This is a genomic window from Ruegeria sp. F11 (assembly GCF_056533855.1).
The window spans coordinates 1-55,014 of sequence record NZ_JBQFOW010000011.1 but is presented as its reverse complement, the minus strand read 5'-3'; the positions used below and the strand labels follow the sequence as shown (position 1 = coordinate 55,014).

58 protein-coding genes, 3 tRNA genes and 1 riboswitch (1 of these 62 only partly in view) are annotated in these 55,014 nt (G+C 59.6%); of the genes, 40 read left to right on the top strand and 21 right to left on the bottom strand.

Annotated features, from left to right (window positions below; translation table 11 throughout):
* From dnaK to radC, 13 genes are all read left to right on the top strand, one after another.
* Window positions 1-280: the final stretch of a molecular chaperone DnaK gene (gene dnaK, locus ACR0NJ_RS15605; RefSeq protein WP_480818055.1), read on the top strand. 1,628 nt of this gene lie to the left of the window's left edge; only the last 280 of its 1,908 coding nucleotides appear in the window; its start codon lies off the left edge, out of view; its stop codon occupies window positions 278-280.
* A 74-nt stretch (window positions 281-354) separates the two neighbouring features.
* Entirely contained in the window at window positions 355-1,503 is a 1,149-nt protein-coding gene (gene dnaJ, locus ACR0NJ_RS15600; RefSeq protein ID WP_480818054.1) for a molecular chaperone DnaJ, read from the top strand.
* 174 nt (window positions 1,504-1,677) lie between these two features.
* Window positions 1,678-1,784, top strand: a riboswitch (TPP riboswitch).
* Window positions 1,785-1,829: 45 nt separating this feature from the next.
* Entirely contained in the window at window positions 1,830-2,633 is an 804-nt protein-coding gene (thiD, locus tag ACR0NJ_RS15595) for a bifunctional hydroxymethylpyrimidine kinase/phosphomethylpyrimidine kinase (RefSeq protein ID WP_480818053.1), read from the top strand.
* Complete coding sequence (locus ACR0NJ_RS15590; protein ID WP_480818052.1) at window positions 2,630-3,607, top strand: FAD-dependent oxidoreductase; 978 nt, start codon at window positions 2,630-2,632, stop codon at window positions 3,605-3,607. Before thiD ends, ACR0NJ_RS15590 begins: the two co-directional genes overlap by 4 nt.
* On the top strand, window positions 3,591-3,785 hold the full coding sequence (gene thiS / locus ACR0NJ_RS15585) for a sulfur carrier protein ThiS (RefSeq protein WP_480818051.1): 195 nt from the start codon (window positions 3,591-3,593) through the stop codon (window positions 3,783-3,785). The genes ACR0NJ_RS15590 and thiS overlap by 17 nt, the downstream gene beginning before the upstream one ends.
* A gap of 3 nt (window positions 3,786-3,788) precedes the next feature.
* A complete protein-coding gene (locus ACR0NJ_RS15580) occupies window positions 3,789-4,553 on the top strand; it encodes a thiazole synthase (protein ID WP_480818050.1) in 765 nt (254 codons plus the stop codon).
* Entirely contained in the window at window positions 4,550-5,146 is a 597-nt protein-coding gene (locus tag ACR0NJ_RS15575) for a thiamine phosphate synthase (protein WP_480818049.1), read from the top strand. Before ACR0NJ_RS15580 ends, ACR0NJ_RS15575 begins: the two co-directional genes overlap by 4 nt.
* Complete coding sequence (locus ACR0NJ_RS15570; protein WP_480818048.1) at window positions 5,143-6,108, top strand: ThiF family adenylyltransferase; 966 nt, start codon at window positions 5,143-5,145, stop codon at window positions 6,106-6,108. Before ACR0NJ_RS15575 ends, ACR0NJ_RS15570 begins: the two co-directional genes overlap by 4 nt.
* 19 nt (window positions 6,109-6,127) lie before the next feature.
* Window positions 6,128-7,063 (top strand): ABC transporter substrate-binding protein, encoded by a 936-nt coding sequence (locus ACR0NJ_RS15565; protein ID WP_480818047.1) that lies wholly within the window; start codon window positions 6,128-6,130, stop codon window positions 7,061-7,063.
* The gene (gene tenA, locus ACR0NJ_RS15560; RefSeq protein WP_480818046.1) at window positions 7,060-7,734 is read left to right on the top strand and encodes a thiaminase II; all 675 of its coding nucleotides are present in this window, start codon (window positions 7,060-7,062) and stop codon (window positions 7,732-7,734) included. The genes ACR0NJ_RS15565 and tenA overlap by 4 nt, the downstream gene beginning before the upstream one ends.
* Window positions 7,731-8,456 carry an ABC transporter ATP-binding protein gene (locus ACR0NJ_RS15555; protein WP_480818045.1) on the top strand — a complete coding sequence of 242 codons (726 nt, stop codon included), beginning with the start codon at window positions 7,731-7,733 and terminating at the stop codon, window positions 8,454-8,456. Before tenA ends, ACR0NJ_RS15555 begins: the two co-directional genes overlap by 4 nt.
* Window positions 8,453-9,187: an ABC transporter permease gene (locus tag ACR0NJ_RS15550; protein ID WP_480818044.1), complete on the top strand. Its 735-nt coding sequence runs from the start codon at window positions 8,453-8,455 to the stop codon at window positions 9,185-9,187. Before ACR0NJ_RS15555 ends, ACR0NJ_RS15550 begins: the two co-directional genes overlap by 4 nt.
* A gap of 35 nt (window positions 9,188-9,222) precedes the next feature.
* Window positions 9,223-9,978, top strand: a complete 756-nt coding sequence (radC, locus tag ACR0NJ_RS15545) for a RadC family protein (protein ID WP_480818043.1) — start codon at window positions 9,223-9,225, stop codon at window positions 9,976-9,978.
* Window positions 9,979-10,047: 69 nt separating this feature from the next.
* Here the strand turns inward: radC and ACR0NJ_RS15540 are convergent, their stop codons facing one another.
* The 3 genes from ACR0NJ_RS15540 to secA form a co-directional block, all read right to left on the bottom strand.
* Entirely contained in the window at window positions 10,048-11,604 is a 1,557-nt protein-coding gene (locus ACR0NJ_RS15540) for a phosphate ABC transporter substrate-binding/OmpA family protein (RefSeq protein WP_480818042.1), read from the bottom strand.
* A 24-nt stretch (window positions 11,605-11,628) separates the two neighbouring features.
* Entirely contained in the window at window positions 11,629-12,555 is a 927-nt protein-coding gene (locus ACR0NJ_RS15535; protein ID WP_480818041.1) for a hypothetical protein, read from the bottom strand.
* Between the two features lie 100 nt (window positions 12,556-12,655).
* Window positions 12,656-15,373: a preprotein translocase subunit SecA gene (gene secA / locus ACR0NJ_RS15530; protein ID WP_480818040.1), complete on the bottom strand. Its 2,718-nt coding sequence runs from the start codon at window positions 15,371-15,373 to the stop codon at window positions 12,656-12,658.
* A gap of 176 nt (window positions 15,374-15,549) precedes the next feature.
* Here secA and ACR0NJ_RS15525 point away from each other — a divergent pair, with 176 nt between their 5' ends.
* From ACR0NJ_RS15525 to mutT, 3 genes are read left to right on the top strand one after another with little or no spacing between them, the layout of a single operon-like run.
* On the top strand, window positions 15,550-16,398 hold the full coding sequence (locus tag ACR0NJ_RS15525) for a peptidylprolyl isomerase (RefSeq protein WP_480818039.1): 849 nt from the start codon (window positions 15,550-15,552) through the stop codon (window positions 16,396-16,398).
* A gap of 4 nt (window positions 16,399-16,402) precedes the next feature.
* Complete coding sequence (argJ, locus tag ACR0NJ_RS15520) at window positions 16,403-17,629, top strand: bifunctional glutamate N-acetyltransferase/amino-acid acetyltransferase ArgJ (protein WP_480818038.1); 1,227 nt, start codon at window positions 16,403-16,405, stop codon at window positions 17,627-17,629.
* A gap of 55 nt (window positions 17,630-17,684) precedes the next feature.
* Window positions 17,685-18,083, top strand: a complete 399-nt coding sequence (gene mutT, locus ACR0NJ_RS15515; protein WP_170334201.1) for an 8-oxo-dGTP diphosphatase MutT — start codon at window positions 17,685-17,687, stop codon at window positions 18,081-18,083.
* Between the two features lie 82 nt (window positions 18,084-18,165).
* Here mutT and ACR0NJ_RS15510 read toward each other — a convergent pair whose 3' ends face one another.
* Window positions 18,166-18,555, bottom strand: coding sequence for a hypothetical protein (locus ACR0NJ_RS15510; protein WP_480818037.1), 390 nt, complete (start codon window positions 18,553-18,555; stop codon window positions 18,166-18,168).
* Between the two features lie 323 nt (window positions 18,556-18,878).
* On the opposite strand from ACR0NJ_RS15510, the gene ACR0NJ_RS15505 reads away from it, so the two are divergent.
* From ACR0NJ_RS15505 to ACR0NJ_RS15460, 10 genes are all read left to right on the top strand, one after another.
* Complete coding sequence (locus ACR0NJ_RS15505; RefSeq protein WP_480818036.1) at window positions 18,879-20,852, top strand: AMP-binding protein; 1,974 nt, start codon at window positions 18,879-18,881, stop codon at window positions 20,850-20,852.
* Window positions 20,853-20,931: 79 nt separating this feature from the next.
* Window positions 20,932-21,750: an ABC transporter ATP-binding protein gene (locus ACR0NJ_RS15500; RefSeq protein ID WP_480818035.1), complete on the top strand. Its 819-nt coding sequence runs from the start codon at window positions 20,932-20,934 to the stop codon at window positions 21,748-21,750.
* A gap of 29 nt (window positions 21,751-21,779) precedes the next feature.
* Window positions 21,780-22,766 (top strand): branched-chain amino acid ABC transporter permease, encoded by a 987-nt coding sequence (locus ACR0NJ_RS15495; RefSeq protein ID WP_480818034.1) that lies wholly within the window; start codon window positions 21,780-21,782, stop codon window positions 22,764-22,766.
* A gap of 3 nt (window positions 22,767-22,769) precedes the next feature.
* Window positions 22,770-23,027 carry a hypothetical protein gene (locus tag ACR0NJ_RS15490; RefSeq protein ID WP_480818033.1) on the top strand — a complete coding sequence of 86 codons (258 nt, stop codon included), beginning with the start codon at window positions 22,770-22,772 and terminating at the stop codon, window positions 23,025-23,027.
* A gap of 3 nt (window positions 23,028-23,030) precedes the next feature.
* Window positions 23,031-24,107, top strand: a complete 1,077-nt coding sequence (locus ACR0NJ_RS15485; RefSeq protein ID WP_480818032.1) for a branched-chain amino acid ABC transporter permease — start codon at window positions 23,031-23,033, stop codon at window positions 24,105-24,107.
* Between the two features lie 74 nt (window positions 24,108-24,181).
* On the top strand, window positions 24,182-25,465 hold the full coding sequence (locus tag ACR0NJ_RS15480; RefSeq protein WP_480818031.1) for an ABC transporter substrate-binding protein: 1,284 nt from the start codon (window positions 24,182-24,184) through the stop codon (window positions 25,463-25,465).
* Window positions 25,466-25,537: 72 nt separating this feature from the next.
* Window positions 25,538-26,371: an ABC transporter ATP-binding protein gene (locus ACR0NJ_RS15475; RefSeq protein ID WP_480818030.1), complete on the top strand. Its 834-nt coding sequence runs from the start codon at window positions 25,538-25,540 to the stop codon at window positions 26,369-26,371.
* A 19-nt stretch (window positions 26,372-26,390) separates the two neighbouring features.
* Window positions 26,391-27,611, top strand: a complete 1,221-nt coding sequence (locus ACR0NJ_RS15470) for a phenylacetate--CoA ligase family protein (RefSeq protein ID WP_480818029.1) — start codon at window positions 26,391-26,393, stop codon at window positions 27,609-27,611.
* 120 nt (window positions 27,612-27,731) lie between these two features.
* On the top strand, window positions 27,732-29,396 hold the full coding sequence (locus ACR0NJ_RS15465) for an ABC transporter permease (RefSeq protein ID WP_480818028.1): 1,665 nt from the start codon (window positions 27,732-27,734) through the stop codon (window positions 29,394-29,396).
* A 73-nt stretch (window positions 29,397-29,469) separates the two neighbouring features.
* On the top strand, window positions 29,470-29,820 hold the full coding sequence (locus ACR0NJ_RS15460; RefSeq protein WP_480611930.1) for a DUF2794 domain-containing protein: 351 nt from the start codon (window positions 29,470-29,472) through the stop codon (window positions 29,818-29,820).
* On the opposite strand, the gene ACR0NJ_RS15455 is transcribed toward ACR0NJ_RS15460, so the two are convergent.
* The 3 genes from ACR0NJ_RS15455 to ACR0NJ_RS15445 all read right to left on the bottom strand — a co-directional run bounded on the left by ACR0NJ_RS15455 (window position 29,817) and on the right by ACR0NJ_RS15445 (window position 32,421).
* Window positions 29,817-30,554 carry a C40 family peptidase gene (locus ACR0NJ_RS15455; protein WP_480818027.1) on the bottom strand — a complete coding sequence of 246 codons (738 nt, stop codon included), beginning with the start codon at window positions 30,552-30,554 and terminating at the stop codon, window positions 29,817-29,819. The two genes, ACR0NJ_RS15460 and ACR0NJ_RS15455, sit on opposite strands and share 4 nt — an antisense overlap.
* Window positions 30,551-31,930, bottom strand: a complete 1,380-nt coding sequence (locus ACR0NJ_RS15450) for a leucyl aminopeptidase family protein (RefSeq protein WP_480818026.1) — start codon at window positions 31,928-31,930, stop codon at window positions 30,551-30,553. Before ACR0NJ_RS15450 ends, ACR0NJ_RS15455 begins: the two co-directional genes overlap by 4 nt.
* A gap of 65 nt (window positions 31,931-31,995) precedes the next feature.
* Window positions 31,996-32,421 carry a hypothetical protein gene (locus ACR0NJ_RS15445; protein WP_480818025.1) on the bottom strand — a complete coding sequence of 142 codons (426 nt, stop codon included), beginning with the start codon at window positions 32,419-32,421 and terminating at the stop codon, window positions 31,996-31,998.
* A gap of 107 nt (window positions 32,422-32,528) precedes the next feature.
* On the opposite strand from ACR0NJ_RS15445, the gene ACR0NJ_RS15440 reads away from it, so the two are divergent.
* The gene (locus ACR0NJ_RS15440; protein WP_480818024.1) at window positions 32,529-33,179 is read left to right on the top strand and encodes a carbonic anhydrase; all 651 of its coding nucleotides are present in this window, start codon (window positions 32,529-32,531) and stop codon (window positions 33,177-33,179) included.
* 76 nt (window positions 33,180-33,255) lie between these two features.
* Entirely contained in the window at window positions 33,256-33,792 is a 537-nt protein-coding gene (locus tag ACR0NJ_RS15435) for an SRPBCC family protein (RefSeq protein ID WP_480818023.1), read from the top strand.
* Between the two features lie 51 nt (window positions 33,793-33,843).
* Here ACR0NJ_RS15435 and ACR0NJ_RS15430 read toward each other — a convergent pair.
* Window positions 33,844-33,956, bottom strand: a tRNA-Arg gene (locus tag ACR0NJ_RS15430).
* Window positions 33,957-34,311: 355 nt separating this feature from the next.
* On the opposite strand from ACR0NJ_RS15430, the gene ACR0NJ_RS15425 reads away from it, so the two are divergent.
* Entirely contained in the window at window positions 34,312-35,010 is a 699-nt protein-coding gene (locus ACR0NJ_RS15425) for a DUF3800 domain-containing protein (protein WP_480818022.1), read from the top strand.
* Window positions 35,011-35,634: 624 nt separating this feature from the next.
* On the opposite strand, the gene ACR0NJ_RS15420 is transcribed toward ACR0NJ_RS15425, so the two are convergent.
* Window positions 35,635-35,711 (bottom strand) — tRNA-Arg (locus tag ACR0NJ_RS15420).
* Between the two features lie 114 nt (window positions 35,712-35,825).
* Here ACR0NJ_RS15420 and ACR0NJ_RS15415 point away from each other — a divergent pair.
* Window positions 35,826-36,851 carry a LacI family DNA-binding transcriptional regulator gene (locus ACR0NJ_RS15415; RefSeq protein WP_480818021.1) on the top strand — a complete coding sequence of 342 codons (1,026 nt, stop codon included), beginning with the start codon at window positions 35,826-35,828 and terminating at the stop codon, window positions 36,849-36,851.
* 3 nt (window positions 36,852-36,854) lie between these two features.
* A complete protein-coding gene (locus ACR0NJ_RS15410; RefSeq protein WP_480818020.1) occupies window positions 36,855-38,069 on the top strand; it encodes a winged helix-turn-helix domain-containing protein in 1,215 nt (404 codons plus the stop codon).
* On the opposite strand, the gene ACR0NJ_RS15405 is transcribed toward ACR0NJ_RS15410, so the two are convergent.
* Together ACR0NJ_RS15405 and hpaR are read right to left on the bottom strand one after the other, a co-directional pair.
* Window positions 38,027-38,770 carry a fumarylacetoacetate hydrolase family protein gene (locus tag ACR0NJ_RS15405; protein WP_480818019.1) on the bottom strand — a complete coding sequence of 248 codons (744 nt, stop codon included), beginning with the start codon at window positions 38,768-38,770 and terminating at the stop codon, window positions 38,027-38,029. The genes ACR0NJ_RS15410 and ACR0NJ_RS15405 overlap by 43 nt on opposite strands.
* A 645-nt stretch (window positions 38,771-39,415) precedes the next feature.
* Window positions 39,416-39,850: a homoprotocatechuate degradation operon regulator HpaR gene (hpaR, locus tag ACR0NJ_RS15400; RefSeq protein ID WP_480818018.1), complete on the bottom strand. Its 435-nt coding sequence runs from the start codon at window positions 39,848-39,850 to the stop codon at window positions 39,416-39,418.
* Between the two features lie 204 nt (window positions 39,851-40,054).
* Between hpaR and ACR0NJ_RS15395 the strand changes: the two genes are divergently transcribed.
* Entirely contained in the window at window positions 40,055-40,825 is a 771-nt protein-coding gene (locus tag ACR0NJ_RS15395) for an HpcH/HpaI aldolase family protein (RefSeq protein ID WP_480818017.1), read from the top strand.
* Window positions 40,826-40,829: 4 nt separating this feature from the next.
* Here the strand turns inward: ACR0NJ_RS15395 and ACR0NJ_RS15390 are convergent, their stop codons facing one another.
* The gene (locus tag ACR0NJ_RS15390; protein WP_480818016.1) at window positions 40,830-41,972 is read right to left on the bottom strand and encodes a DUF3095 domain-containing protein; all 1,143 of its coding nucleotides are present in this window, start codon (window positions 41,970-41,972) and stop codon (window positions 40,830-40,832) included.
* 182 nt (window positions 41,973-42,154) lie between these two features.
* Here ACR0NJ_RS15390 and ACR0NJ_RS15385 point away from each other — a divergent pair, with 182 nt between their 5' ends.
* From ACR0NJ_RS15385 to ACR0NJ_RS15375, 3 genes are all read left to right on the top strand, one after another.
* Window positions 42,155-43,192 carry a glycosyltransferase family 4 protein gene (locus ACR0NJ_RS15385; protein ID WP_480818015.1) on the top strand — a complete coding sequence of 346 codons (1,038 nt, stop codon included), beginning with the start codon at window positions 42,155-42,157 and terminating at the stop codon, window positions 43,190-43,192.
* A 114-nt stretch (window positions 43,193-43,306) separates the two neighbouring features.
* Complete coding sequence (locus ACR0NJ_RS15380) at window positions 43,307-44,329, top strand: aspartate-semialdehyde dehydrogenase (RefSeq protein ID WP_480818014.1); 1,023 nt, start codon at window positions 43,307-43,309, stop codon at window positions 44,327-44,329.
* A 116-nt stretch (window positions 44,330-44,445) separates the two neighbouring features.
* Window positions 44,446-45,363 (top strand): endonuclease/exonuclease/phosphatase family protein, encoded by a 918-nt coding sequence (locus ACR0NJ_RS15375; protein WP_480818013.1) that lies wholly within the window; start codon window positions 44,446-44,448, stop codon window positions 45,361-45,363.
* 3 nt (window positions 45,364-45,366) lie between these two features.
* Here the strand turns inward: ACR0NJ_RS15375 and arsJ are convergent, their stop codons facing one another.
* From arsJ to ACR0NJ_RS15360, 3 genes are read right to left on the bottom strand one after another with little or no spacing between them, the layout of a single operon-like run.
* Complete coding sequence (arsJ, locus tag ACR0NJ_RS15370; protein ID WP_480818012.1) at window positions 45,367-46,632, bottom strand: organoarsenical effux MFS transporter ArsJ; 1,266 nt, start codon at window positions 46,630-46,632, stop codon at window positions 45,367-45,369.
* The gene (locus tag ACR0NJ_RS15365) at window positions 46,629-47,627 is read right to left on the bottom strand and encodes an ArsJ-associated glyceraldehyde-3-phosphate dehydrogenase (protein ID WP_480818011.1); all 999 of its coding nucleotides are present in this window, start codon (window positions 47,625-47,627) and stop codon (window positions 46,629-46,631) included. The genes arsJ and ACR0NJ_RS15365 overlap by 4 nt, the downstream gene beginning before the upstream one ends.
* Window positions 47,624-48,457, bottom strand: a complete 834-nt coding sequence (locus ACR0NJ_RS15360; protein WP_480818010.1) for an arsenate reductase/protein-tyrosine-phosphatase family protein — start codon at window positions 48,455-48,457, stop codon at window positions 47,624-47,626. The genes ACR0NJ_RS15365 and ACR0NJ_RS15360 overlap by 4 nt, the downstream gene beginning before the upstream one ends.
* 209 nt (window positions 48,458-48,666) lie before the next feature.
* Here ACR0NJ_RS15360 and ACR0NJ_RS15355 point away from each other — a divergent pair.
* Together ACR0NJ_RS15355 and ACR0NJ_RS15350 are read left to right on the top strand one after the other, a co-directional pair.
* Window positions 48,667-48,742: transfer RNA gene (locus tag ACR0NJ_RS15355), tRNA-Thr, on the top strand.
* A gap of 208 nt (window positions 48,743-48,950) precedes the next feature.
* Window positions 48,951-49,820, top strand: coding sequence for a hypothetical protein (locus tag ACR0NJ_RS15350; RefSeq protein ID WP_480818009.1), 870 nt, complete (start codon window positions 48,951-48,953; stop codon window positions 49,818-49,820).
* 234 nt (window positions 49,821-50,054) lie between these two features.
* On the opposite strand, the gene ACR0NJ_RS15345 is transcribed toward ACR0NJ_RS15350, so the two are convergent.
* Genes ACR0NJ_RS15345 through ACR0NJ_RS15335 form a run of 3 tightly spaced genes read right to left on the bottom strand, consistent with a single transcriptional unit; the run spans window position 50,055 to window position 51,302 of the window.
* Window positions 50,055-50,552: a hypothetical protein gene (locus ACR0NJ_RS15345; RefSeq protein ID WP_480818008.1), complete on the bottom strand. Its 498-nt coding sequence runs from the start codon at window positions 50,550-50,552 to the stop codon at window positions 50,055-50,057.
* Between the two features lie 58 nt (window positions 50,553-50,610).
* Entirely contained in the window at window positions 50,611-51,042 is a 432-nt protein-coding gene (locus tag ACR0NJ_RS15340; protein WP_480818007.1) for a hypothetical protein, read from the bottom strand.
* Entirely contained in the window at window positions 51,039-51,302 is a 264-nt protein-coding gene (locus tag ACR0NJ_RS15335) for a hypothetical protein (protein WP_480818006.1), read from the bottom strand. The genes ACR0NJ_RS15340 and ACR0NJ_RS15335 overlap by 4 nt, the downstream gene beginning before the upstream one ends.
* A gap of 159 nt (window positions 51,303-51,461) precedes the next feature.
* Between ACR0NJ_RS15335 and ACR0NJ_RS15330 the strand changes: the two genes are divergently transcribed.
* Both ACR0NJ_RS15330 and ACR0NJ_RS15325 read left to right on the top strand, forming a co-directional pair.
* A complete protein-coding gene (locus ACR0NJ_RS15330; protein WP_480818005.1) occupies window positions 51,462-51,623 on the top strand; it encodes a hypothetical protein in 162 nt (53 codons plus the stop codon).
* The gene (locus ACR0NJ_RS15325; protein WP_480818004.1) at window positions 51,620-52,237 is read left to right on the top strand and encodes a hypothetical protein; all 618 of its coding nucleotides are present in this window, start codon (window positions 51,620-51,622) and stop codon (window positions 52,235-52,237) included. Before ACR0NJ_RS15330 ends, ACR0NJ_RS15325 begins: the two co-directional genes overlap by 4 nt.
* 132 nt (window positions 52,238-52,369) lie before the next feature.
* On the opposite strand, the gene ACR0NJ_RS15320 is transcribed toward ACR0NJ_RS15325, so the two are convergent.
* On the bottom strand, window positions 52,370-53,356 hold the full coding sequence (locus ACR0NJ_RS15320) for a hypothetical protein (protein WP_480818003.1): 987 nt from the start codon (window positions 53,354-53,356) through the stop codon (window positions 52,370-52,372).
* A 276-nt stretch (window positions 53,357-53,632) separates the two neighbouring features.
* Here ACR0NJ_RS15320 and ACR0NJ_RS15315 point away from each other — a divergent pair, with 276 nt between their 5' ends.
* A complete protein-coding gene (locus ACR0NJ_RS15315) occupies window positions 53,633-53,875 on the top strand; it encodes a hypothetical protein (protein WP_480818002.1) in 243 nt (80 codons plus the stop codon).
* Between the two features lie 110 nt (window positions 53,876-53,985).
* Here ACR0NJ_RS15315 and ACR0NJ_RS15310 read toward each other — a convergent pair whose 3' ends face one another.
* Together ACR0NJ_RS15310 and ACR0NJ_RS15305 are read right to left on the bottom strand one after the other, a co-directional pair.
* Window positions 53,986-54,417 carry a hypothetical protein gene (locus tag ACR0NJ_RS15310; protein ID WP_480818001.1) on the bottom strand — a complete coding sequence of 144 codons (432 nt, stop codon included), beginning with the start codon at window positions 54,415-54,417 and terminating at the stop codon, window positions 53,986-53,988.
* Between the two features lie 58 nt (window positions 54,418-54,475).
* The gene (locus ACR0NJ_RS15305) at window positions 54,476-54,712 is read right to left on the bottom strand and encodes an HGGxSTG domain-containing protein (protein WP_480818000.1); all 237 of its coding nucleotides are present in this window, start codon (window positions 54,710-54,712) and stop codon (window positions 54,476-54,478) included.
* Between the last annotated feature and the right edge of the window lie 302 nt (window positions 54,713-55,014).

Here is a 55,014-nt window from a genome sequence, read left to right as displayed (position 1 = left end):
GTCGATGGAGGAACACGCCGACAAGGTCGACCCGACCACCATCGAAGCCATCGAGCTGGCCATTGCCGCACTGAAGGACGAACTGGAAACTGAAAATGCCGACAAGATCAAGTCCGGCATCCAGAACGTGACTGAGGCTGCGATGAAGCTGGGTGAAGCCATCTACAAGGCGGAGGCCGAAGAGGGCGAAGAAGAGCCCGCAGCTGCGGATGCGGCTCCTGGCGATGATGACATTGTCGACGCCGAGTTCGAAGATCTGGACGACGACAAGCGTAACTAACGGGTAACCGGGCCAATGCGGGCCGGTCCGGACACCGGGCCGGCCCAAATACGTTGAGGCATAAGGAAACACTGATGTCAAAACGCGACTATTACGATGTGCTCGGCGTAGCCAAGGGCGCATCGGCGGACGAGATCAAAAAGGGTTTTCGCAAGAAGGCCAAGGAACTGCATCCCGACCGCAACAAAGACAACCCGGATGCCGAGGCGCAGTTCAAGGAAGCCAACGAGGCTTATGACGTGTTGCGCGATGCAGACAAAAAAGCCGCCTATGACCGCTTTGGCCACGCCGCCTTTGAAAACGGCATGGGTGGCGGTGGCCGTCCCGGCGGCGGCTTCGGTCAGGGCGATTTCTCCAGCGCCTTCTCGGACGTGTTCGATGACCTGTTCGGCGATTTCATGGGTGGTCAGCAACGCGGTGGCGGTGGACGCCGCGCCGCGCGCGGGTCCGACCTGCGCTACAACCTGCGCGTGACGCTGGAAGAGGCTTTTTCCGGCCTGCAGAAAACCATCAATGTGCCCGCCGCCGTGGCCTGTTCGGCCTGTGACGGTTCGGGCGCCGAAGGCGGTGTCGAACCGACTACCTGTCCCACTTGTTCTGGGATGGGTAAGGTCCGTGCGCAGCAGGGCTTCTTCACCGTTGAACGGACATGTCCAACCTGTTCCGGTCTGGGCCAGATCATCAAGAACCCCTGCAAATCATGCAATGGCGCAGGTCGCGTCGAAAAAGAACGCGCCCTGTCCGTCAACATCCCCGCAGGGGTCGAAACCGGCACCCGCATCCGCCTTGCGGGCGAAGGCGAAGCCGGAATGCGCGGCGGCCCTCCGGGCGATCTCTATATCTTTGTCGAGGTCTCGGACCACAAACTGTTCGAACGCGACAGCGTGAACCTCTATTGCCGCGTGCCGGTCAGTATGGCCAAGGCGGCACTTGGCGGTTCGATCGAAGTGCCGACAATCGATGGCGGCCGCGGTCGCGTACAGATTCCTGCAGGCAGTCAGTCTGGCCGCCAGATGCGCTTGCGTGGCAAGGGCATGCCCGCTCTGCGTGGTGGGAGTGTCGGCGACATGTTCATCGAGCTGGCCGTAGAAACGCCGGTCAACCTGACCAGCCGCCAGAAAGAACTGCTGAAAGAATTTGATGATCTGGGGGAAGACAACCATCCGGAATCGAAAAGCTTTTTCTCATCCGTCAAATCCTTCTGGGATGGAATGAAAGGCTGATAGGTCGGAATTCGGGGGCTCTGCCCCCGCCGCGTCAGGCCGCGACTCCCCCGGGATATTTAGAGCCAGATGAAGCAGGGGATCCGTTCTTCATCTGGCCAAAAATATCCCGGAGCGCGAGGCAGAGCCTCGCAAAAACCCCTTGATTCTTTGTGCTGCGCCTGAGATGTTCCGCGCCAACCGTTGGGGTGCCCTTTTGAAAGGGCTGAGAGGTGCGGCTGCATCAACCCATCGAACCTGATCCGGGCAATTCCGGCGGAGGGAACGGTCTTAACACGTCAGACGTTTTCCACGCCCCCGTTGCCCAACAGAGATGGAGCACACGGATGGCACCTATTGCGATGACGATTGCCGGGTCGGACAGCGGCGGCGGAGCCGGGATTCAGGCAGACCTGAAAGCCATGTCGGCGCTAGGTGTCTATGGGGCCAGTGTGATTACCGCTGTGACCGCGCAGAACACGCAGGCCGTGACAGCGGTGCATGGCATCCCGCTGGATGTCATCACCGCGCAGATCGATGCGGTTCTTGGCGATCTGGACGTGCGCGCGATCAAGATCGGGATGCTGGCCACGCCCGAGATCATTCACGCCGTCGCAGGGGCGATTTCGGAATTCGAGGGACCCATTGTGCTGGACCCGGTGATGATCGCGAAATCAGGGGACGCGCTGCTGGCTGATGAAGCGGTGCAGACTCTGCGCGAAGTCCTGCTGCCGCGCGCGACGGTGCTGACACCGAACCTACCGGAGGCGGCGCGCCTGCTGGATCAACCCTCTGCCGAGACGCCGGAAGATATGATCGCGCAAGGCCTTGCGCTGTGCGGGCTGGGGGCGAAGTCCGTTCTGATGAAAGGCGGGCATGGGGCCGGGGATGTCTGTCATGACCTTTTGATGGATAGCTCGGGTGTGGTGGGGGAATTCCAAGCGCCGCGACAGGACACGAAGAATACCCACGGCACGGGTTGCACCTTGTCTTCGTCGATCGCTGCGGGGCTGGCCCAAGATCTGTCCCTGACCGACGCGGTGGCGCAGGCGCATCACTATCTGCAAGGCGCGATTTCGGCGGCGGACGATCTGAGGATCGGGCAGGGGCACGGCCCCGTGCATCACTTCCATCGGATCTGGCCTGCGTGACCGTCTGGTCCGTCATAGGCGCGGGTGTGGCCGGATTGGCGGTCGCCAGCGAGCTTGTCTCGCGCGGGACGGCGGTGCAGGTGTTCGATCCCGGCGGTCCTCCGGGCCCGCACGGGTGTTCGTGGTGGGCTGGTGGGATGCTGGCGCCGTGGTGCGAGTATGAAAACGCCGAGGAGCCTGTCTTGCGGCTGGGCCAGCAGGCTATCGACTGGTGGGCGGCCCGGACCGCGGTGCAGCGGCGGGGGACATTGGTGGTTGCCAATACGCGCGATGTGCCGGACCTGCGCCGGTTTGCGCGCCGGACGCAGGGGTTTCAGGATGTAGATCAGGCAGAAATCAGCGATTTAGAGTCTGATCTGCACGGGTTCGGCAAGGGCCTCTATTTCAAGGACGAAGCGCATGTGGAGCCGCGACAGGCGTTGCGCGACCTGTACGGCGACCTGAAGGACAAGGGCGTCACGTTTCACCGGAAACTCGCCCCCGCCCGACTGGACCAGGCCATCGATTGCCGCGGCTTGCATGCCCGTGAGGTGCTGCATGATCTGCGCGGCGTGAAGGGTGAGATGCTGGTGATCCGCTGCCCGGACGTGACCCTGACCCGGCCCGTGCGGCTGCTGCACCCACGGATGCCGCTCTATATCGTGCCGCGGGGTGATGGCATCTACATGCTGGGCGCGACGATGATCGAATCTGAGGATAGCAGCCGCATCACCGCACGCTCGATGCTGGAACTGCTCAGCGCGGCCTATGCGCTGAACCCGGCTTTTGGTGAGGCCGAAGTGCTGGAGATCGGCGTCGATCTGCGCCCCGCTTTCCCCGACAATTTACCGCGTATCCGGCGACTTGGGCGGACGATCTATGCCAATGGCCTCTATCGCCACGGCTACCTGCTGGCCCCGGCGCTGGCGCAAGGCGTGGCCGATCTGGCGCTTGAGAACAAACATTCGGAGATGGTCGATGAAGATCGTGCTTAACGGCGAGGCGTGCGAGGTGCAGGCCGCGACGCTGGCGGAATTGTTGGAGGAATGCGGCTTCTCGGGCCGCGTCGCCACGGCGGTGAACGAAAGCTTTGTGCCCTCAAGCCTGCGCATCGCCCATCAACTGGCCGATGGTGATCGCGTCGAAGTGGTCGCGCCGATGCAAGGGGGCTGACGGATGAAAAGGTTTTACGGCACCGAACTGCCCAACCCGCTGATGCTGGGCACCGCGCAATATCCCAGTCCCGCGATCCTCGAACAGGCCTTCCGCGACAGCGGCGCAGGGGTGGCCACGGTGTCTCTGCGGCGCGAATCCGGGGCGGGGCAGACGTTTTGGCAGATGATTCAGGACCTTGGCGTGCTGATCCTGCCCAACACGGCCGGATGCCATACAGTGAAAGAGGCGGTGACAACCGCCCAGATGGCGCGCGAGGTGTTCGACACAAACTGGATCAAGCTGGAACTGATCGGCCACACCGACAGCCTGCAGCCAGACGTGTTCCAACTGGTCGAGGCCGCGCGCATTCTGACCGAGGACGGCTTTCAGGTCTTCCCCTACACCACCGACGATCTGATCGTGGGCGAGCGTCTGCTGGCCGCCGGGTGCGAGGTGCTGATGCCCTGGGGCGCGCCGATTGGCTCGGGGCGGGGGTTGAACAATGAATACGCCCTGCGCGCGATGCGGGCGGAATTTCCCGATGTGCCGCTGGTCGTCGACGCAGGTATCGGCCTGCCCAGTCACGCCACGCATGCGATGGAACTGGGCTATGACGCCGTTCTGCTGAACACCGCTGTAGCCCGCGCCGGAGACCCGGCGATGATGGCCCGCGCCATGATGCGCGCGATCGAGGCCGGGCAACTGGCTCATCAGGCCGACCCGATTGAGGCGCGCGATATGGCCGAACCCTCGACCCCTGTGATCGGAAAGGCCTTTCTGTCATGACGTTGGACCGTTTCTATCCGATCTTTGATCACTCGGACTGGTTGCGGCGAATGCTGCCTTTGGGCGTGAAGCTGGTGCAATTGCGCATCAAGGATCAGCCCGAGGAAGTGGTGCGCGATCAGATCGCCACGTCGCTAGACCTGTGCCGGGATCATGGCGCGGTGCTGGTGGTAAACGACTACTGGCAGGCAGCAATTGATCTGGGCTGCGACTGGATTCACTTGGGGCAAGAGGATCTGGATGACGCCGATCTGAAATCCATCCGCAGGGCCGGTCTGAAGCTGGGCGTCTCGACCCATGACGATGATGAGCTTGAGCGGGTACTGGCCATGGATCCGGATTATGTCGCGCTGGGCCCGGTCTATCCGACCATCCTGAAAAAGATGAAATGGCATCAGCAGGGCCTGCCGCGTGTGACCGAATGGAAGGCGCGCGTTGGCGATATCCCTCTGGTCGGGATCGGCGGGATGAGCGTGGAACGCGCGCCGGGTGTGTTACAGGCGGGTGCGGATATTGTCTCGGTGGTTACGGATATCACCTTGAACGACGACCCCGAGGCGCGGGTGCGTCAGTGGATCGAGGTCACCAGATGAGCCGCTATGCCCGCCAAACCCTGCTGCCCGAGGTCGGGCCCAAGGGGCAGGCGCGCCTGTCGTCCGCGCGGGTGCTGGTGGTGGGGGCCGGAGGGCTGGCTGCGCCGGTCTTGCCTTTGCTGGCGGGCGCCGGCGTCGGGCGGATCACCATTGCGGATGGGGATACGGTCGACCTGTCGAACCTGCACCGCCAGACCTTGTTTACCGAGGCGGATTGCGGCCAGCCCAAAGCCGAGATTGCTGCGGATCGGTGCCGCGCACTCAACGGTCAGATCGAGGTTATCGGTCAAAAACAGGCTCTAACAAGTAAAAATGCTGCTCATTTGGTGGCGCAAGCAGACGTGATTATCGATTGCGCCGACAGCTATGCGGCCAGCTATATCCTGTCGGATACCTGTCTGGCGCAGGGCAAACCGTTGATCAGCGCCTCGGTTCTTGGGCTGTCGGGTTATGTCGGTGGCTTCTGTGGTGGCGCTCCGTCGTTGCGGGCGCTGTTCCCTGATGCGCCCGAGAGTGGGGCCAGTTGCGCGACCGCAGGCGTTCTGGGCCCGGTGGTTGGAACCATCGGCGCGATGCAGGCGCAGATGGCGTTGAATCTGATTTTGGGCATCGATCCGTCGCCTCTGGGTCAGATGGTGCAATATGATGGCCGCACCTTACGTAGCAGTGGGTTCCGCTTTGATGATGCCCCCGAACCCAATAGCTGTTTCCGCTTTCTCTCGGCCATTCAACTGACGGCCGAGGACCAGATCATCGAACTGCGGGACCCCGACGAAGCACCGACCCCTGTGCACCCCAGGGCGGTGCGTATCTCACCAAATAACGTCCACAAAATAGACCCTAACAAGGGAAAACGACTGGCGCTGTGTTGTGCCACCGGCCTGCGCGCGTGGCGCGCAGCTGAACAGATTGAACCGGATTGGCCGGGCGAGATTGTCCTCGTCGCGGCCTCAACCTCGTGAGAAAAAGGAAACGCGAGATATGAAGAAACTGATCGCTGCAATTGCCCTGCTGGCCGCCGCGCCCGCCTGGGCCGAGGACAGGATGACTGTCCTGCTGGACTGGTTCATCAACCCCGATCACGGCCCCATCATCGTGGCGCAGGAAAACGGCTATTTCGCCGAGCAGGGGCTTGAGGTCGAGATTGTCCCGCCCGCCGATCCCTCCGCTCCGCCGCGTCTGGTGGCCGCTGGTCAGGCCGATCTGGCCGTGTCTTACCAGCCGCAACTGCACCTGCAAATCCACGAAGGCCTGCCGCTGAAACGCGTCGGCACGCTGGTCGCGACCCCTCTGAACTGCCTGCTGGTGCTGCAGGATGGCCCGATCAAATCGCCCGCCGACCTCAAAGGCAAGAAGATCGGCTTTTCCGTCGCAGGCGTGGAAGAGGCCGTTCTGGGCACCGTTCTGGGCAAATACGGTGTGACACTGGATGAGGTTGAGATGATCAACGTGAACTTCTCGCTGTCGCCTTCGCTGATGTCCGGTCAGGTGGATGCGGTGATCGGTGCGTACCGGAACTTTGAGCTGAACCAGATGGATATCGAGGGCGTCCCCGGCACCTGTTTCTATATCGAGGAAGAAGGCGTGCCGCCCTATGACGAACTGATTTACGTCGCCAACCCCGAGACGATGGATATCGACAAGGTCACCCGCTTCCTCGCCGCGACCGAGAAGGCGACCCAATACATCGTCAACAACCCTGAAAAAAGCTGGGAGATCTTCTCGGCCACGTCTCCCGAATTGCAGGACGAACTGAACGCCCGCGCCTGGGTCGACACGCTGCCGCGCTTTGCCCTGCGCCCCGCGGGCCTTGAGGCCGGTCGCTATGCGCGGTTCGAGGCCTTCCTGAAGGACAGCGGCATGATCGACAGCATCAACCCGGTCAGCGACATCGCCATCGACGTGACCGCGCAATGAGCGGGTATGGCAAAGCCTTCGCCCTGATGCGGGATGCCGCGCAGGGCCCGTGGCGGGACTATACCCGCCACGCCTTTGTCGAAGGGTTGAAGGATGGAACGCTGCCGCGTGCGGCGTTCCTGCATTATCTGCGGCAGGATTATGTGTTCCTGATCCATTTCTCGCGCGCCTGGGCGCTGGCGGTGGTGAAATCGGAAACGCATTCCGAGATGCTGACTGCCGTGGGCACCGTGAATGCACTGGTCGCTGAGGAAATGCAGCTGCATATCGGCATTTGCGAGGCGGCAGGGATCTCGCGAGAGGACCTGTTTGCAACCCCCGAACGCGCCGAGAATCTGGCCTATACCCGCTTCGTGCTCGAGGCCGGGTACAGCGGTGATCTGCTCGACCTGCTGGCGGCGCTTGCGCCCTGCGTGATGGGCTATGGCGAGATCGGCGCGCGGTTGGCGGTTGAGGCGACCTCGGACACCTATCGCGACTGGATCAACACCTATGCCGGTGAGGATTACCAAGGCGCGTGTCAGGCGGTTGGAGAATTGCTTGATCAGGCTCTAACACGACGTATCGGGGCGGATTTCGAGACCTCACCGCGCTGGGATCGCCTGTGCCAAACCTTCCGCACCGCGACCGAGCTAGAGGTCAATTTCTGGCAAATGGGCCTGACCCCATGACCCCTGCGCCCGATCTGACCATCAGCGGCACGGCCACTATCGACGGCGCGACTTTGTTTGCACCGTTGACCCTGACCCTCGGGTCCGGGGCGTGGACTTGCCTGCTGGGCGGATCGGGCGTGGGCAAGACTACCGTTCTGCGGCTGATTGCCGGTTTGGAGACGGGGGCCAAATTCAGCGGTCAGATCAGCGCCAGCGACGGCCAGCCAGTACCCGAGCGCGTGGCCTATATGGCGCAGGACGATCTGTTGTTGCCTTGGGCGACAGTGGCGCAGAATGTCTCGCTGGGCGCGCGCTTGCGAGGTGAAACAGTCGATCTGGACCGCCGGGACCGGCTGATCGAGCGGATGCGCCTGCAGGATCACCTGACCAAGAAACCGGCTGAGCTTTCGGGGGGTCAGCGGCAACGCGTGGCCCTCGCCCGCACGCTGATGGAGGACCGCCCCATCGTTCTGCTGGATGAGCCCTTTTCAGCCCTCGACGCCCGCACCCGTGCCGACATGCAGGATCTGGCTGCCGAGGTATTGCAGGGCCGCACCGTCCTGCTGGTCACCCATGACCCAGCCGAGGCCGCGCGTCTGGGGCAGTCCATCATGGTGATGACGCAGCACGGCCTGACGCCCTGTGATCCGCCCGCAGCCCCCGCGCCGCGCCATGTGGACGATCTTGAGACGTTGGAAACGCAAGGCGCGTTGCTCAAGCTGCTGCGGGAAGCGGCATGAAAGTCCTCTCGGCCCTTGCAGCAACCGTCTTTGCACTGGCCGTCTGGCAGGCGATTGTCAGCCTGACCGGGTTGCCGAAATTCATCCTGCCCGGCCCCGCGCTGGTTGCCGAGACTTGGTGGCAGAACCGCTGGCTGATCGCCGAGCACACATGGATCACGGCGGTCGAGGTGGTCATCGGCCTGGCCGTCGGAACCGTGTTGGGCGTGGTGACGGCTTTGCAACTGGCAAATTCCCGCGCAGCGCGTGTGCTGGTGCAGCCGATGCTGGTGTTTACGCAGGCGCTGCCGGTCTTTGCTTTGGCGCCGCTGCTGACCCTGTGGCTGGGTTATGGCCTCTGGTCCAAGGTCGCTATGGCTGTTCTGATCATCTATTTCCCGATCACCTCGTCCTTCTTCGATGGGCTGATGCGAACCCCTGCGGGCTATCTGGACTTGGCCCGCACCATGCAGGCGAGCCCGCGCAGCGTTTTGTGGCATATCCGCATTCCCGCCGCTTTGCCTTCGCTTGCTTCCGGGATGCGCCTCGCGGCGGTTTATGCGCCGATTGGGGCGGTGATTGGGGAATGGGTCGGCTCTTCGCAGGGGTTGGGCTATCTGATGCTGCTGGCCAATGGTCGCGCCAAGACCGATCTGATGTTTGCCGCGATGCTGACGCTGGGCGCGTTCTCGATTGTGTTGCACATGATTATCCGCCGCGCCACAGCGCGCATGGCGGGTGAGGCGCGTTAACCACTTGGAAACCGATTCTGCGTCAGGGTAGGCCCATGACACAGGACGCCTTTGCCGAAGCCCCCATGCTGTTCGATACGGACGAAGCGCCCGCGCAGCCGCTGTCCGTTGGTCGGTTACCCTCCTACATCAAAGACCACCGCAAGCGGCTGCGCGAACGGTTCATGGCGGGCGGGTCGTCCGCGATGCCGGATTATGAGCTGTTGGAACTGGTCCTGTTCCGCTCCATCCCGCGGCAAGACGTGAAACCGCTGGCGCGCGCGTTGATGGACACGTTCGGCGACTTCAACCGCGTCCTGACCGCGCCCGAGGAGCGGCTGCGCCAGATCAAAGGCGTGGGCGATACGGTGATCACCGATCTTAAAATCCTTGAGGCTTGTGCCCATCGCATGGCCCGTGCGCGGGTGATGCAGCGGCATGTGATCTCGGGCTGGGATGCGCTGGTGGACTATTGCCACACGACAATGGCCCATCGCGAGACCGAGCAGTTCCGGGTGTTCTATCTGGATCGCAAGAACGTGCTGATCGCGGATGAGGAACAGGCCAAGGGCACTGTCGATCATGTGCCGGTCTATCCGCGCGAGGTGGCGAAACGGGCGCTGGAGCTAAACGCCTCGGCGCTGATCCTGGTGCATAACCACCCGTCGGGGGATCCGACGCCGTCGCAATCGGATATCGATATGACCAACCGGATACAGGATGCGTGCGTCGCGCTGGGCCTGACCCTGCATGATCACCTGATCATCGGGAAATCGACCGAACTGAGCTTTCGGTCGCAGGGGTATTTGTAGGGAGCGTAGCCCCCTCTTGGCCCGATGGGCCAATTCACCCCCCACCGTATTTGGAACAAGAAGAAGGGGTTATTGCATCCAGACCTCGACCCGGCGGTTGACCTTGCGGCCCCACTCGGTGTCGTCGCAGGCCATCGGCATGGCTTCGCCGAAGCCTTCCACAGTGATCTCGATGCTGTCGGAAATGTCGGTTTCGACGGCGGCCAGCACGGCATTGCGCACGGTTTGCGCCCGGCGCAGGGCGATTCTGGAATTGGCGGAGGCCGCGCCGTCGCCATCGCTGAACCCGGCAAACACCAGTTTGCGGGCGTTGATCGACCCGGTTTCGAGTGCTTGCGCCAGGTGCTGGATGTTCGACCGCGACTGCGCATCCGGGCGCGACGAGCCGGGTTCAAAACGGAACGACAGCGACAGGCGCGACATCGGTCGCAGCGTTTCGATCATGCGCTGCAGTTCTTCCAGCCCCACCTCGGCCCCGCCATTGACGATGGCGTTGGACAGGCGATTGCCCTGCAGGCCGATCCCCATCGTCTCGGGCGACTGGTCCACATAGCCCGCCTGCCGGATTGCCATCTGGGCATCGGCACTTTGGCTATAGGCCAGGAATTGCCGAGCGATCCGGGGCAGTCGCCGCGCGGGCAGGTACAGGAACATCGGCGCGGTCAGGGGGTAGTCCTCGGTCTTGATCGACTGGCGCGTTGCGGCAAGCGCGTGGCCGCAACCGCCCGTCAGCGGTAACATCCGCGCGGCATCGGCCGAAGCCTGAGAGGCGATGCCGATGGCAAACGGGTCCTTGGCCACTGCGCGGACCAGATCGCTGCTTCGGCTGTGGCGGGTCGCGGTTTCGGCCAGAGTCCCGCCTGCGGGCTCGAGAAGCTGATCGGTCACGGCTTGCGCCAGCCCCGAGCCCTGATCCGGCATGTGCAGGGCAATTTGCGCGTCGGGGCCGCCCAGCCCGGACCAGTTGGTAATCTGGCCGGACAGAACCTGCGCCAGATCCGATAGCGATATCTGCTGCAGGATGTTGTCGGGGGCCACCACAGGCACGATCGCGTCCAGCGCCACAACCCGGGATCGGCGGGCCTGTGTCAGATCGCCCAGCCCCGCGTCCTCTGCCGCGTTACGCTCAGTGTCGCGAATCTCGCGCAGGGCCATCACGATGTCGGTGGCGTTCGAGGTCAGATCGGCAAAGCCCTGATCCGTGGTGCCAACGCGAAAGAACAGCCGCGCCAGGGGGGCGGGCCGCCCGGACTTATGCAGCTCGTACATGAATGTGTCGGGGCTGACGCGTTTGGGCGTGGCGGTCAGCCCTTCGTGTCGGGCAAAGCCAACGATCAGGGCGGGCAGAACGGTTTCAGCCATGACGGACGAGCCGGAAAACCGCAGCTCAGCCACGAAATCGGTCAGGCTGGGGCAGGCGGGCCCGTCGCAGGTGACGCCCGAGCCGTCCACCGTCAACTCTCCGAATTGCGTATCGACGCGGTAGAATTCGCCGTCAAAGCTCAGGAAAGTGCCGGTGACCTCGACCTTGCCGTCATGCGAGGTCAGGGTGATGTCCTGCGCAACGGCCACAAGGGTCAATGCCAGCCAGAACACTGCAGCCATCGCAGCACGTAAAAATGTCATGAGAGTGTCGAGCCTGCCCGCGGTTTACTTTGCCGCGATTGTCAGGTCTTGGAACAGATTATTCAACACCAGAAACTCACCGGCCTGCGAACAGTCCGGCAGGGCCAGTGTCAGATCGCGTGAGCGCAGGCGGCGGTCGGCGCGCAATTCCAGCGACTGCACGTTCAGGTCGCGCCCGCAGTTGGTTTCGGTGACTTCCGCCTCGACCGTCAGAGCGATCGAGCCGGACTGGTCCGACTGGCCTGCGGGGAAGGAATAGACCTCGATATTCTTGGCGTCGCCAAAGCCCGCGTGGCCCAGATGCACCACGGTGCCCGCGCCATTGGCCTTTTCATCGGCCCAGACATGGCCCTGCGCGCCATAGCTGGCCCCAAATTCCAGCGCGTGGATCTGCAGGTTGGTGTCGCCCTGCCATTGCAGCGCAACGCGGTCATATTGCGCGATATCGGTGACATGCGTGGTGGCGACGGTCCCGGTCTGGTCCGCTAAGGACACCAGAAAGATTGCGTATTCCGACAGGGCCGGAATGGTCAGGTTCAACGCGCCCCGGTCATCCGTCATCTGCGTGACGGTCAGGCCGCTGTGGTGAATCTCGATCCGTTCATTGCCGTGACAGGGGGCTTTGATCGCAAGGCGCGCGGTGGCGCCGGGAAGCGCGGTTGCCCTGGCGCTGAGCGCACAATTGCCGCGTTTGCGCTGGGTGCCGGGTGTGATCTGAATACTGCGGGTTTTAGGTGCAACACTGGCCGGGGTGGCATCAGCGGACGGGGAAGAGGTCAGCGCAAAGCTGTCCAGCCCCGCCAGGACCGAGGCCTGTTCGGCGGATGCAACAGAAACACCCTGCGTCGCAGCGTCAGGCTGCGCAGCGGTTCCATTCTGCATCATGTAACCAATGGCCAAAGCACAGGCGACTGTGCCGCACATGGTCACGTAGTTTCGGACTACAAACAAAACACCCTCCCCAGTTGAAGGAGCGAGTCGCACTTTCTTTAAGAATCGCGGCCAATTTGTGGCCGCGAGACGGAGTGATTGTGGTTGCAGTCAGGTGACGTTAGGTTAACCGCCCATGGCAATGCTTGAACTTCTTGCCTGATCCGCAGGGGCATTTGTCGTTGCGCGACGGGTTGCCCCAAGTCGACGGATCATCCTCGACAAAGCCGGGCAGCGCATCTCCCGAGGCTTCGGCCTCGGCCACCGCTTCGGCCCGTTCCGCGGCCTGATCGACCGCTTTTTGCGTCTGGGCCTGCTGCGCCGCCATCTGCGCCAGCATTTCCTTTTGCTCTTCCTCGGTCAGCGGGCGCACGCGGGACAATTGCTGGGTCACAGTTTCGCGCAAGGAATCCAGCATGCTTTCGAACAGTTGGAAGCTTTCGTTCTTGTATTCGTTCAGTGGATCGCGTTGGGCGTAGCCCCGGAAACCCACGACCGAGCGCAGATGTTCCAGCGTCAGCAGATGTTCGCGCCACTTGCCGTCGATGGTCTGCAGCAGCACCTGCTTTTCGATGTTGCGCATGTTCTCGGGGCCAAAGGCGACGGCCTTCTGCGCCATCATCTCATCCGCCGCCTTGACCAGACGTTCGCGCATATGCTCGTCATCGACGCCTTCTTCGGCGGCCCAGTCCTGAACCGGCGCGTCGATGGTCAGCTTGTCCTTGACCGCCTCGTGCAGGCCATCGGTATCCCACTGATCGGCATAGGATTTCGGCGGCATGTATTCGTCGATTAGGTCGTCGATCACCTGTTCGCGCATGTCCGATACGATCTCGGACAGGTCGTCCGCCGACATGATCTCGCGCCTCTGGCTGAACACCACTTTCCGCTGATCGTTCATCACGTCGTCGAATTTCAGGACGTTCTTGCGCATGTCGAAGTTGCGGCCTTCGACCTTTGATTGCGCCCGTTCTAGCGACTTGTTCACCCAGGGGTGGATGATCGCTTCGCCCTCTTTCATGCCCAGCGTGGTCAGCACCTTGTCCAGCCGTTCCGAGCCGAAGATGCGCATCAGGTCGTCTTCGAGGCTCAGGTAGAACACTGTGCGCCCCGGGTCGCCCTGACGGCCCGAGCGGCCCCGCAACTGGTTGTCGATGCGGCGGCTTTCGTGCCGTTCCGAGGCCATAACATAGAGGCCACCGGCCTCGAGCACCTTTTGCTTTTCTTCCGCATGGCGCGCCTCTTGCGCGGCGCGCAACTCGGCTGGGTCGGCCTCGGGGTTTTCGGCCAGCGCCTGCAGCACTTTCATTTCGACGTTGCCGCCCAACTGAATGTCGGTGCCGCGCCCGGCCATGTTTGTGGCGATGGTCACCGCGCCCAGACGGCCCGCATCGGCCACGATCTGCGCTTCCTGCTCGTGCTGGCGGGCGTTCAGAACGTTATGTTCGATGCCTTCTTTGGTCAGCATCTGGCTCAGCAGTTCGGATTTTTCGATCGAGGTGGTGCCCAGCAGAACCGGCTGACCGGTTTCCTGCGCCTTTTTGGTCTGTTCGATCATCGCGCCGTATTTCTCGACCGCGGTGCGATAGACCTGATCGTCCTTGTCTTCGCGGGCAATCGGTTTGTTGGTCGGAACTTCGACCACGCCGAGGCCATAGATCTCGGCAAATTCCTCAGCCTCGGTCAGGGCGGTACCGGTCATGCCGCCCAGCTTGCTGTACAGGCGGAAATAGTTCTGGAAGGTCACGCTGGCCAGCGTCACGTTTTCCGGCTGAATTTGCACGCCTTCCTTGGCCTCAATCGCCTGATGCAGACCTTCGGACAGGCGGCGGCCCGGCATCATCCGGCCGGTGAATTCGTCGATCAGGACAACGTTGCCGTCGCGGACGATATAGTCCTTGTCGCGCTGGAACAGCTTATGTGCGCGCAGGCCTTGATTGACGTGATGCACCACAGTGGTGCTTTCGGGATCATACAGCGAATGGCCTTCGGGGATCAGACCGTTGGACAGCAATTGCTGTTCAAGGAACTCGTTGCCTTCATCGGTGAAGGTCACGTTGCGCGATTTCTCGTCGATGGAATAGTGACCCTCGCCCAGCGTCGGGATCAGCGCGTCGATGGCGGTGTAAAGCTCGGACCGGTCCTGCGAGGGACCCGAGATGATCAGCGGCGTCCGCGCCTCATCAATCAGGATTGAGTCGACTTCGTCCACAATCGCGAAATTGTGGTGCTTCTGATAGACCTGCTCCAGATCGGCCTTCATGTTGTCGCGCAGGTAATCGAACCCAAGTTCGTTATTGGTGGCGTAGGTGATGTCGCATTTATAGGCGGCCATCTTCTCGGCATCCGCCTGACCGGACCAGATCACGCCGGTGGTCATGCCTACGGCCCCGAACACCTTGCCCATCCATTCCGCGTCGCGCTTGGCCAGGTATTCGTTGACGGTGACGATATGCACGCCCTTGCCGGTCAGTGCGTTCAGATAGGCCGGGAAGGTCGCGACCAGCGTCTTGCCCTCACCGGTTTTCATTTCCGAGATATTGCCCTGATGCAGGAACACGCCACCCATCAACTGCACGTCAAAGGCGCGCAGCCCCAGCGCGCGGCGGGCGCCTTCACGCACATTGGCAAACGCTTCGGGCAGCAGGGTATCCAGGTTCTCGCCATCCAGCGCCCGCTGGCGCAGTTCGGCGGTCTTTTCCACCAGCGCCTCATCCGGCATTTTCTCGAACTCGGGCTCCAGCGCGTTGATCTTTTCGATCAGGGGGCGGGTCGCCTTGATCTTGCGGTCGTTCGGTGTTCCGAACACCTTTTTGGCGAGCGTTCCGAGTCCCAGCATGTTCACTCCAGCGGATCTGTTCTTGTCTTGGTTGCGACAGGCTTGCCCACCTTGCGCGCAACCCATAGATACGGGGGGTGAAAGGCGGCCCTGTCCAAGGCTTCAAGGCGATGTAAGCGGCAGGTTCCTGAGTGTCAACGCTGCGCCCTGTCGCGGCAAAGAAATAGGATGATTCCATGCCCAAAGGCCTCACTTTTCTGCCATCGCTGGCCCTGACCGCCGTGATGGCGCTGCCGCTGGCCGCCCAGACCGCGCCCGATGCTGGTACTGTTGTCGCCCGCGTGAACGGGGAAGAGATCACATTGGGTCACATCATCGCCACCGCATCGAACCTGCCGGCGCAGTATCAGCAGCTGGAAGATGCGGTTCTGTTCGATTTCATTCTGGAACAACTGATCCAGCAGGAGTTGCTGAGCCAGCAGCAGGAGGGCCTGTCGACACGCGGCGCGCTGACGCTGGACAACGAAAAACGCTCACTTCTGGCGGTTCAGACCGTCAACACCCTGACGGCTGAGGCTGTGACGGACGAAGCGGTGCAGGCCGCCTATGACGCCCAGTTTGCCGATTTCGCGGGCGAGGATGAGTTCGACGCCAGCCATATTTTGGTCGAGAGCGAAGAAGAAGCCCAAGACATCAAGACGCAACTGGATGACGGCGCGGATTTTGCCGAATTGGCGCGCGAGAAATCTACCGGTCCTTCGGGTCCCAACGGCGGCGCGCTGGGGTGGTTCGGCAAGGGCCAGATGGTGCCGGAGTTTGAAGCGGCCGTGCTGGGGCTTGAAAAGGGTCAGGTCTCGGACCCGGTGCAGACCCAGTTCGGTTGGCACATCGTCATCCTGAATGACACCCGCAAAACCGAAGCGCCCGAGTTGGCTGAGGTGCGGGCTGAGCTGGTTCAGACCCTGCAGCAAGAGGCGGTTCAGGCCCGCATCGACGAGTTGACTCAGCAAGCGCAGATCGAACGCCCGGCTCTGGAGGGTGCAGGCCCCGAGGTCATGCGGCAACTGGACCTGATTCAGGAGTAACCCCGTGGCCACGATCACCAAGGTTTCCCCGCTGGCCCCGGCGGCTTTTCCCGAACTGCCCGCGATTGACGGCGTACGTTTCGCCACCGTCGAGGCAGGCGTGCGATATCAGGGCCGCACCGATGTCATGCTGGCCGTGCTGGACCCCGGCACCTCGGTCGCCGGGGTGTTCACCCGGTCCGCCACCCGCGCAGCCCCGGTGCTGGATTGTCAGGACAAGATCGGCGGGCCTTCGGACGGGCCTGCGGCGATCCTTGTGAACTCGGGCAACGCCAATGCGTTTACGGGCCACTACGGGCAAACCTCGGTGACCGAGCTGACGCAGGCCGTCGCCACAGCCACCGACGTTCCGGTCGAGCGTGTGTTTACCTCATCGACCGGCGTGATCGGCGAGCCGCTGCCGCATGATAAGATCGTATCGCAGCTTGAGGCGCTGAAAACAGGCCTCAGCCGCCACGCCATCGAAGACGCGGCGCGCGCCATCATGACCACGGACACCTTCCCGAAAGGGGCCTCGGCGCAGGTCGAGATTGACGGCAAAACAGTCTCTATTGCGGGGATTGCCAAGGGGTCCGGCATGATCGCGCCCGACATGGCGACGATGCTGGTCTATATCTTCACTGACGCACAGGTCGATCAATCCGCCCTGCAGTCAATGCTAAGCGCTCAGACCAACCGCACCTTCAATTGCATCACCGTGGACAGCGATACATCGACCTCGGACACGCTGCTGCTCTGCGCTACCGGAGCCTCGGGCGTCGATGTCACCGACAACGCCGCCTTTGCGGACGCTTTGGAAACGGTGATGCTGAACCTCGCGCAGCAAGTGGTGCGCGACGGTGAAGGGGCCACGAAATTCGTTGAAATTCGTGTGACCGGCGCCGCCACGGACGCCGACGCCAAAACCCACGGGCTGGCCATCGCCAACTCGCCCTTAGTCAAAACCGCTATCGCGGGCGAAGACCCCAATTGGGGCCGCATCGTCATGGCCATCGGCAAATCCGGTGCCGCCGCCGACCGCGACCGTCTGAGCATCTCTTTCGGAGACATCCTTGTGGCCGAAAAAGGCTGGGTTAGTCCCGATTACAGCGAAGAAGACGCTGCCGCCTATATGAAAGGCCAAGACTTGGTGATCGCCGTCGATCTGGGCTTGGCCGAGGGCTCCTCAACCGTCTGGACCTGCGACCTGACCCACGGCTATATCGAGATCAACGCGGATTATCGCTCGTGAAAACAGAGCAATTCCAGCAAAAGTGGAGCCCGGTTTTGCGTCCGGGATTGCGACCATGAAGACAGTCCTCGTCTCTGCCGTCGCCCTGATCGACATCGAGGGCCGCGTCCTGCTGGCCCAACGCCCCGAAGGCAAATCCATGGCCGGCCTCTGGGAATTCCCCGGCGGTAAAATCGAACCCGGCGAAACCCCCGAGGCCGCCCTGATCCGCGAACTGCACGAGGAACTGGGCATCGATACCTGGGCCTCCTGTCTCGCGCCGCTGACCTTCGCCAGCCATAGCTATGATGATTTCCACCTGCTGATGCCGCTGTTTGCGTGTCGCAAATGGGAGGGTATTCCGCAGTCGAAAGAGGGTCAGGCGCTGAAATGGGTGCGCGCGAATGACCTGCGGAACTATCCGATGCCTGCGGCGGATGTGCCGTTGATTCCGATTTTACGGGATTGGTTGTAGAGTATCGCGAGTTATCTTTGCCGGGTCTGTATGGGAATTGCACACACAACAAAACGGCGATCCGTTGCTCATATTTTGCAATCTATTCGATGTGTGCCGCCGACAGTTTGACAAACCCAACCGATTTATTGACGCCATTTCTAACATAGGCCTCGTCTGCGGTATCATAAAGCGGACTGGTCCTGGCAGCCCTTCCGTATCTAACCATTGCGTGCCGGGTTTCATCGTAGAACTTAAAATTGCTAGCGCCGCCTACGATCTGAAACAGTACAAAGCTTTCTGATGGCGTCATAATGACCTCGAAATCTTCCATCGCGATCCTGCAAGCTTCCATCTTTTCGCAAGTAAGACGAAAAGCCACTTCATCATTTTCAATTTTGACGTGTCCCTGAATCTGTACCGATGAGGCCTGCGCCCCTGATCCGATAAACACGCATACAACGGCGAAGAATGCATAGAAAATTCTGTTCATCAATTTCTCCAAAAGGCATCAAGAATTGCCTTGAATAGAGCATGCAAAACGATTGGACAGCAAAACATTTAGAACAAATCACGACAAGAATTGTGGTATTGAGGAAGATGCACTCGCGCCACTGAGCCATCCACTCATTTTGAATTACACCTTTGTTCAGTAGCGCCCGACCTCCTGTAACAATTCGTAAGAATTGAGAAAACATCAGGCAAAACTTGGCACTGATCGTGCCTTCGCCCCTTATTGGGGCATGGCGCCCGGGCGATGGCTTGGACCCGCCATTTCCGGCCCAAGGGAGGGGTCGGGTGGGGAGGAGAGAAAGATTGGCTCAGACGCAGTCGGGCGCCGACGGGATGCAGTCCCTTCCGGCGCTGTTACATCGCAATGCGACTCAGTTCGGAGATGCTCCGGCGTATCGGGAAAAGGAATTCGGGATCTGGCAGTGCTGGTCCTGGGCTGAAACGGCCAATGAAATCCGCGCAATCGCGCTTGGGTTTCTGGAACTGGGCGTCGAAAAAGGCGATCATATCGCCGTCATAGGCCGCAACCGTCCGGCCCATTACTGGTCAATGGTGGCGGCGCAGATGGTGGGCGCGGTTCCGGTGCCGCTGTATCAGGACTCGGTCGCCGAAGAGATGGCCTATGTGCTGGAACATTGCGGCGCGAAATATGTGGTCTGCGGCGATCAGGAACAGGTCGACAAGGTCATCGAGATTCAGCAGAATCTGCATCAGGTCAAGCACATCCTCTATACCGACAAGCGCGGCATGCGGAAATACGACCACAGCCAGATGAACGCGCTGGAAGACATCATGGCAGAGGGCAGCGCCGGTCACGCGCGGTTCGACACCGAGCTGGACAAGCGCATCGCGGCGATCACCTATGACGATACCTGTGTGATGCTCTATACTTCGGGCACGACGGGCAAGCCCAAGGGCGTGGTGCTGTCGAACCGCAATGTCATTGAAAGCGCTAAGAATTCGGCGGAATTCGACCACCTGACCCGGAACGAGGATATTCTATCCTACTTGCCGATGGCCTGGGTGGGGGATTTCATCTTCTCCATCGGTCAGGCCTATTGGTGCGGCTTCTGCGTGAACTGCCCAGAAAGCGCCGACACGATGATGACCGACCTGCGCGAGATCGGGCCGACCTATTTCTTTGCCCCGCCGCGCGTGTTCGAGACTCAGCTGACCAATGTGATGATCCGCATGGAGGACGCAGGTAAGCTGAAGCGCAACATGTTCCACCACTTCATGGCCCATGCCAAGAAAGTCGGAGGTCTGCTGCTGGACGGTAAGCCGGTGGGTTTTGGCGACAAGCTGAAATACGCGCTGGGCAACATGCTGGTCTACGGCCCGCTCAAGGATACGCTGGGCTATGGCCGGTTCCGCGTGGGCTATACGGCGGGGGAAGCGATCGGGCCGGAGATATTCGATTTCTATCGCTCTTTGGGCATCAACCTGAAGCAGCTTTACGGCCAGACCGAAGCGACCGTGTTCATCACTGTGCACCCCGATGGTGAGGTGCGGGCCGATACAGTCGGCGTGCCCGCGCCGGATGTGGAGTTGAAGATCGACGACACAGGTGAGATTCACTACCGATCGCCCGGTGTGTTTGTCGAGTATTACAACAACCCGGATTCCACCGCCTCGACCAAGGATTCTGAGGGCTGGGTGGCCACAGGCGATGCCGGGTTCATCGAGGAAACCTCGGGCCATCTGCGGATCATCGACCGCGCCAAGGATGTGGGCAAAATGGCGGACGGGTCGATGTTTGCGCCCAAATATGTCGAGAACAAACTGAAATTCTATCCGGATATCCTTGAGGTCGTGCTGTTCGGCAACGGCAAGGATCGCTGCGTGGCCTTCATCAATATCGACCTGACGGCGGTGGGCAACTGGGCCGAGCGTAACAATGTAGCCTATGCCTCGTATCAGGAATTAACCGCGAATCCCCGCGTGTTAGAGACAATCAAGTCGCATGTGGAAGAGGTGAACAAATCGGTTGCAGCGGATGAAATGCTGTCGGGCTGTCAGGTGCATCGCTTTGTGGTGCTGCACAAGGAACTGGACGCGGATGATGGCGAGATGACCCGGACGCGAAAGGTGCGCCGCGGCTTTGTCGAGGAGAAATTCCACGACATCATCGACGCGCTTTATGATGGGTCGCCAAGCGTCTCGACCACGACCGAGGTGACCTATGAAGACGGCCGTAAGGGTTCGATCTCGGCGACGCTTGAAATTGTCGATGCGCCGGTTGTGTCGGTTACGCCGCATAAGGTGGCGGCAGAATGAGGGCCGTCCGAGCGCCGCTCGACCTTGCGGTCATCGCCCCGCCCGCCGTCCCGTTTTTGCGTAAGTCTGGGAGAGGCTGATGCTGGATAATTCCGAAGGATATGTCACCGAAGACGGCCGAAAGATCGGCGGTGTGGTGATGGAGATGAAGAACATCACCCTGCGTTTTGGCGGTGTGGTGGCGATCAAGGATATCTCGTTCGACATTCGAGAGGGTGAGATTCGCGCCATTATCGGGCCGAACGGGGCGGGCAAGTCCTCGATGCTGAACGTGATTTCGGGGTTCTATGTCCCGCAGGAGGGTGAGGTCTGGTTTCACGGAGCCAAACGCCCGCCGATGCGGCCCTTTGAGGTGGCGCAGCAGGGCATTGCGCGGACGTTCCAGAACATCGCCCTGTTCGAGGGGATGAGCGTTCTGGACAACGTCATGACCGGGCGGCTGGGATATATGAAGACCAATATCCTGCAGCAGGCGCTGTGGAAGGGGAAGGCCGAGGCCGAAGAGACCGAGAACCGCGAGGCGGTCGAGAAGATCATTGATTTCCTTGAGATTCAGCACATCCGTAAGACCCCCGTATCGCGTCTTCCCTACGGATTGAAAAAGCGCGTCGAACTGGCCCGCGCCCTTGCGGCAGAACCCAAGCTGTTGCTGCTGGACGAGCCGATGGCGGGGATGAATGTCGAAGAAAAAGAGGACATGAGCCGCTTTATCCTCGACGTGAATGATGAGTTCGGCACCACGATTGCCCTGATCGAACACGATATGGGCGTGGTGATGGACCTGAGCGACCGGGTGGTCGTGATGGATTACGGCAAGAAGATCGGCGACGGCACACCGGACGAGGTGCGCAGCAATCAGGAAGTCATCGACGCCTATCTGGGGGTCAGCCATGACTGATATCCGGGCAGAAATCTGGGGAGGCACCAATGCCTGAACAACTCGTATTCGCGATGGAGGTCATCCTCAACGGTCTGATGGCCGGGGTGCTTTATGCGCTGGTCGCGCTGGGCTTTGTGCTGATCTACAAGGCCTCGGGGATTTTCAATTATGCACAAGGCGTTATGGCGCTTTTTGCGGCGATGACTCTGGTCGGAATCATGAAAGGTCAGGTGCCGTTTTCACATCTGATCAACGCGATTTTCGGCACGCATATCCATTATTTCGGCTGGAACGTTCCGGCGGTTCTGGCGATCATCCTGACCATGGCCGTGATGGTTCTGCTGGCCTGGGCGGTGCAGCGGTTCGTGATGCGCCATCTGGTCGGGCAAGAGCCGATCATCCTGTTCATGGCCACCATCGGTCTGGCCTATTTCCTGGAAGGCGTGGCCGACCTGATGTGGGGGTCCGAGATCAAGACGCTGGATGTGGGTCTGCCGCAGGGCATCAACCTGTGGATCGATGAAAGCACGTTCAACATCTTCGGTTACGGCTTCTTCATCGACAATCTGGACATCGTGGCGACCGTGATCGCTGCATTGCTGGTGGCGGCACTGGTGGCGTTCAGCCAGTACACCAAACAGGGCCGGGCCATGCGCGCCGTGGCCGATGACCACCAGGCGGCTTTGTCGGTCGGGATTTCGCTGAACTTCATATGGATCATGGTCTGGTCGGTGGCCGGGTTCGTCGCGCTGGTCGCGGGCATCATGTGGGGCACCAAGTCGGGTGTTCAGTTCTCGCTGTCGCTGATTGCGCTCAAGGCGTTGCCGGTGCTGATGCTGGGCGGGTTCACCTCAATCCCCGGGGCCATCGTCGGCGGTCTGATCATCGGTGTGGGCGAGAAGCTGTTCGAGTTTGCCATCGGCCCGATGGTCGGCGGCGCGACCGAGAACTGGTTTGCCTATGTGCTGGCGCTGATCTTCCTCGTGTTCCGGCCGCAGGGCCTGTTTGGGGAGAAGATCATTGAAAGGGTGTAGGGCATGACCAAGCTGCTCGCCATCATCAACGTGATCGCATGGGCGGGGTTCTGGGCTTTTGGCTATATCGCGCTCACCTCGGACGATCTGACCGAAGGCCAACTGACCATTGCCGCGATCCTGGCCTTTGCCGGGCTGATCATGGGCGTTCTGGCCTATCTGAAACTGGTGCGCGCGTCCGAGGCGACCGGATACGCCAAAGGGTCCAACCAACTGGATGCCGTTGCCCGTAATCGGGCGCAGGAAGAATGGGGAAAGTAAGACATGTTCTATCGTGAGGCCGGGGACTTCAAAGTCTCTTACGTGGATGACAGCCAGACCTTCCCGATCAAATTTGACCGGTATCGGTATTATGTGGTGCTGGCGGTGGCGTTCGGGATCATCCCCTTCATCATCAATGACTATTGGGCCAACGCGCTGCTACTGCCGTTCCTGATCTACGCCATCGCGGCGATCGGGCTGAATATTCTGGTTGGCTATTGCGGGCAGGTCAGCCTGGGGACCGGCGGGTTCATGGCAGTGGGGGCTTATGCCTGTTACAAGCTGATGACCGCCTTTCCGGATGTCAGCATGTTCATCCACATTATTCTCGCCGGAGGGATCACGGCGATTGTCGGCGTGCTGTTCGGCCTGCCGAGCTTGCGGATCAAGGGGTTCTATCTGGCGGTGGCCACGCTGGCGGCGCAGTTCTTCCTTGTGTGGCTGTTCAACCGGGTGCCGTGGTTCTACAACTATTCGGCCTCGGGCCAGATCAACGCGCCCGAGCGGGACGTGTTCGGCATCATCATCACCGGGCCCAACGCATCCGCGTGGGCCACCTATCTGTTCTGCCTGATTTTCCTGACGCTCTGCGCCGTGATCGCGCGCAACCTGACGCGCGGCACCACGGGCCGGAAATGGATGGCGATCCGCGATATGGACATCGCGGCCGAGATCATCGGGGTGAACCCGCTCAAGGCCAAGCTGACCGCCTTTGCCGTCAGTTCGTTCTTTGTCGGTGTCTCGGGGGCGCTGTTCTTTGCGGTCTATCTGGGCGCGGTCGAAGTGGGTGAGGTGTTCGGCATCCAGAAATCGTTCCTGGTGCTGTTCATGATCATCATTGGCGGGCTGGGATCGATCTTTGGTTCATTTGCCGGGGCGGCGTTTCTTGTGGCGCTGCCGGTAGTGCTGAAACTGCTGGGCGCGGATTGGCTGGGCTGGCCCACCGATATCGTGGCGCATCTGCAGTTGGTGATCGTCGGCGGGCTGATCGTCATGTTCCTGATCCTGGAACCGCACGGGCTGGCGCAGCTGTGGCGTCTCGCGAAAGAGAAACTCAGACTCTGGCCGTTCCCGCACTAGGCGGGCCGGCCCAATCAAAAAACGGGTGCAAAGCCCGAATCCAACATCGGACTAACCAAGGGAGGAGACACCCGATGAAATTGAAACTGGCAACCTTGGCGCTGGGCGCCGTAATGGCGGCAGGGCCGGTCATGGCCGACCTGGTATTCCCGTCGCTCAGCTACCGGACCGGTCCTTACGCGGCGGGTGGCATCCCCTTTGCGGATGGCTACGCCGACTATTTCACCTTGCTGAACGAACGCGATGGCGGCATCGGTGGCGTCAGCGTCAGCGTTCCGGAATGCGAAACGGCCTATAACACCGAAAAAGGTGTTGAGTGCTATGAGGCGACTAAGGACAGCGGCGCGCTGGTGTATCAGCCGCTTTCGACCGGGATCACCTATCAGCTGATCCCCAAACTGGCGGTCGACAAGATCCCGATGCTGACTTCGGGTCTGGGCCGGACCTCGGCCAAGAACGGGTCGGTGTTCGAATGGGTGTTCAACTTCCCAGCCAACTACTGGGATGGCGCATCCGGTGCGATCAACCACATTCTGGACCTGAACGACGGCGACATTTCGGGCAAGAAGATTGCTCTGGTCTATCACAACTCGGCCTATGGCAAGGAACCGATCCGCACGCTGGAGGAGCTGTCCGAGAAGCACGGCTTTGAACTGGTGGCCCTGCCGGTCGACCACCCAGGTCAGGAGCAGAAGTCGCAATGGCTGCAGATCCGCCGCGACCGTCCCGATTATGTCCTGATGTGGGGCTGGGGCGTGATGAACCAGGTGGCCGTGCAAGAGGCCGCGAACATCCGCTACCCGATGGAGAACTTCATCGGCGTCTGGTGGTCGGGTTCGGAAAATGACGTGCTGCCTGCGGGTGAGGCCGCCAATGGCTACAAGGCACTGACCTTCCACAATGTCGGGGCCGACTATCCGATCTATGACGACCTGAAGGCCCATGTGTATGACAAAGGGCTGTCGGCCGGGGCCGGAGATCAGACCGGTACGGTTCTGTACAACCGGGGTGTCTATGCAGCGATGCTGGTCGCGGAAGCTGCCAAAAAGGCGCAGGAAATCCACGGCGTGGCCGATATCGACTCGTCCATGATGCGCGATGGCATGGAAGCGCTGGTGATTGACGAGGCGCTGATGGCCGAGCTGGGCCTGCCGAATTTCGGCCCGAGCTTCGCAGTGGCCTGCGACAACCATGGTGGCGACGGCCTTGTCGGCGTGACCCAGTGGGATGCGGCGTCGAAGACCTGGTCGCTGATCTCGGACTTCAAACAGTCGGATCAGGACGTCATCCAGCCCCTGATTGATGCGGATTCGTCTGCTTACGCGGCTGAAAACAATCTTGAAGGGCGCTGCAGCTAAGGCGCTTTGACAAAACCGGGGCGGCTGTTCGCGGCCGCCCCGAACCCCACACTCGCACAAGGACACGCGCAGATGCTGGATGCGACACAAACCACCGAAGTGCAGGCCGAAACCCTGCTTGAAGTGAATAATATCGAGGTGATCTACAACCACGTGATCCTCGTGCTGAAAGGTGTCAGCCTGACGGTCCCCAAGGGCGGCATCACCGCGCTGCTGGGCGGTAACGGGGCGGGCAAGACGACGACGCTAAAGGCGGTGTCGAACCTGCTGCATTCGGAACGGGGCGAGGTCACGAAGGGAACGATCACCTATCGCGGCTCCAGCGTGCATGAAAGCGACCCTGCCGATTTGGTGCAAAAAGGTGTGATCCAGGTGATGGAGGGCCGTCACTGTTTCGAACACCTCACGGTCGAGGAAAACCTGCTGACCGGGGCCTATACCCGCAAGGATGGCTCGGCCGCGATCCAGCAGGATCTGGAACTTGTCTATAGTTATTTCCCGCGTCTGAAGGAACGCCGCCGGAGCCAGGCGGGTTATACCTCGGGCGGGGAACAGCAGATGGTGGCGATGGGCCGGGCGCTGATGTCGCGGCCCGAGACGATCTTGCTGGACGAACCCTCGATGGGTCTGGCCCCGCAGCTGGTCGAAGAGATTTTCGGCATCGTGAAGGACCTGAACGAGAAAGAAGGCGTGTCCTTCCTGCTGGCCGAACAGAATACCAATGTGGCGCTCAGGTTTGCCCATTACGGCTATATTCTGGAATCCGGGCGCGTGGTGATGGACGGCCCTGCCGCTGAACTGCGCGAGAACCCGGACGTAAAGGAATTCTATCTTGGCATGTCCGAAGAAGGGCGCAAAAGCTTCCGGGACGTGCGCTCGTACCGCCGCCGCAAACGGTGGCTGTAAACGGATGGAGGATCAGGTGATGACGACATATTACGACAGGCTCGAAACCCGGTCCGCTGACCAGCGCGCCGCTGATCAGTCGCAGGCATTGCGCGTTCAGATCGACCGGGCGAAATCCGCCCCGGGGTTCCAGGCGCATCTGGCCGGGGTCGATGTCGGTGCCGTTGTCTCGGTCGAAGATCTGCCGAAACTGCCGGTGCTGCGCAAATCCGATCTGGCGCAGGCGCAGGCCTCGCGCCCTCCGTTCGGCGGGTTCACCGTGAAACCGGCGCGGCATTTTCATCATGTGTTTCAGTCTCCGGGCCCGATCTATGAACCGGGCAGTACTGACCCCGACTGGTGGCGCATGGGGCGGTTCCTGCATGCGGCAGGGGTTGGTCCGGGCGATATCGTGCATAACTGTTTCGGCTATCACCTGACCCCGGCGGGCATGATCTTTGAAAGCGGCGCGCGGGCGGTGGGGGCCTCGGTCCTGCCTGCGGGCACGGGCCAGACTGAACTGCAAGTGACCGCTGCGCGCGATGTGGGCTGCACCGCCTATGCCGGGACACCGGACTACCTGAAGGTTATTCTGGACAAGGCGGATGCGATGGGCGTCGCCCTGAATTTCTCGACAGCCGTAGTGGGCGGCGGCGCGCTGTTCCCGTCTCTGCGCCAGGACTATGCGGATCGCGGGATTTCCTGCCTGCAATGTTATGCCACTGCCGATCTGGGCAATATCGCTTATGAAAGCCCGGCGATGGAGGGAATGATCATCGACGAACACGTGATCGTCGAGATCGTCACCCCCGGCACCGGAACCCCGGTCGCACCCGGCGAGGTGGGCGAGGTCGTTGTGACCTCATTGAACCCAGATTATCCGCTGATCCGGTTTGCCACCGGCGATCTGTCGGCGATCATGCCGGGCGTGTCGTCCTGTGGTCGCACCAACCTGCGGATCAAGGGCTGGATGGGCCGCGCCGATCAGACCACCAAGATCAAGGGCATGTTCGTGCGCCCCGAACAAGTGGCCGCTTTGGTCGACAAGCATGATGAGATCGTCAAGGCCCGCGTCATCGCCGCCCGTCAGGGCGAGATGGACACCATGACTGTTCAGATTGAAAGCCCCTGCAGCAATGACAACGCTTATGCCAAATCCGTGGCCGAGGTGTTGAAACTGAAAGGCGCGATCGAGATCGTCGCCCCCGGTTCCCTGCCCAAGGACGGTCTGGTGATCGAGGATCAGCGGGTTTACGAGTGACAAAACCCATCTCTGCGGCAGTAAGTGCCGCAGATTTGTTGCTCGGCCCACTGGTGTTTCTTAGCGTTTTGGTCGATTAAAGGCGGGCCTTTTTGCCTTTGCCAGTCACAAGCCGGGATGATGGCCCAGATCGACTATTCTCAGAACGGATCGCGAAATCGCGGCGTGCGCGGCACCCGGCTGCTGGCCGGGGTGGCCTATTTCGTGTCGGCGGCCTGTCTGTTGCCGATGGTGGCGGTTGTTCTGGCGGCGCTGACCGGTGGGACGGACACGATCTCACATCTGATGAACACGGTGCTGCCGCGCTACACCGCGACTACCCTGATCCTTGTGGTGCTGGTTGCCGCGGGGACGTTCTCCATCGGAACCGGGGCGGCGTGGCTGGTGACGATGACCCGCTTTCCCGGCGTGCGGCTGCTTGAGATCGCGCTGGTCCTGCCCTTGGCCTTTCCGGCCTACGTACTCGCCTATGCCTATACGTTCATTCTGGATCACCCCGGCATCGTTCAGTCCACCCTGCGCGATGTGACGGGCTGGGGGCCACGCGATTACTGGTTCCCCGAAATCCGCTCGACCGAAGGCGCGGCGGTGATGTTGATCCTCGTCCTATATCCGTATGTCTACCTGCTGGCGCGGGCGGCGTTCCTGCAGCAAAGCGCCACGGCCTTTCTGGCCGCGCGGGCGTTGGGCAACAACCCGTGGCTGGCCTTCCGGCGTGTCTCATTGCCCATGGCGCGCCCGGCGATTGCCGGAGGGGTGCTGCTGGCGATCATGGAGACCATCGCCGATTTCGGAACCGTGTCCTATTTCGGCGTGCAGACTTTTGCCACCGGCATCTACACCAGCTGGTTTTCTATGGCCGACCGGGCGGCGGCAGCGCAATTGGCGCTGTGCCTGCTGGTCTTTGCACTGGTCATGGCCGTGGCCGAACGCACCCAGCGCGGCAAGGCAAAATACTATCAGGCGGGCAAGCAACACGCGGCGCAGCCGGCGGCGATTTTGACCGGCTGGAAGGCGCTCGGGGCCTTCCTTCTGTGCGCCATTCCGGTCCTGTTCGGGTTTCTGCTGCCGGTGATCATTCTGGTCGAGATGGGGCTGGAATCGGAACAGAATCTGCTGTCGCAGCGGTATCTCGATTTCATTCAGAATTCGCTGATCCTTGCGGGCACGGCGGCGGTCATCACCGTCTGCGCGGCCATCAGCGTCGGATTTTTCCAACGGCTGCGGCCCGGGCGCGCCTCGTCTTCCACCGCCTATATTGCGCGGCTGGGCTACGCGGTGCCGGGCGGAGTGATCGCGGTGGGGCTGATCGTGCCCTTCGCCGGGTTCGACAACGCGCTGGACGCGTGGATGCGCGAGACCTTCGATATCTCGACCGGGCTGCTGGTTACGGGGTCCATCTGGCTGTTGGTGGCGGCCTATATGGTTCGGTTCCTCGCCGCCGCGCTCAGCGCCTATGAAGGCGGGCAGAGCACGGTCCATGCCAATATGGACGCCGCTGCCCGGTCTTTGGGCCAGACGCCGCTGGGGACCTTGCGACGGGTGCATCTGCCGATCCTGACGCCGTCGTTGCTGACCGCGCTGCTGATCGTGTTTGTCGATGTGATGAAGGAACTGCCCGCCACCCTGATCATGCGGCCCTTCAACTTTGACACGCTGGCGGTACAAGCCTATCGGCTCGCCTCGGACGAGCGGTTGGAGGGTGCCGCCGTGCCTTCGCTGGTCATTCTGGCGGTGGGTTTGCTGCCGGTGATCCTGATCTGCCGTCAGGTCGGGCGCAGGTAACACTCGCGCCGCAATTCGCGACCAAACGCGCATCGGGCTTGATTCGAATGCGATTTCCGGCAAGGCTTGGGGCATGAACATGCAGCCTCCCAGCCGGTTCTCTGCCAACTCGGCCCAGATGCCCGTCGCGTTCGACCGGCGCGAGATGTCCCAGATCATGTCCGTTTACGGCCGGATGGTCGCCGCCGGAGAATGGCGCGATTACGGCATTTCCAACCTGCGCGACATGGCGGTGTTTTCCATTTTCCGACGCACCGCAGAGCACCCGATCTACCGGGTCGAAAAGGACCCGCGGCTGCGGTCGAAACAGGGCATGTATTCAGTCGTCGGCATGGACGGGCGCATCCTGAAACGCGGGCAGGATCTGCGCACGGTGCTGCGGGTGCTGGAACGCAAGCTGATCCGGGCGGTTAACCCGGATTAGAGCCGTTTATGCGCAGTCACGGGCCCGTCGCCCTGCGCCAAAATACGCGCAATGGCCTGATCCATCGGCTCATATGAAACAGCCATATGGTGGGCATTGGCATGCAGGATCATGTTGTCGCCAGAGACCCACGCCACATGCCCTTTCCAGAACAGAAGATCGCCGCGTTGGGCTTTTGCGCCTTCGGGCTGGGCCTTGCCCACAGCGCGTTCCTGATCGCCGCTGTCGCCAGGGCAGGTGATACCACAGGCCAACAACGCGGCCTGCACCAGGCCGGAGCAGTCGACGCCGAACCGGCTGTTGCCGCCCCACAGGTAGGGCGTGCCCAGAAACAACTCGGCCACCGCGACCGGGTCGCTCATTCTGTTTGCGATGGGCGTGGTGTGAACAGTTGGAATGAACCCGCGTTCAGTTTCCAGGAACTTGCCCTGTTCCGAGGTGGCCCGAACCTTGCTGCCAAAACTCAGCGCGGCCAGATCGGGGCTTTTGATATCCGCCTGCGTGTAGGCGTGGGTTGAGGGCGCGGTGATCCAGTGGGTCGCCTCGGTGTCTTCACCCAAATGCTCGGACCGAACCCATCCCGGATAGCCGTCCTTGTCTGCGGTGATCCGACTCCACCCGTCGCGTTCCTGCGCGACCTGCACCGTATCGCCAAAGATCACCTGCCGGTCGCGCGGCCCGTCCGGGCTGCGCCACAGGTCAACGACCGGTTCGAGGATGCGCTTGCGGGTCACAGGCCCAAAACCTCGGGCAGGGCAGTCAGGATCGCGCGGGGCCCTTGGCCGAGGCCTCCTTTGCTGCGGCCCGGGGCTTTGCTGGGCTGCCACGCGTAAATGTCGAAATGCATATAGGCGCTGTGTTCAACAAAGCGCCGCAGGAAAAGCGCGGCGGTGATCGACCCGGCAAATCCGCCCGACGGTGCGTTGTCCAGATCGGCGATGCCGGGTTCGATCATCGCCTCGTAGGGTTCGTGAAACGGCATCCGCCAGACCGGATCGGCGGCCTGAGGGGCGCTGGCCACCAGCGCCGCTGCAGTGCGGTCGTCATCGGTGTAGAACGGGGCCAGATCGGGGCCCACGGCCACCCGCGCCGCGCCGGTCAGGGTGGCCATCGAGATCACCAGATCGGGCCGCCCCTCATCCGCCAGCGCCAGCGCATCGGCCAGCACCAGCCGCCCCTCGGCATCGGTGTTGTTGATCTCGACCGTCAGGCCCTTGCGCGAGGTCAGGATGTCTCCGGGCCGGAAGGCATTGCCCGAGACCGCGTTTTCAACCGCTGGGATCAGCACCCGCAATTGCAGCGGCAGGTCCAGCGCCATGATCATCCGCGCCAGTCCCAGCACATTGGCGGCCCCGCCCATGTCCTTTTTCATCAGGCCCATGGAACTGCCTGGTTTCAGGTTCAGGCCGCCGGTGTCGAAACACACGCCCTTGCCCACCAGCGTCAGCTTCGGCCCGCTGCTGCCCCAGTTCATGTCGATCAGCCGGGGCGCTTGCGCCGCCGCGCGGCCGACCGCGTGGATCATTGGGAAATCCTGTTTCAGTGGGGTGCCGAGGGTCACGTCGCAGGTCGCGCCGAACTCCTGCGCCAAGCCTTCGGCGGCTGCCTGCAACTGCTCGGGTCCCATATCCGAGGCAGGTGTGTTGACCAGATCGCGGGTCAGCGCCTCGGCCTGCGCCATGACCTCGATCCGGGCGGCATCGACGCCGTCGGGCGCGATCAAGGCTGCCCCCGAGGGCGATTGCCCGGCATAGCGGTCATAGGCGTAACCGGTCATCAGCCAGCCGAAACACTCTATCTCCAACCGGTCGGAGGGCACGCCTGATGCGATGTGGTAGGTACCCTTGGGTAAAGCCTCAGCCGCTGCGGCCAGAGGGAACCGTTTACGCGCCCGCTTGGCGCTTGTCCCGTATCCGGCCAGCGCCATCTGCGACGCGCCATCCGGGCCGGGCACCAATAGCGTTTGCCCCAGCGCGCCGGTGAACCCGTTGCTGGCCACCCAGCTTTGCACATGATCCGGCTGAGCCTGCAGCCACGCCTCAAGCTCGGGCTGCGCGATCACTTGAAGCGGCAGGGATGGGTCAGAGGGCGGGGCAAAGGACAAGGTCATCAGACGTCTCGGGCTAGTTCAAATCGCCCCCAGACTAACGGCCCACCGCCTGCCCGCAACCCCCGTCAGACCGACATATCCTGCTGATCCCAGACCGCCGTCAACGACCGTTCGCCCACGCGGATCAGCCGACCCAGCGTGGCACCTGTCGCCACCGCATCCCCGGCATCCACCGCCTGTGCCACGTCGCCCGCAACACGGGCCAGCGCGGTCATGCCGATCTGGTCCGATATGGCCACCAGCGATCTGGCGCATTTGCGCAGGCCGACCCAGTCGCGCTGCCGCCAGAAGCGTTCGCAATTCGACAGGCGCACCGCCAGTTCCTCGACCGTGCGGCACAACACGTCCAGCGCGTTCTTGTCGCCCAGTTGCCGGTACAGCCCGTTCAGCTGCTCGGAATCCAGACGCACGGATTCCGTGTGTTCCAGTGTGAGTATCTTGTCCACCACATTTACCCCAATCGTCACGCCCCCACGGCGCAGCCCGATCATGCGGCGCAATTCCTTTGCAAAACCTTGCGCCGAATTTGGATAATGGCTCGAATTTTTCGCGAATTCGGTATAGAGCATCCGGCAGCACAAAGAACAGGGACGCCGAAATGGACTTAGCCAAACCTCTACCGACCTATCTGGTGAAACGGTATCACGGCTGGAAGGCCACCACATATTCCGAAAATCAGGTCTGGTACCGGCGGCTTGCGACCGAAGGCCAACGCCCGCGCGCAATGGTAATTTCCTGCTGCGACAGCCGGGTGCATGTGACGTCGATGTTCGGCGCGGATCAGGGCGATTTCTTTATTCACCGCAATATCGCCAACCTCGTGCCCCCTTACGCGCCCGATGGCGACCACCACGGCACCAGCGCCACAATCGAATATGCGGTCACAGCGCTGAAAGTGGCGCATCTGATCGTGCTGGGGCATTCGCAATGCGGCGGCGTGCAGGGCTGTATCGACATGTGCAAGGGTCAGGCCCCGCAACTGGAAGCGAAAGAAAGCTTTGTGGGCCGCTGGATGGACATCCTGAAACCCAAATACGAATTGGTCGCGGATGTGGAAGACAGCGTAGAACAAGCGCGTCTGTTTGAACGTCAGGCGGTTGTGGCCTCGCTCGAGAACCTGATGACCTTCCCATTTGTGTCGGCGGCGGTGGAACAGGATGCGCTGAGCCTGCATGGATTGTGGACGGATATCGGCGAGGGCGGGTTGGAATGTTTCGACCCGCATCAAAAGAAGTTCGTCCCGGTCTGACCCCACGCCATTTGGGGTCCTTTGCCCTGCGGTTTTGATGTAAGCTCTGAACATTGGTTTATGTTCGGAGCTTCCCATGACTTGGTTAAAACGCATTTTCGGCGGTCTGATCGTCATTCTTCTGATTCTGGTCTGCGTCTCGTACCTGCTGCCCGGCAAAGCCGAGGTCTCGCGCAGCGTCCTGATCGACGCCCCGCCCGAGGCCATCTTTCCCTATGTAAATTCCATGCAGGAGACTGAAAAATGGTCGCCCTGGCTGGAGCGTGATCCCGAAACCAAGCTGAGCTATTCCGGCCCCGAGGCGGGTGTCGGCAACACGCTGAACTGGAGTTCCGACAATGATCAGGTCGGATCCGGGACGCAGGAAATTATCGACAGTGTCGAAAACCAATCCGTCAATACCGCGCTGGATTTTGGCTCGATGGGCACGGCAACCGCATTTTTCACCCTGCAACCCGAGGGCGCGCAGACAGAGGTCACGTGGGGGTTTGACTCCGACCTCGGGCTGAACCCCATGGCCCGCTGGATGGGGCTGATGATGGATGGCTGGGTCGGCGGCGATTATGAGCGCGGGCTGGAAAATCTGAAGGCGCTGGTCGAAGGGCAGGGGTGACAGCATAAGCACAGCCGGGATCGCGCAGGCACCTGTCACAATTGGCTTTACTGGCGACCCCGGCAGGATTCGAACCTGCAACCTGCCCCTTAGGAGAGGAACAAGTTAAGGTTTTTTATCTTTTTTAATCAGATATTTAGCAGATTTTTTCCACTTCTTGTGTCAAATTTGTGCCACGCTATTCTTGGTTTCCACCCATTCGAACTACTTGAGGCTGCCTGCCCGAGGCCACCAACGCGCTCCCGATCACAGCACCACAATCTATGCTTTGATGGCGGAAAGCAGTGACGAAAGTTGTGCGTTGCACGATTATCCGTGCATCGAAGGACTAGGAGAGTTTCAAAAGAAACTAAACTTGGAGAATGCTCAGTGTATTTTCACTGGTTAGTTGGCAGTCATGCGAAAACAACAGCGATATGCAGACCGAGTATCACTCAGGGCAGTTCTGTACTTCCCTTCTCAATCGCCATTCCATAGAAATGGTATGCGAGAAACAGCCTAGTAAAATTCAATCATTAGATGACCAGCGATTTACCAGCAGCCCCCTTACCCAGCCTTTACATATTTCTCGATGAAGGCGGAAATTTCGACTTCTCTCCTACAGGTTCAGAGTTTTTTACTCTGACTTGCGCTAGCCTCTACCGTCCATTTCTGCTCCACACTGATTTGGACACTTACAAATACGACTTGATAGAACATCGAATAAAGCCGCGCATTGAGATGGAGTACTTTCACTGCGCTGACGATAACAAACACGTTCGGGACAAAGTCTTTTCTATGCTTGCGGCTTCAGTACCTAAGAGTTCTGTGGACTCGGTGATTGTTGAAAAGCGCAAGACAGGTCCAGCTTTACAACCACCCGAGAAGTTCTATCCCCAAATGTTGGGCTACCTGTTGCGGTTCGCAGTTTCAAAGGCAGCAAAAGGAGTCGGTGAGGTTGTAGTAATTACCGATAGTCTACCGGTGGCAAAGAAACGAAAAGCTATCGAAAAGGCCGTTAAGACAGTTCTAGCTGGCATGCTTCCGTCGGGAACTCCCTACCGGGTTATGCATCATTCCTCACGAGCGCACTACGGATTGCAGATTGCTGACTATTTCAACTGGGCAATATACCGAAAATGGGAACATGGTGACGCAGCGCCTCACGCAAAAGTCGCAGCGCAAATACGAAGCGAGTTCGATATTTTCAGATCAGGCGTTCGATACTACTACTTATGAATTTGACCCCTCCGACTACCGACCCGGAGAACCCCTTGGGTTCTTATCATCGGAGGGGAACCTTTGACGTTAATATACGCGCAAAAGTTCAAATATCAAGTTAAGAGGCGGCTTCGTCTACCTGCATAGCCAATACAACTGATTGGAGAGCAACATAGGATTCCAGTAGATTTTTCGAGATTCGATCCGCTGGCATCAGCTTCATTTCAGCTTAACAATCGAGCTGAGCGAGAGTGAAAAGAGCTCACCAAAATCTCGGTTGCATACCCAACGATCAAATTAAATACAGTGAATCAGTCAGTCTCGAGCGCGACCATTGGGTAATGGACGACGACAAAACGCGCGCCACCGTGCATGCGCATAGTTTTCAGTGCACAGCACAATACCCACTTTTTGCAACGAGATTGCTGGGCTCTCTCCTACAATCCACCGAACTGGGCGGTGTTGACAACGTTTACAAAACACTCGGGCGCACTGTGTCAATTTTGTGCCAATTTTTACTCTGCGCTGAACGTTTAACCGGTAATCTCACGCTTTATTGTGCAACGCACTAAATAACGGGCAATGATTGCGAACAGAGATTTCGCAATATTTACAGAATTTACTATATAAAACATTTAGTTATGGCGACCCCGGCAGGATTCGAACCTGCAACCTGCCCCTTAGGAGGGGGCTGCTCTATCCAGTTGAGCCACGGGGCCGCGCAAGGCTCTCTGTATCGCGGATTTTTCGGGTTGTCATGGGCTTTGCACAATTGTTGTACTCGCCGCCCTGTTCACGCTACCATCCGGCCAAACAACAACGCAGGTGCCCCCGTGAACACAGAAACCAAACGCCCCCTAACCCTTCGCGATGTGTCCGAGGCCTCGGGGGTGTCCGAGATGACGGTCAGCCGGGTTCTGCGCAACCGGGGCGATGTGTCCGACGCGACCCGCACCCGGGTTCTGGCGGCGGCGAAAGAGCTTGGATATGTGCCCAACAAGATCGCTGGCGCCTTGGCGTCGAGCCGGGTGAATTTGGTGGCGGTGATCATCCCCTCGCTGTCGAACATGGTCTTCCCCGAGGTGCTGACCGGCGTCAATCAGGTTCTGGAAGACACCGAATTGCAGCCGGTTGTTGGCGTCACCGACTATCTGCCCGAAAAAGAAGAGAAGGTGCTGTACGAGATGCTCTCGTGGCGGCCCTCGGGCGTGATCATCGCCGGGCTGGAACATACGGATGCGGCCCGCGCCATGCTGGATTCGGCGGGGATTCCGGTAGTCGAGATCATGGATACCGATGGCAAGCCGGTGGATGCGATGGTTGGCATCTCGCACCGCCGCGCCGGGCGTGAAATGGCGCGGGCGATCCTGAAGGCGGGGTATGAGCATATCGGGTTCATGGGCACCAAGATGCCGCTGGATCATCGGGCACGGAAGCGGTTCGAAGGGTTTACGGAAGTGCTGGGCAAGCACGGGATCGAAATCGAGGACCGCGAGTTTTATTCCGGCGGATCGGCGCTGGCCAAGGGCCGCGAGATGACGCAGACAATGCTGGAACGCTCGCCCGAGCTGGATTTTCTGTATTATTCCAATGACATGATCGGGGCGGGCGGGCTGCTCTATCTGCTGGAACAGGGGATCAATGTTCCGGGCCAGATCGGATTGGCCGGGTTCAACAATGTGGAACTTTTGCAGGGCCTGCCGCGCAAGCTGGCCACGATGGATGCCTGCCGGTTAGAGATTGGCCGCAAGGCCGCCGAGATCATTACCGAGCGGCTGAACGACCCCAATTCCGAAATCGAGACCCGGGTCACTCTGACCCCGAAAATCAGCTTTGGCGATACGCTGAAACGGCGCTGACGGGTGGCGCTGCCGCAGCTTGACAACCGGGCGGCCCGGGCGGTGTTCATGCACCGCCATGCGCTTTCTGAACAGCCTGCGGGTGGGTCCAAGGGCGAGGAGCTTCTGGATCTGATCCGGCGGCTGGGCTTTGTGCAACTGGACAGTATCAACACCGTCGCCCGCGCACATGACATGATCCTGTTTTCGCGCAGGCCCTCCTATCGCAGCCGGAACCTCAAGCAACTGTATGAACGCGACAGGGCGCTGTTCGAACATTGGACGCATGATGCTGCGGTCATCCCGATGGCGTTCTACCGTCACTGGCATCTGCGCTTTCTACGCGACGCGGACCTGCTGAAAGCGCGGTGGAAGAACTGGCGGCGCGACGGGTATGAGCAGCGGTTCGCAACCGTTTTGCAGCATATCCGCGATCATGGGCCGGTGTCGTCCTCGGACGTGGGTAGGGACGAAAAGAAGGGCTCGGGCGGCTGGTGGGACTGGCACCCGTCCAAAACCGCGCTGGAGTTTCTGTGGCGGTCCGGAGCTCTGACGGTCACGGGTCGTGACGGGTTTCAGAAACGCTATGACCTGACTGAACGGGTGATCGAGGCGCAGTTGTGCCCCGGCCAGTCCCCCTGCGATGCGGAGGCAACGGTGGACTGGCTGTGCAACGCCGCGCTGGACCGGCTGGGCTTTGCCACCTCGGGCGAGTTGGCGGCGTTCTGGGACACGGTCAGCCCGGCCGAGGCAAAAGCGTGGTGCGCGCGAGCTTTGGATGCAGGCGATTTGGAAGAAATCGACATCACCTGTGCCGATGGGCGCGTGCGCAAGGTCATGGCCCGCCCCGGTCTGGCGGATGAGGCGCAGGCGTTGCCGCCCGCGCCCGGGCGTATCCGGGTGCTCAGCCCGTTTGACCCGATGCTGCGCGACCGCAAGCGGGCCGAACGGCTGTTCGGCTTCCACTACCGGATCGAGGTTTTTGTTCCGGAACCCAAGCGGACCTATGGCTATTATGTCTTTCCCCTGCTGGAAGGCGACAAGCTGATCGGGCGCATCGACATGAAAGCCCATCGCGACAGTGGCGCATTGCGTGTTCGGGCGTTGTGGCCGGAACGCAAGGTGCGCTGGTCCGAGGCGCGCAGCCGCCGCTTGCAGGCCGAGCTGGATCGGGTGTGTCGCTTTGCTGGTCTGGATCAGGTGGAGTTTGCCAAGGACTGGCTGAAAGACCCTAAATAGGGTCTATCCGGATCCGTCAGCGTCAGCCGGATCGGGTCCAGCCCGTCAATTCCGCCCTCAATAACATCGCCCGGACCAACTGGCCCGACACCAGCGGGCGTGCCAGTCAGGATCAGATCGCCGGGGCGCAGGTGGTAGAAGCCGGACAGGTGGCAAATGATCTCATCGATCTTCCAGATCAGTTCCGACAGGGTCGCATCTTGCCGGACCTCGCCGTTGACGCTTAGGTGGATGCGAGTGCGATCTTCGGGCGACCAGTCCGTTGCGCGGGTCAAAGGGGCGAAAACCGCGCCGTTCTCGACATCCTTGCCCAAATCCCAGGGGCGCTGTTTGTTCCGCTCGCGGATCTGCAGGTCGCGGCGTGTCATGTCCAGCGCGCAGCCATAGGCATAGACCGCGTCCCAGGCCTGATCAGGGGTTGCGCGAAACACCGGCTGTCCAAGGGCGACGGCCAGTTCCATCTCGTAATGGTAATTCTCGGTACCCGGCGGGTAGGGCACAGTGGCCCCGGACAGGATCGCATTCGGGGCGGATTTGGTGAAGTAAAACGGGGCCTCGCGATCGACCTCATGGCCCATTTCGGCGGCATGGGCGGCATAGTTGCGCCCAACGCAGAAGATACGGCCCACCGGATACCCCGCCTGCGCGCCTGCAACCGGAACAAGGACGGGCTCGGCAAGTGTGAAAAGACTGTCCTGCATCGCGTTCCCCCTGTTGACCAGGTGCATCTTAGTGAACGCAGCGTTGTCCACAAGCCTGACCTCCACGCCGGTTTCTGCCCATGGCTGCGCCGTGTTTCGGCGCGAAGTCGCTGAATTTCCATTGGGCTGGCATGTCCCGTTTTCTGCCGTGCCCGGACCCGCATAAATACGGTCAGCAGGCGAAGGTCAGGACCGAACCACTCGCAAATATTGCATCGGATCGCCTTGGCTTAATCGCAGGTTGCACTATGTCCTGCGATACGTGAACAGACAGGCCCGCCGCGCAACGCGGTGAATTGGGCCGAAAACACCCCCTCGGCGCGGCAGAATGCCCGAAGAGAACGTCAAGACGTAATAGACCCAAACCCGGCCTTTTCAGGCACAAACCGGTTGGGAAACGGGTCGCACAAGTTCGGAGAGCGCAGGCGGAAGGGTCCATCCCCCTTGAACCCTTCCAGCCCTGAGACCGAACCCAATTTCGGGTTCCGCAGCGCTCCGAAGCGCGGGTCGGACCGTCTGACAAGACGAGGCGCAACCGGCCCCGGGCCAGGCACCTAATCCAGTCTTCAGTCTGGCCATCCCGCCGGGGGTTCCCCCCGAACGCTCCGGCGGGACCCTGCGCAAAAGGCGGTCATGCAACTGGGGTTAACTCTCGTTCTCGCTCAGCTCATTCAGAAGGTCCAAAAGAAGTTCATGCTTCTTGGACCCCAGACGGGTCTTGATCCGCTCCGCCTGCGCGACGCTGACGGCCAGATTGTCATGGATGATCTGCACGCCTTGCTGGTTGATTTCCACGATCTGCCGCCGCCGGTCCGCCGGGTGCAATTTGCGCGCGATCAACCCCTTATGTTCCAGCTTCTGCAAAATGCGCGTCAGGCTTGGCAACAGCAGGCAAGCGCGTTGGGCGATATGGGTGGGTTCCTGGGGGCCTTCTTCGTTCAACACACGCAAAACACGCCACTGCTGCTCGGTCACACCGGCGTCCGCAAGCAGCGCACGTATGGGTCCCATAACCTTTTCCCGCGCCCTTAACAGCGCAATGGGTAAAGATCGCGACGTCAGGGGAAGGTCCTTAGACATGAGGAATTTTCGCTCAAAACAAGGTTTTGTGCAAGCAAACGCACGGATAGTTTATCGGTGACGCCGGTTTGTTACATGTTGGAAACCGGACTTGCAGAGGTGTCGGAACAATCGGAATTGACCTTGCCAGCGGTTTACCTATCACTGGTGGCCGCAGAACCCGATATCGTCCGCCCGCAGATGCATCAGTACAGGAGACCGCCGATGGCCGCCCCGACAAACACGTTCAAACAGGCTCTGAAACAGGGCAAACGGCAGATCGGCTGCTGGATGAGTTTTGCCGAGGCGGTCACGGCCGAGGTCATGGGCACCGCCGGGTTCGACTGGCTGGTGATCGATGGCGAACACGCGCCGAACGACATCCGCTCGATCCGGGATCAGTTGATGGCGCTGGCGAACAGCCCGTCTCATCCGGTGGTGCGGGTTCCGGTGGGTGAGACCTGGCTGATCAAGATGGTGCTGGACGCCGGGGCGCAGACCATCCTGGTGCCCATGGTCGAAACCGCAGAACAGGCGCGCGAGCTTGTTCGCGCTTGCCGCTACCCGCCCGAGGGCGTTCGCGGGGTTGGTGCGGCTGCATCGCGGGCCACCACATACGGAACGGTGGGCGAGTATATCCAGACTGCGTATCAGGAAATCTGCCTGTTGGTTCAGGTCGAAAACCGCGCCGGGATCGCTGCGCTGGACGACATTCTGCGTGTCGAAGGCGTTGATGGCGTCTTTATCGGGCCTGCGGACCTGTCCACCGATATGGGTTATCAGGGCAACAGCGCCGCACCAGAGGTGCGCCGCGTGATCGCCGACGCGCTGGCCCGGATCCGCGCGGCGGGCAAGGCGCCGGGCATTCTGGGCACAAGTGACGAAGCGATCGAGGCCTATCTGGACATGAACGCGCAGTTTATGGCGGTCGGCATTGATGTGATGGTGCTGGTCAATGCAGCGCGCGCGCTATCGACCAAGTGGAAAGAGGCATAGCCCCTCAACCGCGCATGGCGGCTGCTGCCTGCGCGTAGCCACCGGAAGCCCCATCGACGAAATGCACATGGTCGTCCCGCGTGGCCGACGGGACGAAGCAGGTCATCATTGCCTCGTCCTGCGCATGCAGGCCGTAGCGGATTTTACCGCGCGTGCGGGCCTGCTCCAGAAGCTGTTCGATCTGGGACTGGGTCGCCGGATCGCAATCCAGCGTCATTTTCAGCCCGTCGTCGAATTTTCGGAAATCGGCGTTGCGGCTGACCATACGCCTGTAGTGTTCCGGTTCGAACTGTCCTAGACGTTTGCCGGTTTTAAACAGCAGCGCGATCAGCAGGTTCTGGCCCAGAAGCAGCAGCTTTTGCAGCCACAGGCTGCGCCCCGTGCGCGAGACATGGGCGTCGATGCCCAGCCCCGGCGGCGGCCAGTTCATCGGCGGGCCGTTATCGGGCACCGGATGACCCGCCCGGTCGAGCCCGTCTGAGGCGGACAGGACCGATTGCGCCAGATCGGCAAAGTCGCTTTCGGTGGCGGTCGATGTGGGCTGCACCACGACCGACACGATCCGGCCATGCTGCGCCTTGCTGTTGGACCAGCGGCAGGACAGGCCGGTCAGATCCGGCTGTGCGCCGGGGTCCGAGGCGGGCACCTCGAACGTGCCAGCCTTCATCTGCGCCTCGGCCCAGGCAAGGCCGCCGCCCGAGAACATCGCATAGTCCACGCCGGTCGAGGGGGCATAGCGCGCAACGCGCAAATCCTTGTCGGCCTTGCGAATCTCGGCCACCGGAACCAAAGCGGCGCGCAGGGGCATCGCGAATTCCTCCTCTGCCCAGCGGCGCAAATCCGCGAGCGTTGTGCGGGCGGCATCGGCGGCGCTTGGGGGTACGGCAAAGCCCGCCCCGTCGCCGCCGAACACATAAGGAAACAGCCTGCCGTCCAGCGTGTTGATCATGGCGGAAATCACTGCCGCGCCCACCGTGTTCACGGTCTTGTAGCGGCCCTGCGCGATCTGGCTGGTGGAATCGACGATATCGGCCACGCCCAGCAGCCAGTCATCCGGCACGGCGGCAAATTCCGCCGGATTTGCCAGCCGGTTAAATTCGGTCAGCAAAGGCAGGTTTTCATAAAACCCGGAATGAAGGTCTTTCATTATCTCTCTCAAAAAATCTCTTTGGTAAGACGATAGTTCAAATGTCGCGCTCTGCAACGATCCACACGCGCTTGTGCATCGCGCTGTGCCGGGTGATATTCGGCTTGCGCCCTTGCCATCGACCGGGTGATCTATCTATTCAGCCCGAACAGCGTGGACTGACTTGGACAACGGAGAGCGCCGTGCCAGAGATCGAGGTGATCGCACCCAACCTGAAACACAGCCTGTCCGGCGTGACCACAACGGTCATCCGCCTGTTGCCGATTCAGAAGACCATGATCGGGATCGTGGCCACCGGCCCCGGCCTGCCCGACGATCTGCCGCATATCCCGCTGATCCGGGTACCGTTTCTGCCGAACCGCACCCTGCGCGTCTGGCATGCGCGCCGCAATACCGAGATGCTGATGGGGTTGTTTCTGCGCAAGATTCTGCGGCGGAACTTCAAGCTTCTGTTCACCTCGGCCGCGCAGCGGGATCATTCGGGGTTTACGAAATGGCTGATCGCGCAGATGGACGCGCTGATCGCTACGACACCGCAGGCGGCTTCGTTCCTTGAACATCCCTCGACCGTCATCATGCATGGGGTCAACACCGAGCTGTTTCATCCTGCCGACGACAAGCCTGCGCTGAGGCAAAAGCTGGGTCTGCCCGGCAGCACGCTGATCGGCTGTTTTGGCCGCATCCGTCCCCAGAAAGGCGTCGATCTGCTGGTCGAGGCCGCGATCAAGGTGCTGCCCGCGCATCCCGACACCAGCATCATCTTTACCGGTCGCGCGACCTCTGAGTTCGAAGCCTTCCAACGCGAGCAGGAACAGAAACTGCAAGAGGCCGGTTTGGCGGATCGGGTGCAGTTCCTTGGCGAGCGCCCGTGGGAGGAAATCGTCGAGACCTATCGCGCGCTCGACCTGTTCGTCGCCCCGGCGCGGCACGAAGGCTTTGGCCTGACCCCGCTCGAGGCGATGGCCTCGGGCGTGCCGGCCATTGCCTGCCACGGGGTCGGGGCGTTCAGTGCGCAGATCAGGGACGGGGAAACCGGGCGACTGGTCGAAAAAGACAACGCCGCCGCGCTGGCCGAAGCGCTGGACGACATGCTGCAGGACCGCGCTGCGCTTGCCGCCGCCGGGCAAACCGCCCGCGCCCATGTGGAGCGGAATTTTCGAATCGAAGGCGAGGCGCAGGCCATTGTCGGCGTTTACCGATCCTTACTGAAACAGCCCTGAACGGTATTGAACCGTGTCAAATCGGTGTGACGGCGCGAAATAAACCGAAACCCCTCTTTTTTCTTTTCTGCAACGCGGCTATGAACGCGCGTCCTTTATTCAGGAGACTAGGAAATGGGCTATCGCGTCGTTGTCGTCGGCGCCACGGGTAACGTGGGCCGCGAAATGCTGAACATTCTGGCGGAACGCCAGTTCCCCGTGGACGAACTTGCCGTGCTGGCAAGCCGCCGTTCGCTGGGCACAGAAGTCAGCTTTGGGGACAAGACACTGACAACCCAGGACCTGGCCACCTTCGATTTCACCGGGTGGGACATGGCGCTGTTTGCCGTGGGGTCCGCCGCGACCAAGGATTACGCGCCCAAGGCGGCAGCCGCGGGCTGCGTGGTGATCGACAACTCGTCGCTCTATCGTTATGACCCGGATATCCCGCTGATCGTGCCCGAGTGCAATCCGCAGGCGATCCACGACTATAAGAACAAGAACATCATCGCCAACCCCAACTGCTCGACCGCGCAGATGGTGGTGGCGCTGAAGCCGCTGCATGACCGGGCAAAGATCAAGCGCGTTGTTGTCTCGACCTATCAGTCGGTGTCGGGCGCGGGCAAAGACGGCATGGACGAGCTTTGGGATCAGACCAAGGCCGTCTACAACCCGATCAACGAGGTTGAGCCGAAGAAGTTCCAGAAGCAGATCGCCTTTAACGTCATTCCGCATATCGACGTCTTCATGGAAGACGGTTCGACTAAGGAAGAGTGGAAAATGGTTGCCGAGACCAAGAAGATCGTCGATCCGTCGATCAAGGTCACGGCCACCTGCGTCCGCGTTCCGGTCTTCGTCGGCCATTCCGAGGCTGTGAATATCGAATTCGAAGAGTTCCTCGACGAAGACGAAGCCCGCGATATCCTGCGCGAAAGCCCCGGTATCATGGTGATCGACAAGCGCGAGGCCGGTGGCTACGTGACGCCCGTTGAATGTGTCGGCGATTTCGCCACCTTCATCAGCCGCATCCGTCAGGATTCGACCCTCGAAAACGGTCTGAACCTGTGGTGCGTCAGCGACAACCTGCGCAAGGGTGCGGCGTTGAACGCGGTACAGATCGCCGAGCTTCTGGGCCGCGAGGTTCTGAAGAAGGGCTGATCGGCCTTGCGGTGAATTCTAAGGGGGCCGTTTCGGAAGAGGCGGCCCTTTCTTGTATCTTGCGGGGCTGCACCTAATTTCACATTATGCGCCCCAAACAGGAACAGAGGCAGAGCGTGCGTTACCTGACCGGCAGCGGGCTTGTGCGAACCTCGATTCTGGTTTGCGCGACCCTTTTGATGGGCTTGGTGATCCTTGGGTTCACCGGTCACTTCTTTGCGGCCGGAGATTCCATCGCCCTGCTACGGCCCCAGGTCGGGTTGTTGTTGCTTTTGTTCGGCCTGATCCTGCTGGTGGCGCGTGCCTGGGGCTACGCGCTGGCTTCACTGGTCTTTGCGCTGGTTGCGGTAGGCTCGGTTGCGGCGGGGCTGGTTCCGGCCCCGAAGGAGTGCGAGGACGGGTGCCTGACCCTTTATCAGAAAAACCTGATGTCACAAGCCTGGCCGCGCTATGGGCTGGCGGATGACATCCTGCTTTCAAACGCGGATATCGTGACGCTGCAAGAGGTCTCGCGCCACAATCAGAAATACATGAGCAATGTGTTCGCACATTACCCGAACTCGGCGATGTGCGAGTTCCGGCCTGAACAGAACGTGGCGATTCTGACGATGCTGCCTGTTGTTGAAGGGTCCGAGTTCTGTGTGCCGGGCGACGGGTTGGTCGGCGCTCAGTTGATCACCCCGAAGGGGGAGGCGGTCTGGATCGTCTCGGTTCACCTGCGCTGGCCCTATCCTTACAATCAGTTTGAACAGAGCAAACGTATCGCCGAACGCATTGAGCAGTTGCAGGGCCCGGTCGTGATCGCCGGGGATTTCAACATGGCGTCGTGGGGGGCCAGCGTGCGTCGCATCGGGCTGGCGGCGGGCAATCACGTTTTTGGCTCGGTCCTGAACACCCATAATCTGGGCAGTTGGATGATGCCGATGCCCATCGACAACCTTCTGCTGCCCAAGGGCACAACCGGCACGACCGAGCTGCGCCCGTTCATGGGTTCGGATCATCTGGGCATCGTAGCGCGTATCAGCCTGCCATAAGGCTCATGTATAGGCTCGGTTTGTCTGGTCGGTCAGTTTGCCCGAAGTCAGCGCCGCCAGCGCGACCATGACAGCCGCCGTGCCCAGCACCAGCGCCAGCCCGCCAAGCTGATAGGTCAGGCCCGACAGGACGGTGCCAACCAGCCGCCCCGTCGCGTTGGCCATGTAGTAAAAGCCCACATCCATCGTGACCCGTTCGGATTTGGTGAAGGCAAGGATCAGATAGGAATGCAGCGCGGAATTGACCGCAAAGATCGCGCCGAACACCAGCAGGCCCAGAACCAGCGTGACGGTCAGCCATGTCTCGGGGCCGTTTGAGATCAAAACCGCCAATGTCAGAGCCGCAGGTACGCAGAACAGCGCAGCCGCCCAGCTACGCGCCGCGCGGATCAGGTCGCCCTCGGCCCGGTCCGAGGCGCGCAGGATTTTCGGCGCGCTGGCCTGCACTGCGCCATAGAGGATTACCCAGACCGCCATGAATGTGCCGATCAGGAAAAACGCCGCCCGGTTGCCTTCCTCGGTGCCATCCGACAGGACCGCGTAGAAATAGATCGGGATGCCCACGACAAACCACACATCCCGCGCGCCGAACAGGAAGACGCGCGCCGCTGACAGCCAGTTCACGTTGGCGGATTTGGAAAACACCTCGGAAAACTTGGCACCCTTGCGGCCTTTGGGCAGACCGGGCGGCATCAGCAGGAAAACAGCCACTAGAATGATCGCCAGCACGATGGCCATGGCCAGCGTTGCCCAGACAAAACCCAGCGTCGCCAGAAGCCCGGCCCCCAGCAGAAAGCCAAGCCCTTTCACCGCGTTCTTCGACCCGGTCAGCAGGGCGACCCAGCGAAACAGCCCGCCGCCCGTGGTGGGGGCAAGCAGTTTCACGGCGGATTTCGACGACATCTTGGCCAGGTCCTTGGCCACCCCGCTGGCCCCCTGCACGATCATCACAAAGACCACTTTGGCCGGAATCGCCCAGTTAGGGTCTAGTTGTGTAAGAACCAGCAACGCCCCGACCTGCAGCCCAAGCCCGACATAAAGGGTCGAGGTCAACCCGAACCGCGCCGCAATCCACCCGGCGGCCAGATTAGTGCCCATCCCGGCGATCTCATAGAGAACGAACAGATAGGCCAACTGCACCGGCGAAAAGCCCATCGTATGAAAGTGCAACAGCACCAGCATCCGCAGGGCTCCGTCGGTCAGCATGAAGGCCCAATAGGCCGCCGTGACCGCGATATAGGCCGCCAGGCCCTCGGGCCGGTCCGTCACAGCGATTGTCCAACCATCAGCGCGACGTCGACCAGCCGGTGGGCATAGCCCATCTCGTTGTCGTACCACGCGTAAATCTTCACCTGCGTCCCGTTCACCACCATTGTCGACGGTGCATCGACGATCGAGGACCGTGCGTCATTGGTGTAATCGGTCGAGACCAGAGGGCGGGTCTCATAGCCCAGAATGCCCTTCAACTCGCCCTCGGCGGCGTCTTTGAAATAGCTGTTAACCTCGTCAGCCGTGGTGTCGCGTTCCACCTCGAACACACAATCGGTCAGCGAGGCGTTCAGCAGCGGCACCCGCACCGCGTGGCCGTTCAACCGGCCTTTGAGTTCGGGGTAAATCAACGTGATCGCCGTGGCCGAGCCGGTCGTGGTCGGGATCAGCGAATTCAAAGCCGAGCGTGCGCGGCGCAGGTCCTTGGCCGGGCGGTCCACGATGGTTTGCGTGTTGGTCACGTCATGGATCGTGGTCATCGAACCATGGCGGATGCCCAGATTCTCATGGATCACCTTGACCACCGGGGCCAGACAGTTCGTAGTGCAGGACGCTGCCGTGACGATGTGATGGGCAGAAGGGTCATAGGTGGCTTCATTCACGCCCATCACGATATTGGTGGTCGGGCCATCTTTGACCGGGGCCGACACGACGACCTTTTTTACACCGGCCTCGAAATAGGGGGCCAGCTTGGCTTCAGTCTTGAACACGCCGGTGCAGTCGATCACCACATCCACCCCGTCCAGCGGCAGATCGGACAGGTCCCGCGCGCCGATAAAGGGAAGGCGCTTGCCGTCAATCGTCACGCTGTCCGCGTCATGTTCAAACGTGGCATCCCAGCGCCCGTGCACCGTGTCGAATTCTAGCAGATGCGCGTGCATCTCTGGATCGCCCACCGCATCGTTGATCCAGGCGATCTTTGCGCCCTTCTCCAGCAGCGGTTTCAGGGCCAGCTTGCCCATCCGGCCCAGCCCGTTGACGGCGTAAGTTGTCATGTCAGAGCCTCATCAGATGTTCTGCCGATGTCGTCCACGGCAGTTTGCAATGCGATCCGGTCGAGGCTTTCGACCGGCAGCGATGTGAACGCCTCGATCCGCCGTTTCAACGCGCCATAGGCGTTCTGGAACGCAAGGCTTTTTTCGGCATCCGTCCCCGTGGCCTTGACCGGATCGACCATGCCCCAATGACCGCTGATCGGCTGACCTTCCCAGGCGGGGCAGTCCTCATTGGCGGCGCTGTTGCAGACGGTGAAAACGAAATCCAGATCGGGCGCATCCGGCCCCGAGAACTCGGCAATGTTCTTGGAGCGCAGGACCGAGGTATCGTGCCCTTTGTCCTGCAGCACCTGCAGCGCAAAGGGGTTCAGTTCAGAAGAGGGTATCGTCCCCGCCGAATACACGTTGAACCGATCCCCCGCGATCTGCCGCAGCAGGGATTCGGCGAAAATCGAGCGGGCAGAGTTGCCCACGCAAATGAACAGCACATTGAACTTCCGGTCCGTCATGATGTCCTTCCCTTGGTCAAAAGGCATGCAAAGATCAGGACGTCCCCGGCAGCAATCCACGATCAGGAAGTCGAGCATCTGCTGCACGTTTTTAATCTCAATCGAATAGAGCAGAGACGTCCCCGACCGCGTCTGACTGACCAAACCCGACCGCTGCAGCGCGTTCAGATAATTGGACATCGTGCTGGGCTTGATCCCAAGTTCCGAGGCCAGCTCTCCGGCCGGAACAGTGTCAGGAAACCGTCGCATTAACATGCGAAACACGGTGATACGCTGCGGATGCCCCAGGATGGCGAGTTGGTTGGTGATTTCTTCTATCATATTTCATGAAATACGGAAATATAAAAATTGAGTCAACTCGACCCGGACGCCGTTACAAAAAATTCACAAACCAAGGCTCGGGCCTAGAAAGCGGAAAGCCCGCGATGCGCATTGTGGCCAAATGCGCGCATCCGGACTTGCAGGCGCAGGATTGAAGGTTTAAACGAGCCTTCGCACCCGGTCAGCACCAGCTTCGGGTAACAAACGGTGCCGCTGTAGCTCAGCTGGTAGAGCACGTCATTCGTAATGATGGGGTCGGGGGTTCGAGTCCCTTCAGCGGCACCACTGCAATCAAATTTTATACTTATTATTAGATATTTAGTGGATTGAGGTACAATCGTACCCACCCTTCAAACCACCTTGATTAAGCTATTGGGCTTTGAATCGACTGAGACCGCGCAAATCCAAACTGAGTGTTGCCTGCCAGTAGCTTAAGCTACTACCGTTAACTACCAAAGATATTGATTCAGAGTAATTTGAAAGTTCTCGTTGAATGGCGAAAGAAAATGCTGCGATGTTTGAAGCCAAAGTTGCGAAATGGTTGGCAGATGATTTTGGCTTTTTTCACAAAATTGGACAAAGCGCTCTAGCCACATGGCACTCACTATCCCTTCCAAAACTCTCCTTCGTCGGCGCGGTGCATTGGGGTGTGCGCCTAGTTATTGCCGTCGCTCCTCCGGCTATTCTTTTTGGCGTTTATCAAAAAGTAAACTTAAACCAAGCACTCATTGCAGCGTGTGTCCTGCTTGCCTTACAGGTTCTTGCGGATTGGCTGGGTGGCATCAGAGAAAGGCGCAGAAAACGTCAAGACGCAACGTCTGAAGAAATCTGGGTTCGAATTGGTGATCTACTAGCTTCGGTTGATTCAACGGCTACTCCAGGACATTTCAAAGATGAAAGTGTAACTGCTTGCCTAGGAATTATTGAGGGATACTCCAGACAGGTTACAGATTCAAAAGCGGGTGATATCTCAGTTTCACTTGTGCTCTATGAAGATAGTCACCGTACGAAAATGACCATAAAACACCGCAATCCAGGTAACACTCGTCCAAAGCCTCGTACTTTTGGTGAATTGGATCGATTGTTTGGGCATTTGGCGTGTGAGGCCGGTCCTGAACCCAGGATAATCAACAATCTTCGCTGGTTTGGAAAGTCAAGTGTTGTAAGTCCGACTCAGTCCAATGTAGACTACAAATCAATTTTTATTATTCCAGTTGAAGGGGTTAGCGGGAAGTCCGGTGAAATTATTGGCTTTATTTCAATTGACAGTTCGCGCCCTTACGCGTTTTTTGGGAGCTACGGTGACAGAATTTTGGTTACAAGTTTACCATTGATAGACCATATTAGAGATCAAGTAGGATAGGAGGCGGAGATTAAATGCACTTTAGGCGCAAAGAAATGCCCGACTACCAACCCGAAAGCGAACCTAAGCGTATGCTCTCAATAATGAAGCAGACGCGCGAGATTCATAAGGCGCACCGAGCAGGAAAGATCACGGCGAAGGAAGCAGCTCGTAGGCTGAAGCTTTTGAAAATGGGTGAATCTCTTGGGACTCCAGATACGTGTGCTGAACCAAGCGCAGCGTAGCAAGTTTCAATTAGACTGCCGAACTGGCCACCACCAACGGTGGTTCCTTTGGAAACGACCTAATATCGAACCACTTGAAGCACGTCCCATCTGCGTTGCGCTTGTCGCCCATCATAAGATGTGCGCCCGTCGTCCTGTGCCGGATCAGCGCCGCTCTGAACGCCCGCAGGTCAATAAGCCACCAGCTATCAATTACCTGCCCATCCCGCCCTGCGTGACCGTAGAACATCCAGTCTCCGTGGCCGTTCACTATCTTGGATAGCTCCGTCTCTGCGCCAGTTGGTAGCTTGGCCCTGATGGTGAACTGGTGCGGGTATCTGATGGCGTAGCCGTGACGTCTCACCCTGGCTGCAATACGCATGTCTTTGGCGTCCAGCATCAAAAGGTCGGTGGCTTGGCAGTGGTCCAGCGGGTCAGGCGCGGCCTGTAGGATGTGGCTGCCGATGATACGTTTTATCTCAGGCAGGAACTGGTCCGACCAATGCCGGTTGACGGTGTAATAACTCATATCAAATCTCATAAATGAAAACGGGCGCAGGAAATGCCGCGCCCGAAAGTGTTGCCGGTTACGAGGCCTCTTCTTTGACTTCTTTCAATGCCTGTTCTGCCGCCTTGATTGTCTGCTCCATCGGAGCCAAACCCTTGATGTAGGCTTTCATACCAATCTCGATTGCTCGGATTTCTTGGTCGTCGAGCAGTTTCAGATTCTCTGAGAACTGATGCTCCTTTTTATGAGACTTGCGGAACGCTGCCGCCATGCCCATCGGATCGCCGCACCCCAACCAGTCGATGGAAACACCTTCTTCCTTGCACCAACGAAGAAACACATCGTCAATCAGGATGTCGCCGTCTTCGTCATAGCGCAGGCCTGGGTCAGGCAGGTCAAACCATCGGCAAAAGGCGGTCACGCGCTGCTGGCAGGTGATCAAGTCCGAAAAATCTGCAACAATGAAGTTCGGGTTTGCGTCGAAGTCAGTTGCCGTGGTCTCGGCGTTCATTGCATTTCTCCTTTTTCGGGTGGTTCGAAGTCGGGCTCCATGTCGAGGATGTCGGATGCAAGCTGCCCAATCACTTCAAGCAACTCGCCGTATCCCCTCATTGTCAGGTCGATGTTCATTGCGCTGTCGGAGGCGGCAACACCGGTACGAGCAAGCGCCAATATCTTGAGCGCCTTGTCATAGGTGTCGGTCTGCGTGGGAACGTCGAAGATTGGTCCAGACGTACCTTCTCCGTTCGCGCTGGCGCGTTGTTCTGGCATTGCTGTTTCCTCCTAAGATGATATTGTTCTAAAAAGTAACATAGGATATGTTCTAAATTGGAACAAGAGCAAAAAACGATTTCGGGTCAAATCAGAGCAGCGCGAGGACTTCTGGATATGTCACAGGCTAAACTTGCAGAGGCCGTGGGAGTGTCCTCAATGACCATCAAAAGGGCAGAAGGAACAGGCAAACCCTTCCCTGCAAAAAGAGCGATTGGTCAAATTCGTGAAGCGCTGGAGGCACTCGGCGTGGAATTTCTGGAGAGCGGTGAAGTTACCGGCGGACCGGGCGTCGCAATGAAGGTGGAGGGAGATACTTGAAAGAAATCAGTATCGCGACACGATCCGGGGGCCATGTGTCGTTCCAGTATATGTCAGGTCACGACAATGCTTCTGTTGAAGACGAACGCGAACGAGTTCTATCAGGTTGCGTCCCAAGACTACCTGAATGGGTTTTGTTGTCTGACATTGAAGGAACAATGAACGGAAACAGGGATGACTCACATTCTGTTGTATGCAAGCTTCATGATTTCCAAAGGTTTCCATTCGCACTGCATCTCGCATCGCTGCAGGCACCAAAAAGCTCAATTCAGGTCATTGTTGAGGATGCGCTAACCCAGAGTCATTGCTTTAGAATACTACATGAAGACGAGATAGAGGCCTTGCTCAAATACGCTGATTTTCCAATTCCAGTTGACATATCTGACCCAGTAACACTGTACCGGGGAGGTAATCCAAGTGGGTTATCTTGGTCACTTTCAAGGGACGTGGCGATTTGGTTTGCGAACAGCAAAGACGAAACGGAAATTCACGAAGTCACAGTGCCCAAGTCCTACATCGCCTTCTATTCAAACTCACGCGAAGAGCAAGAAGTTCTGATTTGGCCCAGCAAAGTAAATACGGTCGCTAAAGCAAGCACCAAGCACCAAAAATAAAGTGCGATCCGCGCCTCCATCGAAGCTCAAGGAATGCAGTTCCTGGACGAAGGCGACACGGCCAATGGGGTTGGGGTGGTTTCGGTTGAGTAGTTGTCGCAACCCTGAATATCGCGTGGTGCTTCAAAGTTGTTAAAACTGATGACGACCACTCCGCTTGCCGAGTAGGGTGGCCCATTTGTCTCTAAGTGCATGACCCCAACCTTTGTGTCGCCTTTCTGAATATTCGGCTATGGATGCACCCAGCGCTTCATCTCCCCATTCAAAAAACTCGTCGTAGTTGCGCGCGATATGATGAGGAAGGCTATCATTCACGCCTCGACGCGAAGGGTGGCCGATACCGATACGGTATGACTCACTGGTTATTGCCTGCTTGTGTTCGAAAGTTAACCAGTCTCGATAGTTATGCTCTGGGTGAGGTAGCGCAATAAACAAATCTGACATCAACACGCGATTGCTTAAAGCAACAACTAAGTTCTTCGAAGAACTGAAAATCTGGTGTTGCAGTGATCCAGTTCCACCGCGCCCAAATTTTCCAGTCTCAAAAGGGAATGTGTAGCTATTTAAAAACCCCACCTCAAAATCCCTTTTGTATTGTGTCAACTCATCAACAGTTCTTTGTGTCCGCTCTATCACCTCGTGCAGCGCAATTTGCTCTTCTTCTATAGCTTGCCTTTCCCGCTCAAGCTGTTCAGCTTTCCCTTCGGCGCTAGGACGCGTGTAGTTTATTCTGACAGTTTCGAGCCCATCGGTTTCTCCTCTGTCTTTGCCAATGTTAAGGCGATCAATAGCAGCAACTGCTTGTTTCAAGACCTGTTCGACGCTCTTCTCTTCTCGAAGCCGTAGCAGCGAACGATCAATATCGCGTTCGCGCATGGCTAATTCCTTTTGGCGCTCCACGTGGGGTGTGAGTTCTTGATTAAAATAGTCAATTCGCTCTTCGATTAGTGTATCGAATTCAGCACGTGCTTGCGCTCCCTCTAAAAGCTCGAACGCTTTGTCCTTAGGTACCGAGTTATCGTTGATTTCTATAGGTAAGTTGTGGAGTTGAACCATTACACCGCGATATAACTCGTCCCACTCCCAAGAATGGCTGACAAAAACGGTTAATGGCTTCATGTGATGTTCCCAAGATCATTCGCAAGTGAGATAAAACCTGCTGGATACTGGTTCACATTGCAAACCCGAAGATACGCGTTTCCAGCCCCCAGACTTGATACACGGCCCGTTGAGTCGGCCTAACAGGTTTGGGCTTTGGTTGCAGTCCCAATCGCCTAGATGTGCCTGGCGGGTGAAGCTCTGGCTTCCTGGATAACGTCGTCGGCGCGAGGCATTTTCTTTGTGTAAAGCCACAAAGTGCTTTATTGAACTCACATTTTTTGCATGGAGAGATAAATGAAAGGTCTTGCCGTAATTCCATTTATTATTGCCTTGGCAGCGTGCGACACTCCGACCGACATTGAAGGCACGGCCATTGACGCTGGCGAAGAAACCGCAATCATCAAAGGACTTCAGACGCCAAAACCGACCGACGCAGAACAAACCAATGCTGAAGTTCAGTGCGGTGGGCCCGCTACGTTTGAAACCGCGACGTCAGTGGGAGACGGATTTTACAACCTCAAGTTCTCGTGCGATTAGCGTTCGAACAACATTAGACACCGCTTCCGCGCCGCCATCTTGCGACAGCCTTCCTTGCAATACTTGGCGTCGATGCGCTTCCACTCAGGCATGAAGGTGCGGCAACAGGATTAGTTGTCCCTCGTTGTTATGGCACCTGAACCAAACGCGTCGGAACCTCCGTGAGAGGTGCCAAAGACACTCAAAACCGGCAAACCCTTGTTCCGCAACGCGGTAGCTGCTTCCTCTGTCAGAGGGGTCGCGGTTCCGGGATTTTGCAATACCGATATCGCCCAGTCCCTTAGCGGATCAGTTCTGGATTCGCCCGCCTTATAGTCCGGAGTTTCACTTACAACTCCAACAGCTATCTGCGTCATCGTAGCAGTTTGCTGACGGGTGCTGATTTGATTATTGAACCAAATAGCCGCCACACCAATTAGAACAGGCACAGCAAGTTTAGATATGATCTCTAATTTGTCCCAGGCATCTTTTGGGTCGCGCTCACCGAGCTTGATGGCTTTCCTAGATTCAAGTTCAATTTCACTTTCAGGTTTGTCAGCCATCGCGCCTCTGAGTCCTTGGGTTGATTGAAGTCCGTGCAAACAAATGCCCAAACTGATCTCAACTCAATCCCCGTGAATGAACGGTAGCCGCATCTTCCACCTCTCGGGCTAACTCAAGCAGACGGTTGCGCTCAGCCCACAGGGCGATATTGGCCTCCGAGATACGCTTACGGCCCTCTGGTGTCTTTGCGCCGGTTGAAAGACCACCATGCAGGCGGCAGCGGGCCTTGCCTGCGAGAGGTACGGCTATGCACACACCGTCCTTTGTCTTGGCTCCGCAAATATTGGCTTTCATGTCCAACCTCTTTGGAAATCTGGACGTTGCGTGCCGGGATACTTAGATTGATGCCATGACCCCAGCCGAAACTCCGTTAGCTTTAGAAGTGGCCGCAGGCATTCTGATTGCCTACTGCGTGGTATTCTGCGCCAAGTCTGCACTTGCACACTGGAACCGTGGCGAGGGGAACATGGCTATTTTCATAGGCTTTCCCGTTGTACTCGTTGGGGGCACCCTCATTCTTGCTGGTATGGGTACAATAAGCTGGTAGCAGTATTCCCTGCGAACACGCCTGCTGCAGCGCCGGGGATTGCCCCTGT

Bases quoted from the DNA above. Each gene is read 5' to 3' on its own strand.
- ACR0NJ_RS15340 (WP_480818007.1), bottom strand. From the start codon at position 51,042: ATGAACGCCGAGACCACGGCAACTGACTTCGACGCAAACCCGAACTTC.
- ACR0NJ_RS15315 (WP_480818002.1), top strand. From the start codon at position 53,633: ATGAAAGGTCTTGCCGTAATTCCATTTATTATTGCCTTGGCAGCGTGC.
- ACR0NJ_RS15345 (WP_480818008.1), bottom strand. From the start codon at position 50,552: ATGAGTTATTACACCGTCAACCGGCATTGGTCGGACCAGTTCCTGCCT.
- ACR0NJ_RS15445 (WP_480818025.1), bottom strand. From the start codon at position 32,421: ATGATCGGGCTGCGCCGTGGGGGCGTGACGATTGGGGTAAATGTGGTG.
- dnaJ (WP_480818054.1), top strand. From the start codon at position 355: ATGTCAAAACGCGACTATTACGATGTGCTCGGCGTAGCCAAGGGCGCA.
- ACR0NJ_RS15320 (WP_480818003.1), bottom strand. From the start codon at position 53,356: ATGAAGCCATTAACCGTTTTTGTCAGCCATTCTTGGGAGTGGGACGAG.
- ACR0NJ_RS15350 (WP_480818009.1), top strand. From the start codon at position 48,951: ATGGCGAAAGAAAATGCTGCGATGTTTGAAGCCAAAGTTGCGAAATGG.
- ACR0NJ_RS15490 (WP_480818033.1), top strand. From the start codon at position 22,770: ATGACCAAGCTGCTCGCCATCATCAACGTGATCGCATGGGCGGGGTTC.
- ACR0NJ_RS15405 (WP_480818019.1), bottom strand. From the start codon at position 38,770: ATGCAGGACAGTCTTTTCACACTTGCCGAGCCCGTCCTTGTTCCGGTT.
- ACR0NJ_RS15390 (WP_480818016.1), bottom strand. From the start codon at position 41,972: ATGAAAGACCTTCATTCCGGGTTTTATGAAAACCTGCCTTTGCTGACC.
- ACR0NJ_RS15380 (WP_480818014.1), top strand. From the start codon at position 43,307: ATGGGCTATCGCGTCGTTGTCGTCGGCGCCACGGGTAACGTGGGCCGC.
- ACR0NJ_RS15480 (WP_480818031.1), top strand. From the start codon at position 24,182: ATGAAATTGAAACTGGCAACCTTGGCGCTGGGCGCCGTAATGGCGGCA.
- ACR0NJ_RS15485 (WP_480818032.1), top strand. From the start codon at position 23,031: ATGTTCTATCGTGAGGCCGGGGACTTCAAAGTCTCTTACGTGGATGAC.
- thiD (WP_480818053.1), top strand. From the start codon at position 1,830: ATGGCACCTATTGCGATGACGATTGCCGGGTCGGACAGCGGCGGCGGA.
- ACR0NJ_RS15425 (WP_480818022.1), top strand. From the start codon at position 34,312: ATGACCAGCGATTTACCAGCAGCCCCCTTACCCAGCCTTTACATATTT.
- ACR0NJ_RS15575 (WP_480818049.1), top strand. From the start codon at position 4,550: ATGACGTTGGACCGTTTCTATCCGATCTTTGATCACTCGGACTGGTTG.
- ACR0NJ_RS15435 (WP_480818023.1), top strand. From the start codon at position 33,256: ATGACTTGGTTAAAACGCATTTTCGGCGGTCTGATCGTCATTCTTCTG.
- ACR0NJ_RS15465 (WP_480818028.1), top strand. From the start codon at position 27,732: ATGGCCCAGATCGACTATTCTCAGAACGGATCGCGAAATCGCGGCGTG.
- thiS (WP_480818051.1), top strand. From the start codon at position 3,591: ATGAAGATCGTGCTTAACGGCGAGGCGTGCGAGGTGCAGGCCGCGACG.
- ACR0NJ_RS15495 (WP_480818034.1), top strand. From the start codon at position 21,780: ATGCCTGAACAACTCGTATTCGCGATGGAGGTCATCCTCAACGGTCTG.
- ACR0NJ_RS15460 (WP_480611930.1), top strand. From the start codon at position 29,470: ATGAACATGCAGCCTCCCAGCCGGTTCTCTGCCAACTCGGCCCAGATG.
- ACR0NJ_RS15330 (WP_480818005.1), top strand. From the start codon at position 51,462: ATGACCATCAAAAGGGCAGAAGGAACAGGCAAACCCTTCCCTGCAAAA.
- ACR0NJ_RS15570 (WP_480818048.1), top strand. From the start codon at position 5,143: ATGAGCCGCTATGCCCGCCAAACCCTGCTGCCCGAGGTCGGGCCCAAG.
- ACR0NJ_RS15450 (WP_480818026.1), bottom strand. From the start codon at position 31,930: ATGACCTTGTCCTTTGCCCCGCCCTCTGACCCATCCCTGCCGCTTCAA.
- ACR0NJ_RS15470 (WP_480818029.1), top strand. From the start codon at position 26,391: ATGACGACATATTACGACAGGCTCGAAACCCGGTCCGCTGACCAGCGC.
- ACR0NJ_RS15310 (WP_480818001.1), bottom strand. From the start codon at position 54,417: ATGGCTGACAAACCTGAAAGTGAAATTGAACTTGAATCTAGGAAAGCC.
- ACR0NJ_RS15580 (WP_480818050.1), top strand. From the start codon at position 3,789: ATGAAAAGGTTTTACGGCACCGAACTGCCCAACCCGCTGATGCTGGGC.
- ACR0NJ_RS15540 (WP_480818042.1), bottom strand. From the start codon at position 11,604: ATGACATTTTTACGTGCTGCGATGGCTGCAGTGTTCTGGCTGGCATTG.
- ACR0NJ_RS15525 (WP_480818039.1), top strand. From the start codon at position 15,550: ATGCCCAAAGGCCTCACTTTTCTGCCATCGCTGGCCCTGACCGCCGTG.
- ACR0NJ_RS15555 (WP_480818045.1), top strand. From the start codon at position 7,731: ATGACCCCTGCGCCCGATCTGACCATCAGCGGCACGGCCACTATCGAC.
- hpaR (WP_480818018.1), bottom strand. From the start codon at position 39,850: ATGTCTAAGGACCTTCCCCTGACGTCGCGATCTTTACCCATTGCGCTG.
- ACR0NJ_RS15500 (WP_480818035.1), top strand. From the start codon at position 20,932: ATGCTGGATAATTCCGAAGGATATGTCACCGAAGACGGCCGAAAGATC.
- tenA (WP_480818046.1), top strand. From the start codon at position 7,060: ATGAGCGGGTATGGCAAAGCCTTCGCCCTGATGCGGGATGCCGCGCAG.
- ACR0NJ_RS15510 (WP_480818037.1), bottom strand. From the start codon at position 18,555: ATGAACAGAATTTTCTATGCATTCTTCGCCGTTGTATGCGTGTTTATC.
- ACR0NJ_RS15360 (WP_480818010.1), bottom strand. From the start codon at position 48,457: ATGATAGAAGAAATCACCAACCAACTCGCCATCCTGGGGCATCCGCAG.
- ACR0NJ_RS15395 (WP_480818017.1), top strand. From the start codon at position 40,055: ATGGCCGCCCCGACAAACACGTTCAAACAGGCTCTGAAACAGGGCAAA.
- ACR0NJ_RS15565 (WP_480818047.1), top strand. From the start codon at position 6,128: ATGAAGAAACTGATCGCTGCAATTGCCCTGCTGGCCGCCGCGCCCGCC.
- ACR0NJ_RS15365 (WP_480818011.1), bottom strand. From the start codon at position 47,627: ATGACAACTTACGCCGTCAACGGGCTGGGCCGGATGGGCAAGCTGGCC.
- secA (WP_480818040.1), bottom strand. From the start codon at position 15,373: ATGCTGGGACTCGGAACGCTCGCCAAAAAGGTGTTCGGAACACCGAAC.
- ACR0NJ_RS15440 (WP_480818024.1), top strand. From the start codon at position 32,529: ATGGACTTAGCCAAACCTCTACCGACCTATCTGGTGAAACGGTATCAC.
- mutT (WP_170334201.1), top strand. From the start codon at position 17,685: ATGAAGACAGTCCTCGTCTCTGCCGTCGCCCTGATCGACATCGAGGGC.
- ACR0NJ_RS15475 (WP_480818030.1), top strand. From the start codon at position 25,538: ATGCTGGATGCGACACAAACCACCGAAGTGCAGGCCGAAACCCTGCTT.
- radC (WP_480818043.1), top strand. From the start codon at position 9,223: ATGACACAGGACGCCTTTGCCGAAGCCCCCATGCTGTTCGATACGGAC.
- ACR0NJ_RS15550 (WP_480818044.1), top strand. From the start codon at position 8,453: ATGAAAGTCCTCTCGGCCCTTGCAGCAACCGTCTTTGCACTGGCCGTC.
- ACR0NJ_RS15305 (WP_480818000.1), bottom strand. From the start codon at position 54,712: ATGAAAGCCAATATTTGCGGAGCCAAGACAAAGGACGGTGTGTGCATA.
- ACR0NJ_RS15335 (WP_480818006.1), bottom strand. From the start codon at position 51,302: ATGCCAGAACAACGCGCCAGCGCGAACGGAGAAGGTACGTCTGGACCA.